This window comes from Microbacterium aoyamense, assembly GCF_023155855.1.
Lineage (GTDB): Bacteria > Actinomycetota > Actinomycetes > Actinomycetales > Microbacteriaceae > Microbacterium > Microbacterium aoyamense.
Genome location: NZ_JAKNUT010000003.1, coordinates 1 through 57,671 on the forward strand (window position 1 = coordinate 1; position 57,671 = coordinate 57,671).

The 57,671-nt window shown below is 67.0% G+C and carries 53 protein-coding genes (1 of these 53 running past the window's edge); 48 read left to right on the forward strand and 5 right to left on the reverse strand.

What is annotated here, in order from left to right; all coding sequences use genetic code 11:
- Positions 1-228: 228 nt before the first annotated feature.
- The 16 genes from MA876_RS09195 (at position 229) to MA876_RS09270 (ending at position 15,661) form a co-directional block, all read left to right on the forward strand.
- A complete protein-coding gene (locus tag MA876_RS09195) occupies positions 229-546 on the forward strand; it encodes a putative quinol monooxygenase (protein WP_248148033.1) in 318 nt (105 codons plus the stop codon).
- Between the two features lie 54 nt (positions 547-600).
- Entirely contained in the window at positions 601-1,233 is a 633-nt protein-coding gene (locus MA876_RS09200; RefSeq protein ID WP_248148034.1) for an MBL fold metallo-hydrolase, read from the forward strand.
- Positions 1,234-1,372: 139 nt separating this feature from the next.
- The gene (locus MA876_RS09205) at positions 1,373-1,723 is read left to right on the forward strand and encodes a cupin domain-containing protein (protein ID WP_248148035.1); all 351 of its coding nucleotides are present in this window, start codon (positions 1,373-1,375) and stop codon (positions 1,721-1,723) included.
- Positions 1,724-1,733: 10 nt separating this feature from the next.
- Positions 1,734-2,627 carry an isocitrate lyase/PEP mutase family protein gene (locus MA876_RS09210; RefSeq protein ID WP_248148036.1) on the forward strand — a complete coding sequence of 298 codons (894 nt, stop codon included), beginning with the start codon at positions 1,734-1,736 and terminating at the stop codon, positions 2,625-2,627.
- A complete protein-coding gene (locus MA876_RS09215; protein ID WP_248148038.1) occupies positions 2,624-4,111 on the forward strand; it encodes an FAD-dependent oxidoreductase in 1,488 nt (495 codons plus the stop codon). The genes MA876_RS09210 and MA876_RS09215 overlap by 4 nt, the downstream gene beginning before the upstream one ends.
- Entirely contained in the window at positions 4,108-4,851 is a 744-nt protein-coding gene (locus MA876_RS09220; RefSeq protein WP_248148040.1) for an SDR family NAD(P)-dependent oxidoreductase, read from the forward strand. The genes MA876_RS09215 and MA876_RS09220 overlap by 4 nt, the downstream gene beginning before the upstream one ends.
- A 40-nt stretch (positions 4,852-4,891) precedes the next feature.
- On the forward strand, positions 4,892-6,712 hold the full coding sequence (locus MA876_RS09225; protein ID WP_248148042.1) for a thiamine pyrophosphate-binding protein: 1,821 nt from the start codon (positions 4,892-4,894) through the stop codon (positions 6,710-6,712).
- Positions 6,705-8,189, forward strand: coding sequence for an FAD-dependent tricarballylate dehydrogenase TcuA (gene tcuA, locus MA876_RS09230; protein ID WP_248148044.1), 1,485 nt, complete (start codon positions 6,705-6,707; stop codon positions 8,187-8,189). Before MA876_RS09225 ends, tcuA begins: the two co-directional genes overlap by 8 nt.
- The gene (locus tag MA876_RS09235; RefSeq protein ID WP_248148046.1) at positions 8,186-9,211 is read left to right on the forward strand and encodes a PrpF domain-containing protein; all 1,026 of its coding nucleotides are present in this window, start codon (positions 8,186-8,188) and stop codon (positions 9,209-9,211) included. The genes tcuA and MA876_RS09235 overlap by 4 nt, the downstream gene beginning before the upstream one ends.
- 4 nt (positions 9,212-9,215) lie before the next feature.
- On the forward strand, positions 9,216-10,124 hold the full coding sequence (locus MA876_RS09240) for a LysR family transcriptional regulator (RefSeq protein WP_248148047.1): 909 nt from the start codon (positions 9,216-9,218) through the stop codon (positions 10,122-10,124).
- 268 nt (positions 10,125-10,392) lie between these two features.
- Positions 10,393-11,421: an ABC transporter substrate-binding protein gene (locus MA876_RS09245; RefSeq protein WP_248148049.1), complete on the forward strand. Its 1,029-nt coding sequence runs from the start codon at positions 10,393-10,395 to the stop codon at positions 11,419-11,421.
- A gap of 79 nt (positions 11,422-11,500) precedes the next feature.
- Complete coding sequence (locus MA876_RS09250; protein WP_248148051.1) at positions 11,501-12,358, forward strand: ABC transporter ATP-binding protein; 858 nt, start codon at positions 11,501-11,503, stop codon at positions 12,356-12,358.
- Positions 12,355-13,197, forward strand: coding sequence for an ABC transporter permease (locus MA876_RS09255; RefSeq protein ID WP_248148053.1), 843 nt, complete (start codon positions 12,355-12,357; stop codon positions 13,195-13,197). Before MA876_RS09250 ends, MA876_RS09255 begins: the two co-directional genes overlap by 4 nt.
- 6 nt (positions 13,198-13,203) lie before the next feature.
- Entirely contained in the window at positions 13,204-14,199 is a 996-nt protein-coding gene (locus tag MA876_RS09260; protein WP_275562512.1) for an aldo/keto reductase, read from the forward strand.
- Positions 14,154-14,912: an SDR family NAD(P)-dependent oxidoreductase gene (locus tag MA876_RS09265; RefSeq protein WP_248148056.1), complete on the forward strand. Its 759-nt coding sequence runs from the start codon at positions 14,154-14,156 to the stop codon at positions 14,910-14,912. Before MA876_RS09260 ends, MA876_RS09265 begins: the two co-directional genes overlap by 46 nt.
- The gene (locus MA876_RS09270) at positions 14,909-15,661 is read left to right on the forward strand and encodes an SDR family NAD(P)-dependent oxidoreductase (protein ID WP_248148058.1); all 753 of its coding nucleotides are present in this window, start codon (positions 14,909-14,911) and stop codon (positions 15,659-15,661) included. Before MA876_RS09265 ends, MA876_RS09270 begins: the two co-directional genes overlap by 4 nt.
- Positions 15,662-15,681: 20 nt before the next feature.
- Here the strand turns inward: MA876_RS09270 and MA876_RS09275 are convergent, their stop codons facing one another.
- Positions 15,682-16,506, reverse strand: coding sequence for an IclR family transcriptional regulator (locus MA876_RS09275; RefSeq protein WP_248148060.1), 825 nt, complete (start codon positions 16,504-16,506; stop codon positions 15,682-15,684).
- Between the two features lie 86 nt (positions 16,507-16,592).
- On the opposite strand from MA876_RS09275, the gene MA876_RS09280 reads away from it, so the two are divergent.
- From MA876_RS09280 to MA876_RS09315, 8 genes are all read left to right on the forward strand, one after another.
- Positions 16,593-17,120, forward strand: a complete 528-nt coding sequence (locus tag MA876_RS09280; RefSeq protein ID WP_248148062.1) for a thioesterase family protein — start codon at positions 16,593-16,595, stop codon at positions 17,118-17,120.
- A 166-nt stretch (positions 17,121-17,286) separates the two neighbouring features.
- Complete coding sequence (locus tag MA876_RS09285) at positions 17,287-18,657, forward strand: aldehyde dehydrogenase family protein (RefSeq protein WP_248148064.1); 1,371 nt, start codon at positions 17,287-17,289, stop codon at positions 18,655-18,657.
- On the forward strand, positions 18,657-19,223 hold the full coding sequence (locus tag MA876_RS09290) for a gluconate 2-dehydrogenase subunit 3 family protein (RefSeq protein WP_248148066.1): 567 nt from the start codon (positions 18,657-18,659) through the stop codon (positions 19,221-19,223). Before MA876_RS09285 ends, MA876_RS09290 begins: the two co-directional genes overlap by 1 nt.
- A 33-nt stretch (positions 19,224-19,256) precedes the next feature.
- The gene (locus MA876_RS09295) at positions 19,257-20,990 is read left to right on the forward strand and encodes a GMC family oxidoreductase (RefSeq protein WP_248148068.1); all 1,734 of its coding nucleotides are present in this window, start codon (positions 19,257-19,259) and stop codon (positions 20,988-20,990) included.
- A gap of 126 nt (positions 20,991-21,116) precedes the next feature.
- A complete protein-coding gene (locus MA876_RS09300; RefSeq protein ID WP_248148070.1) occupies positions 21,117-22,247 on the forward strand; it encodes a sugar ABC transporter substrate-binding protein in 1,131 nt (376 codons plus the stop codon).
- Positions 22,244-23,857, forward strand: a complete 1,614-nt coding sequence (locus tag MA876_RS09305) for a sugar ABC transporter ATP-binding protein (protein WP_248148072.1) — start codon at positions 22,244-22,246, stop codon at positions 23,855-23,857. The genes MA876_RS09300 and MA876_RS09305 overlap by 4 nt, the downstream gene beginning before the upstream one ends.
- On the forward strand, positions 23,854-24,855 hold the full coding sequence (locus tag MA876_RS09310) for an ABC transporter permease (protein ID WP_248148074.1): 1,002 nt from the start codon (positions 23,854-23,856) through the stop codon (positions 24,853-24,855). The genes MA876_RS09305 and MA876_RS09310 overlap by 4 nt, the downstream gene beginning before the upstream one ends.
- A 4-nt stretch (positions 24,856-24,859) precedes the next feature.
- Positions 24,860-25,327, forward strand: a complete 468-nt coding sequence (locus MA876_RS09315) for a nuclear transport factor 2 family protein (RefSeq protein WP_248148076.1) — start codon at positions 24,860-24,862, stop codon at positions 25,325-25,327.
- On the opposite strand, the gene MA876_RS09320 is transcribed toward MA876_RS09315, so the two are convergent.
- The 3 genes from MA876_RS09320 to MA876_RS09330 form a co-directional block, all read right to left on the reverse strand.
- Positions 25,317-26,288: a transketolase family protein gene (locus tag MA876_RS09320; RefSeq protein WP_248148078.1), complete on the reverse strand. Its 972-nt coding sequence runs from the start codon at positions 26,286-26,288 to the stop codon at positions 25,317-25,319. The two genes, MA876_RS09315 and MA876_RS09320, sit on opposite strands and share 11 nt — an antisense overlap.
- A complete protein-coding gene (locus MA876_RS09325; protein WP_248148080.1) occupies positions 26,285-27,172 on the reverse strand; it encodes a transketolase in 888 nt (295 codons plus the stop codon). The genes MA876_RS09320 and MA876_RS09325 overlap by 4 nt, the downstream gene beginning before the upstream one ends.
- A gap of 98 nt (positions 27,173-27,270) precedes the next feature.
- Entirely contained in the window at positions 27,271-28,017 is a 747-nt protein-coding gene (locus MA876_RS09330) for a FadR/GntR family transcriptional regulator (protein ID WP_248148082.1), read from the reverse strand.
- Between the two features lie 256 nt (positions 28,018-28,273).
- Here MA876_RS09330 and MA876_RS09335 point away from each other — a divergent pair, with 256 nt between their 5' ends.
- From MA876_RS09335 to MA876_RS09425, 19 genes are all read left to right on the forward strand, one after another.
- On the forward strand, positions 28,274-29,350 hold the full coding sequence (locus MA876_RS09335) for a zinc-dependent alcohol dehydrogenase (protein ID WP_248148084.1): 1,077 nt from the start codon (positions 28,274-28,276) through the stop codon (positions 29,348-29,350).
- Between the two features lie 19 nt (positions 29,351-29,369).
- Positions 29,370-30,212: an isocitrate lyase/PEP mutase family protein gene (locus tag MA876_RS09340; protein WP_248148085.1), complete on the forward strand. Its 843-nt coding sequence runs from the start codon at positions 29,370-29,372 to the stop codon at positions 30,210-30,212.
- Between the two features lie 2 nt (positions 30,213-30,214).
- Positions 30,215-31,057: an amidohydrolase family protein gene (locus tag MA876_RS09345; protein ID WP_248148087.1), complete on the forward strand. Its 843-nt coding sequence runs from the start codon at positions 30,215-30,217 to the stop codon at positions 31,055-31,057.
- Between the two features lie 104 nt (positions 31,058-31,161).
- Positions 31,162-32,427 carry an NAD(P)/FAD-dependent oxidoreductase gene (locus tag MA876_RS09350; RefSeq protein ID WP_248148089.1) on the forward strand — a complete coding sequence of 422 codons (1,266 nt, stop codon included), beginning with the start codon at positions 31,162-31,164 and terminating at the stop codon, positions 32,425-32,427.
- Positions 32,424-33,359 (forward strand): TIGR03619 family F420-dependent LLM class oxidoreductase, encoded by a 936-nt coding sequence (locus tag MA876_RS09355; RefSeq protein WP_248148091.1) that lies wholly within the window; start codon positions 32,424-32,426, stop codon positions 33,357-33,359. Before MA876_RS09350 ends, MA876_RS09355 begins: the two co-directional genes overlap by 4 nt.
- Positions 33,356-33,721: an EthD family reductase gene (locus MA876_RS09360; RefSeq protein WP_248148093.1), complete on the forward strand. Its 366-nt coding sequence runs from the start codon at positions 33,356-33,358 to the stop codon at positions 33,719-33,721. Before MA876_RS09355 ends, MA876_RS09360 begins: the two co-directional genes overlap by 4 nt.
- 58 nt (positions 33,722-33,779) lie before the next feature.
- Positions 33,780-34,925 carry an acyl-CoA dehydrogenase family protein gene (locus MA876_RS09365; protein WP_248148096.1) on the forward strand — a complete coding sequence of 382 codons (1,146 nt, stop codon included), beginning with the start codon at positions 33,780-33,782 and terminating at the stop codon, positions 34,923-34,925.
- On the forward strand, positions 34,922-35,689 hold the full coding sequence (locus tag MA876_RS09370; RefSeq protein ID WP_248148098.1) for an SDR family NAD(P)-dependent oxidoreductase: 768 nt from the start codon (positions 34,922-34,924) through the stop codon (positions 35,687-35,689). The genes MA876_RS09365 and MA876_RS09370 overlap by 4 nt, the downstream gene beginning before the upstream one ends.
- On the forward strand, positions 35,686-36,513 hold the full coding sequence (locus tag MA876_RS09375; RefSeq protein ID WP_248148101.1) for an SDR family NAD(P)-dependent oxidoreductase: 828 nt from the start codon (positions 35,686-35,688) through the stop codon (positions 36,511-36,513). The genes MA876_RS09370 and MA876_RS09375 overlap by 4 nt, the downstream gene beginning before the upstream one ends.
- Positions 36,510-37,409 carry a CoA transferase subunit A gene (locus MA876_RS09380; protein WP_248148103.1) on the forward strand — a complete coding sequence of 300 codons (900 nt, stop codon included), beginning with the start codon at positions 36,510-36,512 and terminating at the stop codon, positions 37,407-37,409. The genes MA876_RS09375 and MA876_RS09380 overlap by 4 nt, the downstream gene beginning before the upstream one ends.
- 7 nt (positions 37,410-37,416) lie before the next feature.
- The gene (locus MA876_RS09385; RefSeq protein ID WP_248148104.1) at positions 37,417-38,205 is read left to right on the forward strand and encodes a CoA-transferase; all 789 of its coding nucleotides are present in this window, start codon (positions 37,417-37,419) and stop codon (positions 38,203-38,205) included.
- The gene (locus MA876_RS09390; RefSeq protein ID WP_248148106.1) at positions 38,202-39,776 is read left to right on the forward strand and encodes an AMP-binding protein; all 1,575 of its coding nucleotides are present in this window, start codon (positions 38,202-38,204) and stop codon (positions 39,774-39,776) included. The genes MA876_RS09385 and MA876_RS09390 overlap by 4 nt, the downstream gene beginning before the upstream one ends.
- A gap of 1 nt (position 39,777) precedes the next feature.
- The gene (locus MA876_RS09395; protein WP_248148108.1) at positions 39,778-40,566 is read left to right on the forward strand and encodes a citryl-CoA lyase; all 789 of its coding nucleotides are present in this window, start codon (positions 39,778-39,780) and stop codon (positions 40,564-40,566) included.
- A gap of 1 nt (position 40,567) precedes the next feature.
- Positions 40,568-41,599 carry a 3-keto-5-aminohexanoate cleavage protein gene (locus tag MA876_RS09400; protein ID WP_248148110.1) on the forward strand — a complete coding sequence of 344 codons (1,032 nt, stop codon included), beginning with the start codon at positions 40,568-40,570 and terminating at the stop codon, positions 41,597-41,599.
- Positions 41,600-41,895: 296 nt separating this feature from the next.
- Positions 41,896-42,219, forward strand: coding sequence for a hypothetical protein (locus tag MA876_RS09405; protein WP_248148112.1), 324 nt, complete (start codon positions 41,896-41,898; stop codon positions 42,217-42,219).
- Between the two features lie 9 nt (positions 42,220-42,228).
- The gene (locus MA876_RS09410; protein ID WP_248148114.1) at positions 42,229-43,497 is read left to right on the forward strand and encodes an MFS transporter; all 1,269 of its coding nucleotides are present in this window, start codon (positions 42,229-42,231) and stop codon (positions 43,495-43,497) included.
- Between the two features lie 133 nt (positions 43,498-43,630).
- Positions 43,631-44,116 carry an HtaA domain-containing protein gene (locus MA876_RS09415; RefSeq protein WP_248148115.1) on the forward strand — a complete coding sequence of 162 codons (486 nt, stop codon included), beginning with the start codon at positions 43,631-43,633 and terminating at the stop codon, positions 44,114-44,116.
- Positions 44,117-44,167: 51 nt separating this feature from the next.
- Positions 44,168-45,385 (forward strand): cytochrome P450, encoded by a 1,218-nt coding sequence (locus MA876_RS09420; RefSeq protein ID WP_248148117.1) that lies wholly within the window; start codon positions 44,168-44,170, stop codon positions 45,383-45,385.
- A gap of 36 nt (positions 45,386-45,421) precedes the next feature.
- On the forward strand, positions 45,422-45,739 hold the full coding sequence (locus MA876_RS09425) for a 2Fe-2S iron-sulfur cluster-binding protein (RefSeq protein ID WP_248148119.1): 318 nt from the start codon (positions 45,422-45,424) through the stop codon (positions 45,737-45,739).
- 1,046 nt (positions 45,740-46,785) lie between these two features.
- On the opposite strand, the gene MA876_RS09430 is transcribed toward MA876_RS09425, so the two are convergent.
- Positions 46,786-47,721 (reverse strand): LacI family DNA-binding transcriptional regulator, encoded by a 936-nt coding sequence (locus MA876_RS09430; RefSeq protein WP_248148121.1) that lies wholly within the window; start codon positions 47,719-47,721, stop codon positions 46,786-46,788.
- A gap of 157 nt (positions 47,722-47,878) precedes the next feature.
- Here MA876_RS09430 and MA876_RS09435 point away from each other — a divergent pair, with 157 nt between their 5' ends.
- From MA876_RS09435 to MA876_RS09455, 5 genes are all read left to right on the forward strand, one after another.
- Positions 47,879-49,318: an MFS transporter gene (locus tag MA876_RS09435; RefSeq protein ID WP_248148123.1), complete on the forward strand. Its 1,440-nt coding sequence runs from the start codon at positions 47,879-47,881 to the stop codon at positions 49,316-49,318.
- Between the two features lie 72 nt (positions 49,319-49,390).
- Positions 49,391-50,632 carry a glycoside hydrolase family 1 protein gene (locus MA876_RS09440; protein WP_248148125.1) on the forward strand — a complete coding sequence of 414 codons (1,242 nt, stop codon included), beginning with the start codon at positions 49,391-49,393 and terminating at the stop codon, positions 50,630-50,632.
- A 3-nt stretch (positions 50,633-50,635) separates the two neighbouring features.
- Positions 50,636-53,092, forward strand: coding sequence for a glycoside hydrolase family 2 TIM barrel-domain containing protein (locus tag MA876_RS09445; RefSeq protein WP_248148127.1), 2,457 nt, complete (start codon positions 50,636-50,638; stop codon positions 53,090-53,092).
- The gene (locus MA876_RS09450; protein ID WP_248148129.1) at positions 53,089-55,311 is read left to right on the forward strand and encodes a glycoside hydrolase family 3 C-terminal domain-containing protein; all 2,223 of its coding nucleotides are present in this window, start codon (positions 53,089-53,091) and stop codon (positions 55,309-55,311) included. The genes MA876_RS09445 and MA876_RS09450 overlap by 4 nt, the downstream gene beginning before the upstream one ends.
- Positions 55,308-57,671 carry the 5' portion of a hypothetical protein gene (locus MA876_RS09455; RefSeq protein ID WP_248148131.1) on the forward strand. Its footprint extends 57 nt past the window's final position, so the window shows 2,364 of its 2,421 coding nt (coding positions 1-2,364); the start codon lies at positions 55,308-55,310; its stop codon lies off the right edge, out of view. The genes MA876_RS09450 and MA876_RS09455 overlap by 4 nt, the downstream gene beginning before the upstream one ends.

Below are 57,671 nucleotides of genomic sequence, written 5' to 3' on the forward strand. Positions count from 1 at the left end.
TCGACGCCCTGTTCTTTCGCTTGTTTCAGCAGCTGCTCCGCGAGCTGCTGCTCATCGATGATCTCTCCCGTCACGGGATCGATCATCTCGATGACATCGGTCATCGCCCTTCCTTTCAGTCAGGCCAGACCAGATCCACCGTTAATCAGACAGTCCCCGGCTGCGTGGGTGGACCTCACGAAGGTCGCGCCCGAGTTGGCTCGTCCGATGACAGGGCAGAATCGACCCATGTCATCACGCCATCCGTCGGGGAACGCGGTAACGATATTGGCCACGTACACCTTTGAAAAGCCCGTCTCAGATGCCGACATCGCCGACCTGGGCAGGCTTGCCTCGGCCACGAGAAGTGAACCCGGCAATCTCGCATACCGGATCACCCGTGACCTGGAGGACGAGCGCGTAATTCTGATCTACGAGCGGTATCGCGATATCGGAGCCGTCGCCGCCCACCGCGAGTCGGAACATTTCACCACTCTTGTTCTCGAGGTTTTGTCTCCGCGGCTGAGCAGCCGTGTCCCTACGCTGCTCACCGACCTTTTGGTGTAGCACTCCGCACAACGTGTTGCGCTGAGAGGGACGCAGTTTGATAGCGTGCCTCGCATGCACATCACTCACTACGGGCACGCGTGTGTGCTCATCGACACCGGCGCCGCTCGCTTCCTGATCGACCCCGGAGGGTTCTCGGACGGCTTCTCGGAGACGGATCCGGATGCGATCCTGATCACGCACGGGCACTTCGACCATTTCGCGCCCGATGTGGTCGGTGCGATTCTCGAACGCCACGCCGAGTGCCTCCTCTTCGTCGACGAGACCGTCGAGGTTCCCGACCTGATCGCCGCGGATCGCGTGAGACGCGTGGCCTCGGGTGACGAACTCACCATCGCCGGGACGACCGTTCGCGTCGTCGGCGGCGTGCATGCGAAGGTGCACGCCGACATCCCGCAGATCGTGAACGTCGGCTACCACCTGCCCGAGCAGCGGCTTCTGCATCCAGGCGACGAGTTCGTGACGGCGGAGTCCGTGCGAGTGCTTCTCGCGCCCATCTCCGGCCCGTGGCAGGCCTTGGAAGACGTCGTTGGCTACGTCCGAGCCGTCGCTGCGCCCATCGTCATCCCGATCCACGAGGGTGTGCTCTCGAGGCCGCAGATCTACACGGACTACCTCACCAAGCTCGCACCTGAGGGAAGCGAAATCGTGGTGCCCGTGCGGGGTGAAGCGTTCGCGGTCGATTGATACGGGTCATCGACCGTCGATTCACCGAGGTGTCACTCTGCGCAACAAGATGCGTAGTGCGCAACGCCATCTTGTCGAAGGTGGTAACGTTCGTTCAATGGTCTGACAATGTTGTTGGCGGACAAGGGGGTCCTGGTCTATGTTCATCGAATCCGCAGGTCTGCCGTGGCATGAGCCGCCTGGGCACGTGCGCGGCTACTCGCAGTACGTCGTGACCCCTTCGGACGGTCGCAGCGAGAGGTTCGACTTCCGTCTCTCGCGCTATCCCGTCGGCGGGCGCGTCGATCCGCATGTGCACGAGGTCGCCGAGCAGCTCTACTTCTTCATCGAGGGAGCGGGCACAGTGCTGTGCGGCGACGAGACCTACCAGGTGGGCCCCGGTCACACGGTACTCGTCGCTCCGGGCGTCGTTCACGCGGTCGAGAACACCGGCGCGGTCGACCTGCTGTTCACCGTGACCACTTCGCCACCCGACGATATCGAGAGATAGGCAGGACAGAATGCAGAACGACGAGGGATTCCGCGGGTACGGCACCACGCAGCGGCGAGCGCTCCGCGCGGCGCTCGCCGCGGGCAATGTCGCCGCCATGGGTTGCTACGACGCACTCGGAGCACGCATCGGCGAGAAGGCGGGCTTCCCCGCCGTGTACTTGAGTGGGGTTTCGCTGGCCACGTCGTGCGGTGTGCCGGACGTGGGACTGCTCACGCAGTTCGAAGTCGTGCAGATCGCCGCTCGTATCGCGCGTGCCGTCAAGGTGCCGCTGCTGGTCGATGCCGACACGGGATACGGCGGCATCGCGAACGTCAAACGCACAGTCGAGCTCTTCGAGGAGGCGGGCATCGCCGGCATCCAGATCGAAGATCAGACCTTCCCGAAACGCAGCGGCGAGCGCGAAGGACGAACACTCGTTCCCATCGAGGAGATGCAGACCACCATCGCGGCGGCGAAAGCGGCCCAGAGCGATCCGAACTTCGTGATCATCGGGCGCACGGATGCCATCGGCACGACGACCTTCGAAGAGGCACTCGAACGGGCGAAAGCGTATCAGGAGGCCGGTGCCGACCTCGTCTTCCCCGCGCTCCCACGCACGCTCGACGATCTCGCGACGTTCGGCCGCGAGATCGACCACCTCATGGTCACGTCGTCGGAGAGCGGGATGGCGCCGCTCATGAGCGTCAAGGAGTACGAGTCCGTCGGAGTGAATCTCACGGTGTATCCGATGTCGATGATCTTCGCCGCGGGCAGCGCGATGGTGAAGGCCGCACGTGAGATCTTCGAGACCGGCACGAACGAACCGTTCCTGCGCGAATCCGATTGGTCCTTCGAGGTCCTGGAGCAGCACTCCGGTCTCGAAGACTGGCTCGAGTTCGAGGAGAAGGTGCGGTCGCGATGACGAGCGCGGTCGTCTCCGACGTGCTGGTCCTCGGTGCGGGTGCATCGGGCGCAGCGGCGGCGATCACGGCTGCGCGCGAGGGCCGCAGCGTCACGGTGCTCGAAGCCGCCGCCGCCGACCGCCACACGCCGAACGTCCGCATGTCCGGGGGCTGGGTCATGACCACCGGCGACGTGGCAGAAGGACTGTCGTACCTTCGCGGTTGTGCTGATGGCCTCGTCGACGACGACGTTCTACGGATGTGGGCAGCGGAGTCCGCGAATCTCTACGACTGGCTCCTGGGCCTGGGCGTCGAACTCCAGGAGAGCGACGGGGTCCGCGGGCCCGAGCACCCGCGTGTTCCGGGCGCGCACTCGATCGGCATCCGACGCTCGTGGACGGCCCTCCGCTCGCCGATCGACGGGCAGGGTGGCTGGTTCGACCCCGAGGCCGCGTGCCTGGGCGGAGAAGCGCTGTATCGCGGGCTCATGACCGGTCTGCTGGCCAGTGGCGCGGACATCCGCTGGGGGGCGCGGGCGGAACGTCTGCTCGTGGAGGACGGAGCGATCGCAGGCGCCGTGGCCACCATCGACGGTGAGGAACGCGAGTTCCGTGCCGCGAGCGTCGTCATCGCCACAGGGGGTTTCGGAGGTTCCCGCGACCTCGTCGTCAACTTCATCGACGTCCCGAACACCGAGTTCTACGGAAACCCGCTCAATCGCGGCGACGGTCTGAGGCTGGCGATGTCGGTGGGCGCCGACATCGTGCGGATGAACCGCTTCATCGGACGCGGGGTCGCAGCCTTCGACGATGTGCAATCCGGCCTGCGCGTCGGCTTCATCCTGAATCTCGACGGCGGCGGCTATGCGATCGTCGACTCCGCGGGCCGACGATACATGAACGAGATCCGGCAGGCCCGGCTCGCGCACGACGTCCTGTACGAGATGCAGGAGTTCGATCCGGCCGCAGGCGCGTACACCCGCTCCCCGTCGTACTACTTCTTCGATCAACGTCGAATGGATGCCGGGCCGCTGACGTATCCGGATCGCGGTGTGACCGCCGTCGGGCTCTACGAATGGAGCGTCGACAATCGCAAGGAGGTGGACTCGGGATGGATCGCCACCGGCGCGACGCCGCTCGAGGCGGCTGTCGCGGCCGGGGCCGAGCCTTCTGATGAGTTCGACCGCGCGATCGCCGAGTACAACGCCGCGTGCGCCACCGGCGAGGATCCGCTCGGTCGACCGGTCGACAGTCTCGTACCCCTTCAAGCACCCTTCTACTGCGTGCCCTTGTACGTGGGCGGACCGCATACGACAGGCGGGCCGCGTCGTGATGCGCGGGGCCGCGTCCTCGGAGTTCTCGACGGCGAGCCGATCGCAGGACTGCTCTCGGCGGGCGAGCTCGGCCAGGCGGTCGGCTTGCTCTACCCCGTGCAGGGATGCTCCCTCTCCGACGCGCTCTGCTCGGGCATCGTCGCGGGCCGCACGGCCGCGGGCGTCGTGTGAACGGGCGCATCGCCGTCATCACGGGCGCGGCCCTCGGGCTCGGCGCGGAGTTCGCCCGCGAGCTCCGCGATCTGCGGGGACTCGTCCTGGTCGACCTCGCCGGTGACGCCCTCGACGAGACCGCGGCGCGGCTCCGCGCGGGTGGCGCCGATGTGCGCACCTTCGTCGCTGATGTCACCGATCCCGAGGCTCCCGGGTCGATCATGGCACTCGCGGATGAGGCGTTCGGCGGGGCGGACATCCTCGTCAACAACGCCGGGGTCGTCCGGTACGCGCCGTTCCTCGACACCGATCGTGCCTTCCTGCGCGATGTCCTCGCGATCGATGTCGAGTCGGCGTACTTCATGACGCAGGCGTTCGCGGCGGAGAGGATTCGCACGGGACGCGGCGGAGTGGTCGTCAACCTCGGCACGAGCCATGCCATCGTCGGGGTGGCGGCCACATCTGCATACGCCGCAGCGAAGGGCGCACTGCACGCTGTGACCCGCACGCTGGCCGTCGAGCTCGCGCCGTACGGAATCCGCGTCAACACGCTCGCGCTGGGTATGACGATGACCGAGCGCGTGCGCCGCGAGCTCGGAGCCGATGTGATGGCCGGCCGCCTCCGGCAGATCCCCCTCGCGCGCGGTGCGGAGCCGGCGGAAGCGGCGACGGCGCTGAGATACCTCATCGACGCCGAGTACACGACGGGCACGGAGCTCGTGCTCGACGGCGGATTCACGATCTACGGAGACGGGTGAGCGGACTCCGCCACCGCGAAGAACGAAGGATGGATGACGGATGAGTGTTTACGTGATGGAACAGGAGACGGTCGTCGATGCGCGACCGACGACGATGTCGGGCGCGGACGTGCTCGCCGCGCTCCTTGAGGACGCAGGCATCACGGTGGTCGCCGGCATCCCCGGGCACACGATCGGAGACTTCGCGCTCGCCGTCGGCGCGCGCGAAGGATTGCGGCCGATACTCCTGCGCCACGAGGCGACGGGGGCGTTCGCGGCCGATGTCTACTTCCGCGTGAGCGGGCGCCTCATGGCCGTGTTCACGCACGCGTTCCCGGGAGCCGCCAATGCCCTCACCGGGGTGGCGAACGCCTACGCCGACTTCTCATCACTCTTCTGGGTGACCGGCAATACGGCCTCGGTGGGAATCGGACGCGGCGGCTACCAGGAATTGTCGCGACAGATCGACGACGACCTGACCCAAGTCATCCGGCCCGCCGTGAAACGGGTGTGGCAGCCGCGGACCGCGGAGGACCTCGCGCACAATGCGCTCGCCGCGTTGCGAGAGTCGCGCGCAGGACGCCCCGGCCCGGTGGCGCTCAACGTGTCGCAGGAGGTCTGGTCGCAGACGGTCGACGTGACCGGCGGTGCGCGTCCCGATCTCGAGCGGTTCGTCTTCGCCGACGATCGACCGCGGCCGGACTCGCGGCGCGTGGCCGACGCCGCGGAGCTCCTGCGAGGTGCGCGACGCCCGGCCATCCTGGCCGGCAACGGAGTGAACCTCGGTCGAGCACGCGACCATTTGCGCGCGTTCTCTCGGCGCTTCGGCATCCCCGTTGCGACGACGGCATCAGGCAAGGGCGGCTTCCCCGAGTCGGATGCGTTGTCGGTGGGCGTCGCCGGCTGGGTCGGGACCGGCACGGGCAACTTCACCACGGCGAATGCGGACGTGCTGCTCGTGCTGGGCGCGCGCCTGGGCGAGCCCACCGCCAGCTCCTGGGTCGACGGCGCCACGTTCGGCTCCGACACCAAGATCGTGCAGTTCGACATCGACGCCGGCGCGATCGCGAACGCGTACCCGGTCGAGGTGCCCGTCATCGGGCACCTCGTGTCGGCGCTCGAGGACCTGACCGCAGTCCTCGGTGATGAGCGACTGGACGTCTCCGCGTGGCTCGAGGAGATCCAGAGCGCCCGAGAGGCATGGACCTCGGTGGCGCTGGAGTCGCAGGACCCCGGTATGGACGGCAGGATCGGCACCGGCGCGGTGGTGCAGGCGATGCGCCGCGCCTTCTCCGGTCCGGTGAACCTGGTCAACGACTGCGGCAAGCATCACAAGTGGATCGTGCAGCAGTTCGAGGCGGGCGATGACGACTACATCGTGAGCAGCATGGGCGGTGCGTCGATGGGCATCGGACTTGCCGGCGCGATCGGTGCTCAGCTCGGGCGCCCCGAGGCGCGGACGATCGCATGGCTCGGCGACGGAGGGATGTCGATGTCGCTCTCCGCGCTTCCCACGGTTGCCGAATACCGGCTCCCGATCACGACGGTGGTCATCGACGACGCGTCGTACGGTGTCGTCCACAACACGCAGATGGCTCAGGCCGGTCGCACGGCGTTCGCGGACTTCGACGGGTCGGGGTCGAACCCCGACTATCGCCTCGATTTCCGGGCGGTGGCGGAGGGATGCGGCATCCCGGCCCGCACTGTGTCGGACCCGAGCGAGCTGGACGCGGCATTCGCTTGGGCGGCCGAGCAGGAGGGGCCGACCCTCATCACGGTGCTGTCGGAGAAGGGGTCGACCCACCCGGGCGGAGGTGGCGTGCTGCGGCCACTGCACGACCGGTCGCGACGGCTCGCCTGGCGGGCGGTGAGCGGTGAGTGAGAAATCGCCCAACTGCGACGTCCTGGTCGTCGGCGCGGGCACGGCGGGGCTGACGGCGGCGATCGCCGCGCGGGAGCGCGGAGCTTCGGTGATCCTCCTGGAGCCTTCAACGGCTGCGGAACGCGGCGGCAACAGCCGATATGCCAGCGCCGTCTTCCGTGCCGCGCACAACGGAGTCGAGGATCTGCGACACCTCGTCACACCGGATCAGGGTGTCGTGTGGGATCGGGTGCGCCACGATCACTACCCCGCCGAGAGCTTCGTCGCCGACGTGAAGGGCGCGGCGTCGTCCGAGCACGTCGATGAAGCCCTGGTGTCGGCGTTCGTGGCCCGCTCGCTCGACACTCTGAGCTGGCTCGGAGAGCGCGGCGTCGTGTGGCGGCTGGTCACCCGCCCGGGGGATCCGCAGGGTCCGGTCCGACTGCCGCGGGGTGGCGAGCTCATCGTCGAGGGCAACGGCGTCGGACTCGTCGAAGCCCTTTTCGCGACGGCGGAGCGTGCGGGGATCGACATCCGATACAACACCCGGGCAACCGATCTCGTCGACCTCGAGGGCGAGATACGTGGGGCGGTCGTCGAATCCACCGGCACCAGGGCCGAACTGAGGGCGAGATCCACGGTGCTCGCGGCCGGCGGCTTCGAAGCGGATGCGGCAGCGCGTGCCGAGCACCTCGGTGCGGCCTGGGCCGACGCGAGGGTCCGCGGCACCGGGTTCAACACCGGCACGATGCTGTATCGCGCACTTGCGCACGGCGCCGCTGCCAAGGGCGATTGGTCCGCCGCACACGCGGTCCCCATCGATACGGCGGCGCCATCGGTGGGTGACCTCGCCATCGGAGACTCGACCGCGAGGTACTCCTTCTCGTTCGGAATCCTCGTCAACGCTGACGGGAGGCGGTTCCTCGATGAGGGCGCCGACGAGTGGCCGTTCCTCTACTCCGAACTCGGCCGTCGCATCCTTGCGGAGCCTGGAGGGATCGCCTTTCAGATCTTCGACGAGAGCTCTGCCGCACTTCTCGAGCCGCGATACGCCACCGCCGAGCCCGTCTTCGCGCGAACCGTCGCCGAACTCGCCACCGGCATCGGCGTCGACCCGCGGCACCTCAACAGGACGATCGAGGACTTCAACGCTTCGTGCCCGGACGGGGCCTTCGACCCGGGAGCGCTCGACGGCCTCCGGGCTGAACCGCTCGGGCAGCCGCCGAAATCCAACTGGGCAACGCCGCTGACGGCCCTCCCGCTCCGGGCCTACCCCGTGACCTGCGGCATCACGTTCACGACGGGCGGAGGACTCTCCGCCGACGAGAACGGGAGGGTCCTCGCACGGAACGGCGCACCCGTACCGGGCCTGTTCGCAGCGGGCGAGATTCTGGGCGGCTACTTCCGCTCGACCGTGCCGACCGGCGCAGGACTCATGCGCAGTGCGACGATGGGGCGCGCGGCAGGCGAATCGGCAGCCGCGCGGTCATCGTCATGAAGCGCTCAGTTCATGCGACGCTCATGCGCGGCGGATCCAGTCGCGGGCCGGTGGTCGAAGAGGCGGAACTGCCCGAGCCCGGTGCCGAGCGCGACCGGGTGCTCATCGACCTCATCGGTCGCGGTCGATCACAGCTCGACGGGGTCGGAGGCGGCACGCCGACGACGAGCAAGGTCGTCATCGTGCAGCCGGCTCGCGGAGACCCCGATGTCGACATCGCCTACTGCGTCGGCAACGTCGTGGTCGGAGCCGACACGATCGACTACGCCGGTACGTGCGGCAACATGACATCCGCCGTTCCGCTGTTCGCCCAGGAGCACGACTGGCCGTGCGCGCGGGGCGCCCGCGGGTACCGTCTGCGCAACACGTCCACCGGCCAGATCGTCGAGACGACTTTCCTCGGTGGTTCCTCGTCCCGCGACCGCGGGGCTTCCGCCCGGGTGCGGGCCGACTACCTGGATCCAGCCGGCAGTGTCTTCGAGGCGCTGCTGCCGACAGGGTCGCCCGCAGACGACCTGATACTCGACGGACGCCCCGTGCGGGTGAGCATCGTGGATGCGACGCATCCCTACGTGTTCGTCCGCTACCGCGATGTCGTCGTCACCGAGGGGATCGATTCCGAGGCCTCGGCGGCGATCGAGCGGCTCAGAGCCGCTGCGTGCGTGCGCCTCGGTGTCGTCGACGTCGCGCCGGATGCCTCGCGATCGTCACCGGCCGTGCCGCGGATCGTGCTCCTGGAGGACGCAGCGCCACCGGGCGAGCTCCGGGTCCTGGCTGTCTCGATGGGGGCTGTGATCGGATCGGTGCCTGTCACCGCGGCGATGTGCGCGGCGGCTGCGGCGGAGGTCGCCGGGACTCTCGTGAACGAGGTCGTCGTCCACGGCGCCGACGGGTCCCTCACCGTCCGTGGGAAAACTTCCGATGTCATCGCGACCGCCACGTTCGCGGACGGCGCGCTCGTCTCCGTGGGAGTGGAGCGCACGGCGCGCACGATCGCCGACGCGCACATCTGGCTAGGCTGACGCCGTGGTGGACAACCGAGGGCGCGCGCCGGAGTCCGTCAGCATGCAGCATCTGCTGTACTTCCACACGCTGGCACGGCGAGGCAGCTTCGCGCGCGCGTCGGAAGAGCTCGACCTGTCGCAGTCCGCGCTCTCCCGCAGCATCCAGGCCCTCGAACTCTATGTCGGCACGCGGCTCATCGACCGGGAGCGCGGACGAACCGGCATCTCGCTCACTGCGGCGGGGGAGCGGGTGCTGGAACGTGCGGACGAGATCCTCACGCAGGCCTCGACGCTCCGCAACACATCGGTCGTGGACGGCACTCAGAATCTCGCGTTCGGGATCGGCCCGCAGTTCGCCAGCTTCGTCCTGCCCAGTGCGCTGCTGTGGATGCATCGGAACCATCCGGATGTCGTCGTGAACGTCAGCGTGGGTCCGACGCAGATCATGCTGGAGCAGCTGCTGGCCGGGGAGATCGAGTTCTTCATCTCCGGGCAGATCCCCGGCGTGCGGCCGCCGCGCGTCCGCTGCGACGACTTCGTCACCGTCCAGATGGCGTACAGCGTGCGCAGGGGCCACCCGATCCTCGACGAGCCGCGGATCACGGTCGATTCGATCGCGCGATACCCGCGCTATGCCGGTTCCGCGTTCCGAGACCGCCTGCTCGCGGAGAGCGACGAGGTCCTCGCGCGCTTGCGACCGACGCTCGTGGTCGACAACTTCGAAGTACTCGCCGACCTCACCGCGCGAACCGACGGAGTTCTCGCGGCCTTCGCCGGAATGATCCGGGAGCCGCTCGTGCACCTCGACTTCGACATCTGGCGGCAGCTCGGAGCCTCGCGCACCTTCTTGTTCACGCTCGACGGCTTCCGCCTCTCCAAGATCGCGGACGCCGCCATCGGACAGTTGCGCGCACCTGTCGAAGGTCGCTGAGCTCGTCGCCTTCACGGTCAGGGGCTGCGAGCGATCTCTTGATAAACTCACACCGCCCTAAATGTCTGACAAGTGGCTTTTTGTTCATTAATGGGCAATACTGATGTCGACCGAATCGATGTCGATGCGGAAGGGGTGGTGCATCATGCGGAACCTGTTGCGTAGGATGCACCGCGCTGCTACCGTCGGCGACGATTGATCGAGCGAGCTCGACTCTGTTCCAGCCCGCGAGATTCACATCCCGAACCCCAATGATGGAGACCCGAAGATGCGTCTTGCAGCCCGCACCCCCGCACGTTCCGCCGCCGTTGCGCTCGCCGCTGTCGCGGCTGTGGCGCTCAGCGCCTGCACATCCGGCGGATCCGCCACACCGACCGAGAGCGGTGGACTCACGCCGGTCACGATCGGCGAGGTGAGCCCGTTCCAGGCAGCCAATTATCTGACGCTCGTCGCCGATGAGCAGGGGTTCTTCGAGGACCACGGCATCGATGCGGAGATCATCGGCATCTCCCAGAATCCGATCGCCCCCCTTCTCTCGGGCGACATCGACATCAGCTCGGTCGGCGTCAACGGCATGGCCGGCCTCGAGCAGGGTCAGGACATCCGGTTCATCGCCGCGTTCCCCGCGTCCGTCACCTTCTCGCTCATCGTGCCCGCCGGCAGCGCCGCGGTGGACAACGCGCACGAATGGCCCGACGTCATGGAAGACCTCGTCGGGCAGAGCCTCGGAACGACGGTTCCGGGCGCCCTCGTCGACAACATGGCGAAGTTCCTCGTGACGGATGCCGGACTCTCCGCGTCGGACATCGCCGTCACCCCCGCCGGAGACGGTGCTGCGCTCGTCGCGGGGCTGCTGAGCGGATCGTTCGACTCCGGACTCGTTCCGAGCCCGCTCTTCGAGCCTCTCGTCGCATCCGGTGACTTCGTGCAGGTGCTCGATCTGTACGCCGGGGACGTGCCCGACTTCAACATCCCGGTCAACACGCCCGCCGTGACGGCGGCGTTCGCCGAGGAGAACCCTGACGTCATCGCGGGCTTCCAGCAGGCGATCGAAGAAGCGAACACCTGGGCGAAGGACCCCGCGAACAAGGAGGCCCTCGCCGAGATGATCGCGACGCGTCTCGACGTCGAACCCGCGGATGTCGCGGCACCGTTGGAGACCTTCATCGCGGCACTCGGCGACACGAGCGAGTACACCGAGGAGCAGTGGAACAGCGGCGTGGAGATGCTGACCGCGAACGGCGTCCTCACCAAGGACTACTCGTACACCGACTTCGTCATCCCGTTCTCGGGCTAGGCCAGGTCGCGCCGATAGCAGACCATGGATGCGGGGCCGACCTGCGCGACCCCGCATCCGTGAACGAAGGAGTTGAACTGTGACGACCGTCGAGACATCGATCGATCAACCTCGCGTTCGCGTGAGCGACGTGACCCACTATTTCGAGGATCCTGCCGGCAACATCACGGAGGCCAGCAAAGCGGTCGACGACGTCTCGCTCGACGTCGCTCCGGGAGAGTTCGTCAGCCTGATCGGCCCGAGCGGGTGCGGCAAGACGACGCTCCTCAACATGCTCGCCGGCTTCTTCGCACCGACGACCGGATCGCTCCAGATCAACGGCAAGCCGGTTCGCGGCGTGCAGTCGGACAATGTCTCGTTCATGTTCGCCCGTGACACGCTCTTCCCGTGGAAGACGACGCTTGCGAACGTCACCTTCCCCATGGAGGTCGGCGCGCAGCGGGTGCCTTCGTCCGAGCGCCGCGACCGTGCTCGTCGGCTCCTCGAACGCGTGCAGCTCGGCGGTGCAGAGGAGAAGTACCCGCATGAGCTCTCTCACGGCATGCGCCAGCGGGCCGCACTCGCACGCACGCTCGCAGGGAACAAGGAGGTCATCCTCATGGATGAGCCCTTCGGAGCGCTCGACGCACAGACGAGGGTCCTCGTGCAGGACGAGTTCGCGAAGATCTGGGAGCAGGAACGGCCCAGCGTCCTGATGGTCACGCACGACCTGACCGAGGCGATCGGGTTGTCCGACCGCATCTTCGTGATGAGCCATCGACCCGCCCACATCAAGGCCGTGTACGAAGTCAACATCCCGAGGCCGCGCGTGATCCTCGACCTCCCCAACTACCCGGAGTTCCACGAGCTCTATGCGAAGCTCTGGCGCGACCTGCGCCCGGAGCTCACCGAGGACGAAACGCCGGCAGCGGACCACCTCGAGGAGGCGTCGGCATGACCGCCCTCGTGGGACGTGACCTGACGGCGCCCCTCAAGACGGTCGGCGGGAAGTCCGCTCGGCGTCGGCGCCTGCGGTCGCGTGTGGTCGTGACGCAGGTCGCGCTCGTCGTGGGTGCGCTCGGGCTGTGGCAGCTCGCCGGGAATCTGGGATGGATCAACACCTTCCTCTTCGGCTCGCCGGTCGGGACCGCGCAGATCCTGTGGCGTTGGATTCAGGACGGCACTCTGCTGGTGAACACCGCCGTGACCCTGTATGAGGCGACGGTGGGCTTCGTTATCGCCGTCGTCATCGCGATCCCGCTAGGGATCGTCCTGGCTCGGTCGCCGTTCTGGGATCGCGTCACCGAACCGTTCATCGACATGGCGAACGCGACCCCGCGTTTCGCCTTGGCGCCCATCTTCGTGTTCATGTTCGGGCTCGGGTCGATGATGAAGATCGCGCTGGTCATCACGGTGGTGTTCTTCGTCATCCTCATCAACACGATGGCCGGGACCAAGGCCATCGAGGAGGACTTCATCCGGCTCGGCCGGATCGCCGGAGCGAATCGACGCCAGCTGCTCGCTCGTGTCGTGTTCCCCGCGACCGGCGGCTACATTCTGGCGGGCCTCCGGCTCAGCGTGCCGTACGCCCTCGCCGCCGCCGTGGTCGGCGAGATGTTCTCGGGGAACTCCGGCCTGGGCTACCTCGTGTCGAATCAGGCAGGACTTCTCATCGTGAACGGCGTCTTCGCCGCCGTGATCGTGCTGGCACTCGTCGGATGGGGACTCAACTCGCTCGTGCGCGCCCTCCTGAGCCGGACGCCCTGGGCGCGCATGGCATCACGGGCCGCCGGCTGAGTCCGGATGCCCGCCCTCTCGACGCGCACCCTGGGGCGAACGGGTCTCAGCGTCTCCGAACTGGGCTTCGGCGCGATGGAGTTGCGCAACACCCCGCATCGTCATCCTCGTCCCGTGCCGAACAGCGTGGCGGCCGATGTCCTCAACACCGCACTCGACCTCGGCATCACATTCATCGACACCTCCATCGACTACGGCGACAGTGAAGAGCGGATCGGACGCTTCATCGGTCATCGCCGTGACGAGTTCGTCCTCGCGACGAAGGCGGGCTGCCCCGTCGAGCACCAGCCGCATGCCACGACGGCTCGACTCGTGCACGATTACTCACCCGCGAATCTGCGCGAGGGCGTGGAGCAGAGCCTCTACCGACTGCGCACCGACCACATCGACCTGCTTCAAGTGCATCTCGCGCCCGCGGTCGAGGAGTTGCTCCGCGACGACGTCGCGGCCACCCTCGAGTCCTTCCGCCACGAGGGCAAGGTGCGGTTCCTGGGTGTCTCGAGCGAGCGCCCCGAGCTGGAAGGCCACCTCCGGCTCCCGTGGATCGACGCCGTGCAGCTCCCGTACTCCGCACTCGAGCCGGAGCTGGAGCTTGATATCGCGGCGCTCGCCGGCGACGACCGCGGTGTGATCGTGCGCGGCGGGTCCGCCCAGGGTGGGGCCCTGCGTGCGCGCGGCTCGGCCCAGGTCGGACTTGCCGCTCGCGACCTCGACCTGGGCGACCTCCTCGACGGCGAGTCCGTCGCGGGCTTGCTGCTGCGCTTCACTCTGAGCACACCCGGAGTGTCGACCGTCATCTCGGGAACCGCCGATCCCGGTCACCTGCGCGCGAATGCGCGCGCTGCGCAGCGCGGACCGCTGGCCGTCGATGTGCGGAACGAGATCCGGCGCCGGTACGTGATCGCGGCCGCGAAGGCGACGACGGAGGCGAAGGCATGTCGAGATATGACGGCAGGGTGGCGATCGTCACGGGCGCCGGGGCCGGGCTCGGGCTCGGGATGACCGTGCGGCTCCTCGATGAAGGCGCCCATGTCGTGGCGGGAGATCTCGACACCAGCCGGCTCGACCGGCTGAGGCATCCGAATCTGATCAGTCTGCCCGGCGATGTCACCGACCCCACCACCGCCGACGCGCTCGTCAGCGCCGCCCTCGACATCGGGACCGGCCGGATCGACGCGTTGTTCAACAACGCGGGAATCGCACTGTTCGCGCCTGCCGAGGAACTCGAGAACGCCCAGTGGGACCGTGTCATCGCAGTGAACCTCAGCGCGTGCTGGTACGTCGCATCGGCCGTGGGGAGGGTCATGATCGCCCAGCGTGGTGGCGCGATCCTCAACACCGCCTCGGGCGCCGGGCTCGCCGCCGTCACGGACGGCCTGGCGTACGTGGCGTCCAAGCACGGCGTCGTGGGCTTGACGCGGTCCCTCGCCGTCGACTGGGGCAGGTACGGCATCCGGGTGAACGCGCTCGCTCCCGGGTTCACGTCGACGGGAATGACCGAGTCGTTTCGCGAGCAGGCTCCCGACCTCTATGCCGCTCGCGCTTCTCGCGTGCCGCTCGGCGGCCGCGCGGGCACGATCGATGAGCAGGTCGCGATGGCGCTCTTCCTCAACTCGGATGAGGCGAGCTACACGACCGGTCTCATCGCCGTGGTCGACGGTGGCACGCACGCATTGTCGGCCGGGTACTCTCCGCGTCCTCCGGTGGCGCTGTGAGCCTCACCGGAATGGTGTGCCTGATCACCGGTGGCTCCGGGGGCCTCGGCGCAGCGATCGGCGACCTCTTCGCGCGTGAGGGCGCGATCATCCACCTCGCGGATCTCTCGGACGCGCCGGGGCGAGCCGTCGCTGAGCGGATCGGCGCGGGATTCCATCGACTGGACGTGACCGACGAGTCCGCGTGGATGCGGGCGATGGACGCGATCGATGCGGAGCACGGTCGCCTGGACGTACTCGTGAACTGCGCCGGGGCGAGCGGGATCATCGGCGACGGCGGCCTCCTCGACACATCGCGATGGCACACGCTCTTCGCGATCAACGCTACGGGGCCGTTCTTCGGGATGAAGCACGCCTGGCCTCTGCTTCGTCGGTCGTCCGCGCCGTCGGTCGTGAACGTCACATCGATCTCAGCAGCCGTCGCTGTGACGCCGGCGCACCCCGCGTACGGAGCATCCAAGGCCGCGCTGTCGTCCCTGTCGCGGATCATGGCTGTCGAGATGGCGCAGGACGGCATCCGCGTCAACAGCGTCGCGCCCGGAATCCTGCCGGTGATGTCCGGCCTGGCCGACGACGCCGCCGAGCGGGCGACGGCGCATCGCGAGAGCGTCGTGCGAACGACCGTCCCCCTCGAGAGAGTCGGCGACCACCTCGAAGTGGCGGCCGCGGTGCGCTTCCTGGCCTCGCCGGATTCCAGCTACGTGACGGGCACGGAACTGCGGGTCGACGGCGGATTCACGGCCCGGTGAACCAGATGCGGACGCGAAGGTCAGGAATCGGAGCGATCGTGGGCGCCGAGTTCGCGGCTGATCCGATCCGCCTGCTCGATGACACGCGCGGCGTACTCGTCGATACGAGCCATCGCGATCCTCGACGAAGAGCCCGCGATCGTGATGCTCGCGACGACGCGATCCTCGTGGTCACGGATCGGCGCGGCGACGCATCGAAGGCCGATCTCCAGCTCCTCGTCGTCGATCGCGTAGCCGTGCAGGCGTATCACGTTCAACTGGTCGAGGAGTTGCCGCTTGGACTGCACGCTGTGCGTTGTGGAGCCGCCGGTCAGCTGCTCGGTCGGGTAGAGCATGTCCAACGTCGAGGGCTGCAGCTGCGAAAGGAGGACCTTGCCCATGGCCGTGCAGTGCGCCGGGCTGCGCTTGCCGACGAACGAATGCATCCGCACCGAGAAGGACCCGTCCATGAGGGCCACCGTCACGGCTTCCTTGCCCTCCAGGACGCCCAGATGACAGGTCTCGCCGAGCTCGTCGACGAGCTGCCGAAGGAACGGCGCGGCTACGGTCGTGAGATTGGTGTCGGCTGCGGCGATGCTGGCCAGACGCGTCATCTTGCCGGTGAGCTGGAATCCGGTCCCGACGGTGGCAGGGCGAAGGAAGCCCGAGGTGACGAGAGTGGCGGCGATCCGGGATGCCGTCGACTTGTGCGTTCCGAGGTGTCGTGCGATCTCGGCGACGGTGATGATCGGCCGATCGACGTCGAACATGTCGAGGACGGCCAGTCCGTTCTGAAGCGCCGTGATGTGCCCCTCGCGCCGGGGAGACAGTCCCTCGTCCACGGCCTCCGAATGCGCAAGATCCATCCGGTCAGCGTATCGACCGGGTGGGAAGGCGACAAGCGCACTCTGCGCGACCCGTCGCTCAGAGTGCATCCTCGATCGGCACCCTCATGAACGCTTCCGTCCCTACCGCTGCCGAGGTCGGACAGCTCGTCTGCGTCGGTGAGGGAGAGGTGCAGTCGGGCCAGATCGACGAGAACGGTCATCTCAACGTCATCCGGTATCTCGACATCCAGGCGCGAGCGACGACCGTCGCGTGCGGCGAGTACGGATTGGACCTGAGTTATCCCGCCGAGTGCGGAATGGGGCTGTTCTCGGTCGATCATCACGCGCGCTACCTGCGCGAGCTGCGTCTCGGTGATGCGTACCGAGTGCACGTTCGCCTGCTCGGTGCGAGCGTGACGGGATTGCACACGATGGCGTACATGGTCGGGATCGCTGGTGGGGAGGTGGTGAGCACCCTCGAGTCGCTTCTCCTCAACGTGGATCTCGAGACTCGCCGCGTCACCCGCCTGCGCTCCGACCGGGCGGAGCGCGTGGCAGCCGGTCTCCGGAGAGACTCCGCGTTGCCGTGGACGTCGGCGACGTGCTCGTCCATCCGCCTCCGAGGTCGTCCTCTCATCGACCTCCCCCACTGAGTGGGGCCGCAATGGTCTGACAAGCGACGACCGTGGATGGCGTCGCGCAAAGAGGTCGCCCTGGATCTATCCTGGCGATTTGTCCGACAAGCTTTCCTTTTGTCCAATGATGATCAATACTGATGTACGTCATACAGGATCTTCGACAATGATGTGAGGCGAATCCATGGCTCTTGCCTTCCGGACAATCAACCCCGCTACAGGAGAACTCGTACACGAGTATCCGCACCCGACGGCCGAGGGACTCGAGTCGCTGGTCGCGTCCGCGCACGCGGCGTTCCTTGCGTGGAGCAACACCGAGGTCTCCGACCGCGCCGCGCTGTTCACCCGCGTCGCCGATCTCTTCGAAGAGCGCAAGGATCAGTTCGCTCGTGCCGTGACCCTCGAGATGGGCAAGCCGCTCATCCAGTCGGTCGTCGAGGCGGATCTCGCCATCTCGATGTTCCGCTACTACGCCGAACGGGGCGCGGAGCTGCTCGCCGACGAGGTCTTGGATGTCCCCGGCTTGTCGAAGGCGATCGTCCGCAAGGAGCCGCTCGGCGTCGTCGTCGGCATCGAGCCGTGGAACGGCCCGCTCTACCAGGCCATGCGCGCCGTCGCCCCCAACCTCATGCTGGGCAACACGATCCTGCTCAAGCCGAGCGAGCAGTGCGCACTTTCGACGCTCCTCTTCGATGCGCTGTTCCAGGACGCAGGGTTCCCCGCGGGGGTCTATCAGACCGCGCTCATCAGTCACGAGCAGGCGGCACAACTGATCGCCGATGACCGGGTGCGCGCGGTGACCTTCACCGGCTCGGAGCGCGCCGGACGAGTCATCGGTGCGCTCGCGGCCGAGAACGTCAAGCCCGTCACGCTCGAGCTGGGCGGGTCCGACCCGTACGTCGTGCTCGAGTCGGCCGATGTCGCCGCAGCGGCCGCGACGGTGTGCTGGTGGCGTCTCTACATCGGCGGTCAGGTGTGCATCTCCCCGAAGCGGATCATCCTGGAGGACGGCATCGCCGACTCGTTCATCGATCAGTTCGTCCCTGCCTTCGGCAACGTCGTCCTCGGTGACGGGATGGACGAGGCGACGACGCTCGGACCGATGATCAGTGCGGACGCCGCCGCGCGCGTCCAGGCGCAGGTGGACGATGCGATCGACAAGGGTGCGACCGTCCTGCTGGACGGTGGGCAGGTGGATGACACCGCCTTCTTCCGACCGGTCGCGCTCACCGGCATCACGCCGCAGATGCGGATCTTCCAGGAGGAGGTGTTCGGGCCGGTCGCGATGATCTACCGCGTCGCCGACGCGGATGCCGCCGTCGCACTCGCCAACGACACCCCCTACGGGCTCGGCGGCACCGTGTGGGGTGAACAGGATGCTGCACTCGCCGTCGCGCGGCGCATCGACACCGGCGGTGTGGGCATCAACGGGCCGCTGGGCTCGCCGATCGAGATCCCGTTCGGCGGCACGAAGAAGTCCGGCACCGGTCGTGAGCTCGGCAAGTCCGGTATGGACGGCTTCGCCAACATCAAGACGTACGGGCTGGTCGGCTGATGACCGAGGACGAACTGGGCACCTTCTTCACCCCGGAGCAGCACGCGACGGTGGCGGCGCTCGTGGCGGACATCATCCCGTCCGACGACGAGCACCCGGGCGCTCGCGAAGCGGGGGTCGTCGACTTCATCGACGGCGCACTCGCCGGCCACGACGCTGCCTGGCAGCCCGCCTACACGGTCGCGCTCACGGGGCTGGCCGATTACTGTCTGGCCGAGTTCGGCGGGACGTACGAGACGCTCGCGGACGATGCGCGCGGAGTCGTCCTGGCAGGACTCTCGGCCGGGGAGCTGAACGGCACAGACGCGACATGGACCAAAGGATTCTTCGGCGTCCTCTGGCAGCACACCGTGCAGGGCTTCCTGTGCGACCCGGTCTACGGCGGCAACAAGGACATGGTGGGCTGGAAGGCGGTCGGATTCCCCGGTGCGCAATACGGCTACGGCCCCGAGTTCCAGTACGGCCGTGGCACCCCGCTGCCCATGCCGGTGCCGCGCGAGGCCATGAAGAAGCTCGCCGAGGAGCATCCCGAGAAGTTCTTCAACGCGTACAGCTACAGCAACTGACGCCCCCGATTCAGCAAGGAAGCGATTCAACACATGGCAAAGAAGTACGACGCGATCATCGTCGGCATGGGCGCCTCGGGTGGTGTGCTCGCTCGCGAGCTCACGCGTGCGGGCATGAAGGTGCTCGGTCTCGACAAGGGTCACGAGCTGGAGTTCGACGACACGTGGAAGAAGTTCGACGAGCTCGGCTGGTCTTCGCGCGCTCAGCACTCTCCGCGCATGACCACCGACCCGATCACGTGGCGCGACAATGACGCCGATGAGGCGGTCATCGCCCCGTGGGCGGTCGGGCCGATGCTCAATCCCTTCTGCATCCCTCCGTCGCTCGGACCCGGTGGCGGATCGTGGCACTACGCCGCGTGGCACTTCCGCCAGGCGGCCGAGGACTTCACGATGCGCTCGACGATCACCGAGCGCTTCGGCAAAGACGCGCTCCCCGAGGGCTCGAACATCCAGGACTGGCCCTTCGGCTACAAGGAGCTGGAGCCGTACTACGAGCGGATCGAGTACGAGATCGGCGTATCCGGCAAGGCGGGCAACATCAACGGCGCGATCGATCCGCGCGGCAACGTCTTCGAGACGCCTCGCCGGTCGGAGTTCGCATACCCCGCGCTGCGGCCGGGCGCGCTCTACGGCAAGTTCAAGGAGGGCGCCGAATCACTCGGTCTCCACGCATACCAGACGCCGACGGCGATCATCTCGCGGGACACCGGGGAGCGGAAGGCGTGCACCTACTGCGGCTTCTGCCGTGACTTCCTGTGCCATGTCGGGGCCAAGAGCTCGACGCACGTGCAGCTGATCCCGGATGCGCTTCGCACCGGCAATCTCGACATGCAACTCGGTGTGCGCGTGCAGAAGGTGAACATCGGGGCGGACGGACGTGCGAAGGGCGTGTCGTGGATCACCCCGGAAGACGGTGGCGAGCACGAGGCGGAGGCTCCTCTGGTGATACTCGCCGCCTACGTGCTGGAGAACGTGCGACTGCTGCTGGCGTCGGGGATCAACGACAACGGGCAGACCGGCAAGTACTACTACATGCACAACTACGACTGGTCGGCGACCCTCATGGAGGAGGACTCGCTGCTCTACGCCGGCCCCGCGGCTGCCGGTGGTGCGCTCGACGACTACAACGCGGTCAACTACGACTGGTCGGGCACAGGCATCGCGTGGGGAGGACCGTTCGTGCTCTTCAACGGCGACATCCAGCCCACCGAGGGGGCGGGGATGCAGCCAGGCGATGAAATGCGCTACGGACCGCAGTTCAAGAAGTGGCTCACCGACGGGTATCGCCGGATGGTCGGCATGGTGTCGATCGGCGTGCAGTTCCCGATGGAGCAGAACTATCTCGATCTGGATCCGACCCGGAAGGACCCCTGGGGTGAGCCTGCGCTGCGGATCACGCACTCCTGGACGAAGCACGAACTGACGTACAGCTCCTGGATCCAGCCGAAGCTCGGCGAAGTGCTCACCGCGATGGGCGGCACCGTCGCACCGTGGTCGTTGAGCATGAAGCCGCTGCACATCACGACCCACGACCACGGCGGCCACATCCTCGGCGACGACCCGGCTCGCTCGGTCGTCGACGCGAACCTGCAGAGTCATCAGGTGCCGGGTCTCTACGCCCTCGGCGGCGGGTCCTTCCCCACCGTAGGCGGCTACAACCCGACCGCAACGATCCAGGCACTGGCGTTCCGCCTGGCCGAGCATCTGACCTCGGCACAGACCGGCTGGTCGTTGTGGGAGGACAGCTCCGGCCGCGCCGCCTGACACGAGCAGGACGGCCTCCAACCGCCGTCCGCGCGCACACACCACCTTCACGTGGCCCACGAGGCTCGCGAAGGTCTGACCCGCACCCGAAAACACACCAAGAGACAGACCAACGGAGGTCATCACATGAAGAAGTCACTCGCCGCGATCGCGATTGGAGCGGGCCTCGTGCTCGCACTCACCGCATGCGGCTCCACCACCGACACACCGTCTGGAGGCGGCACCGACGCACCTGCCGGCGACGTGCCCCAGGCGATCGTCGACATGGCTGCGGCCGCCGCAGAGCCCCAGACGTACGACGGTCCCACCACCTCACCGGACATCACGACGGACGTGACGGTGGTCTCGATTCCGTGCAGCATGGCGGCGGCCGGCTGCGCTCGATGGGACGCGGGCGTCCACGCGGCCGCCGACGTGCTCGGATGGGACGTCCAGACGATCGATCCCGCGTTCGATCCCACGAAGACGAATGACGCGTTCCAGCAGGCGATCAACATGGGCGCGGATGCCGTGGTCATGATCAGCATCGACCCGGCGCTCGTATCGAACTCGATCGCGGCGGCACGCCAGGCCGGCATCGTCGTGGTCAGCGCCGGCGCCGGCTATGAGGACGACCCCTACACCGACGACGGCATCCAGTACGACGTCAGTGCGCATGGACCCGAACAGGGCGAGTGGATCGGCGCCGTAGCGTGCAACGCGCTCGGGGGCGCCGGAAACGTCATGACGTTCATCGACGAGCAGTTCAAGCTCGTCCAGCAGCGCATGGCAGGAGTCGACAAGTCCCTCGCGGAGTGCCCCGGCATCACCACGAAGCAGGAGCAGATCTCCGCCGCTGACCTCGGCACGGTCCTGCAGGGCAAGGTGGCAGCCATGCTCCAGGCGAACCCGGACGTCAACGCGGTCATCGTTCCGGCCGACGCCTTCACGACCGACTTCCTGGTCGCGCTCCAGCAGATCGGCCGCAACGATGTGTCGGTCTACTCGATGGATGCCAACGAGAACATCGTCGAGAACGTGGCGGACGGCGGCGCCGTCAAGGGCACCATCGGTGTCGCGCTCGAATGGCAGGGCTGGGCGACCCTCGACAATGTGAACCGGCTCCTCGCCGACGGCACGACCACCGAGAACCACGACGGTGTGCAGATCCGTCTCGTCTCGGAGGCGTTCATCCCCGAGGGCAACCAGTACACCGGTGACTCCGACTTCGAAGCCATCTACACCGAGCTGTGGACGACGGGGGCGTACTCCGGATGACTCCGCGCGGTCAGGCGACGTGGGCGGACGGTGGCGAGCACGCCCTCGTCCTCGACGGAATCAACAAATGGTTCGGGAGCAACCACGTCCTGACCGATGTCTCCTTCGAGCTGGGCCGCGGCAAAGTCGTGGCCCTGCTCGGAGAGAACGGCTCGGGGAAGTCGACGATCATCAAGATCCTCAGCGGCTTCTACGACCCCGCGCCGGGTGGGCGGATCGAGGTGGGCGGCAACGAGCTGACGACCCCGGTCTCGCCCGCCCGGGCGCACGACGCCGGCCTGCGGTTCGTCCATCAGGACCTCGGGCTCGTCCAGTCGATGTCCATCTCCGACAACGTCGGCTTCAGCACGGGATTCCGCACTCCTCTCGTGGGCGCCATCCGGCGCCGCCGGATCCGCTCGCTGGTGCGCAAGCGCCTCGAGCGGCTCGGGCTCCGCTGGGATCCGGACGCCCTCGTCTCGTCGCTCTCGCCGGCCCAGCGGACGATGCTCGCGATCGCCCGCGTCCTGGGCGACCCGGATGACCGCTCGCCGCGGATGCTCGTGCTCGACGAGCCGACCGCGACCCTTCCCGCGACCGAGGTCGGGCAGGTCTTCGACATCGTCCAGCGCGTGACGCAGGACGGGGGAACCGTCCTGTACGTCTCTCATCGCATCGACGAGGTCCTCGAGATCGCGGATGAGGTCATCGTTCTGCGCGACGGCAAGATCATCGCGCAGCGCTCCACGGAGGGGCTCACCCACGAGCAGATCGTCGCGCTCCTGCTGGGCCGCGAACTCGCGCGCACCGCCCCGCGGCGCGCCGACGAGGAGACCGACCGCGTCGAGGGGGAGGACGACTGGATCCTCCGGCTGCGGGGGGTGAGCGGACGCATCGTCTCGGGCATCGACCTGGACGTCCGGCGGGGTGAGATCCTCGGCATCGGAGGACTCGCCGGGTGCGGACGAAGCGAACTCGCGCGCTTGATCGCCGGCGCCCAGAAGACGACGGCCGGCACGATGATGCTCGACGGCGAGCTCTACGACCCGACCGGGCCCGGCGAAGCCATCCGCTCGGGAATCACCTACGTGCCCGAGGACCGGCGAAACCTCGGCTGCATCGGACCGTTCTCCGTCCAGCAGAATCTGACGCTTCTCGATCTGCGGCCCTTCGGTTCCGCATTCTGGCTCGACAAGCGCAAAGAGCGCCGCGAGGCGCTCGCGCTCATCGAGCACTACGACATCCGGCCCGCGGATCCCACCCGACCCATCGCGAAGCTCAGCGGCGGCAACCAGCAGAAGGCGGTGCTGGCGAAGTCGTTGCGCGTGCAACCGCGCGTGATCGTCCTGGACGAGCCGACGCAGGGCATCGACATCGGCGCGAAAGCCGACATCGGCAGGCGCGTGCTCGAGCTGGCACGCGCCGGCACGACCGTCATCCTCGCATCCAGCGATGCGCCCGAACTGGTCGCCCTCTGCGACCGCATGATCGTCCTCGACCGCGGGCGCATCCGGGCTGAGATGGATCGCTCAGAGATCTCCGAGGACGAGATCGCCTTGACCACGACCGGGGCCGTGACAGTGGTCACGACCCGGACCCCGCACTCCGGCAGGAAGGCCGAAAAGCCATGACAACGACGACGGAAACCATTGCCCCGCCGCGGCGGACCGTCGGCGCGCGCGCCCTCGACATCCTGGGTCGCTACGGCGTGCTGATCTTCCTGCTGCTCCTCATCGCGGTGTTCAGCATCCTGCTGCCGGGGAGGTTCTTCACCGCCGCGAACGGGGTGACCATCCTCACCGGCCAGGCGATCCCGCTCATCCTCGCCATCGCGGTGCTCTTCCCGCTCTCCGCGGGTGAGTTCGATCTGTCGGTCGCGGCGAATCTGAGCTTCTGCGGGGTGTGGGTCGCCTACTCCAGCTCATTGGGCTGGCCCGTCGTTCTGGTCCTGGTCTCCGCTCTCGCGATCGGAGCGATCATCGGTGCCGTCAACGCGTTCTTCATCGTCAAGGTCGGCGTGAACGCGTTCATAGCGACGCTGGCGATGGGGACGATCCTGGTGGGATTCAACCTGTTGGTGACGAATGGGCAGCTGCTCTTCCGGGGGATCCCCGACGAGCTCAAGAAGATCGGGACGACGACCTTCATCGGCTTCCCCATGACGGTCTGGATCGCCTTCGCTCTCGCGCTCGTCGTCTGGTACATCCTCGAGTTCACGCCCTTCGGCCGATACATCCGGGCGACGGGATCGGGCCGCGAGGCGGCCCGATTGAGTGGTGTGCGCACCGGGCCGTCGCTCGCCGCCGTCTTCATCATCGCGGGGACCATCTCGGGACTCGCGGGATTTCTCAACACGGCATGGATCGGATCCGCCAACCCGACATCGGGCCCGGAGTTCCTGCTGCCCGCCTACGCGGCGGCGTTCCTCGGAGCGACCGTCATCCAGCCGGGGCTCTTCAACCTCTGGGGGACGATCATCGGCGCACTCGTGCTCGCGGTGGGCATCAGCGGGCTCGTCATCGCGGGCGCCCCGTTCTGGCTGCCCAACGTGTTCAACGGCGTCGCGCTGCTGATCGCCGTGTCGCTCTCGGTCCTGTCGGCACGCAAGCGCGGGGACAGCACGCGGTAGCGGCATGAGCCGGGACGGTGCGATCCGAATCCTGGCGGATCGGAGCGAGATCGAGCAGCTGCGCGGCGCTTACGCGGTCGCCTCCGACCGCCACGACTTCGATGCCGTCGCGGATCTGTTCGCGCCCGACGGCGAAGTGCAGACGGCCCAGGATCCCCCGATCGTGGGGCGCGAGACCCTTCGCGCGTTCTACAGGACGCTGCCCTCGATCATGGGGACGTGGAGTCACCACAACACGACATCGACCCTCGAGCTCACATCGGACGACACCGCCCGAGGTGTCCAGTACTTCCTGTTCGCGGCGAACTGGCCCGACGGGCGCGCACGGTTCGAGGCGGGCCACTACGACGACGATTACCGTCGCGTCGACGGCAGGTGGCGGATTCAGCGACGGCGCGTCGTCTGGTTCTGGACCCGCTTCATGGACTGGCCCGGGGACTGGACCCAGGTGACACCGACGTTCAGCGAGTGAACGCGAAGATCCGCTCAGCCAGACCGACACCGGTCAGGCCGAAGTGCTCGAGGAGCTCGCGCGGGCCACCGCTCTGGCCGTAGTGGTCATCGATCCCCAGGCGCAGCAGACGCGTGGGACGCTGTGCGGACAGCAGTTCGGCTACCGCTCCGCCGAGCCCTCCCGCGATCTGGGCTTCCTCCGCCGTCACGGCGAGGCCGGTCTTGGCCACCGAGGCGAGGATGGTCCCCTCGTCGAGAGGCTTCACGGTGGGGGAGTGCACGACCTCGGCGTCGATGCCACGCGTCGCGAGAATGCGCGCAGCGATGAGGAGCTCGTACGTCATCGTTCCTGTGCCGATGAGGCTGATGTCCGTACCCGTGCGCGCGATGTACGCCTTGCCGATCTCGAAAGGCGTGTCCTCGGTCGTGAAGACCGGCGTCGCATCACGCGCGAGGCGGAGGTACGTCGGCTTGTCGTTCGCAGCGGCGGCGAGCGTCGCCTTTCGGGCCTCGATCGCGTCGCCGGGCGCGATGACGATCATGTTCGGCATCACGCGCATGATCGCGATGTCCTCGAGCATCTGGTGCGTCGCGCCGTCCGGTCCGACGTTCACGCCGGCGTGCGAGCCCACCACCTTCACGGGCATGTCGTTGAGAGCCGCCGTCGTCTTGATCTGCTCCCAGTTGCGACCGGGGCTGAACGCGGCGTAGCTCGATGTGAACGGGATCTTCCCGGCGCGGGCCATGCCGCTCGCGACCGTGACGAGATTCTGCTCCGCGATGCCCACTTCGATGAACCGGCGCGGGAAGCGCTCGGCGAAGTGGTGCATCATCGTGGATTCGGTCAGATCGGCGCAGAGCGCGACGATCCGATCATCCGCTTCTCCGGCGGCGAGGAGTCCGAGGCCGAATCCCGACCTGAGAGGCTCGGTCCGGGGCGCTGTCGCCTCGTCGTGCAGATCGATCGTGAACGCGTTCATCGGGCCGACTCCTTCTCGAGGCGTGCGACCGCGGAGATCGCCTGATCGGCTGTCGGCGGTTTGCCGTGCCAGCGATAGTCGTACTCCATGAACGGGACGCCCTTGCCCGGGACGGTGTAGGCGAGGATGACAGAAGGTTTCTGAGCTACGGCCTTCGCCTGGTTGATCGCGCCGATGAGCTCGCTGACATCGTGTCCGTCGACTTCCAGGACGTGCCATCCGAAGGACTCCCACTTCGCGCGCAGATCGTCCAACGGCATGACGTCCTCGGTGAGCCCGTCGATCTGGATGTAGTTGCGGTCCACGATTCCGATGAGGCGTCCCAGCTTGTATTTGCCCGCGAACATCGCCGCTTCCCAGATGTTGCCCTCGTTGAGTTCGCCGTCGCCCATCGCGACGTAGACGAATCGGTGCAGATCCTGGTCGATGATCTGACTCGCGTATGCATAACCGGCCGCTTGCGAGAGGCCGCTGCCCAGTGGCCCGCTGGTGTTCTCGAGCCCTGGCAGCGCGGTGCGCTCAGGATGACCCTGAAGACGTGTGCCCAACCGGCGCAGCGTGCTCAGCTCCTCGAGCGGAAAGTAACCCGCGTGCGCGAGCGCGGCATAGAGCACGGGTGCCGTGTGGCCGTTCGAGAGGAAGAAGACGTCCCGCTCGGCCCACTCCGGGTTCGCCGGATCATGGCGCATCGCATGGAAGTAGAGGACGGTCAGGATCTCGGCCATGCCGAGTGGGCCGGCGCTGTGGCCGCTCTTGGCCGACGCGAGCATCTCGATGATGGAGATGCGGATGCGGCGCGCGATGTCGTCGAGTTCCGCGGGCGGCAGCAGCCACGGGTCGGAGGTCGCCGCAATAGCGGGTGTGTTGCGATCCAGCAGAGTCATCCTCGTCCCCCTCGCACGCGAGACGATCGTCGTCTCCGCTACGAGAAGGAACGTACCTCATTTGCCTGACAAGAGGCAAACTGTCACAAAACAGACAGCTATCGCGCAGCGGAGGCCCCGCTCGCCGCAGCGTGCGAGCGGAGATAGTCCAGGTGGCTCCGCATCACCGTGACGGCTTCGTCGGGATCGGCACTCTCTATCGCCCGATACAGATCGATGTGGTGCGTGACCGCCACTCGGCCCAACTCCTCATCGGTGTTGACGAAGGCGAGCGGGTGCGCCGTGCGGTGGAGCGCGGAGACGAATGCCGCGAGCACGCGATTGCCCGACGCGTTCGCGACCTCGGAGTGGAAGCGGGCGTTCAGTACCGGGACGATCGGATCGTCGAAGGTCGTTCCGCGCTCCTCGTCGATAATCTCGCGCAGCTGCTCGAGATGCCGCTGATCACGATGCGTCGCGGCGAGGCGGGCGCTGGGAACCTCGAGCAGGTCGCGGAAGGTGGCGACTTCTTCTGCGGTCACCGACCCGAGATCGAGGATGTTTGTGAGGCGCTCGGACACCACGCGCGACAGGGCGTTGTGGTCGACGCTCTCCACGTAAAGGCCGCTCGTCGTGCCGGGGCCCTTTGCGAGCAGGCCGGCCTCGACCAGCGAGCGCAGGGCCTCGCGGATGGTCGCGCGACTCACATTGAAGGACTGTGCGAGGGCGTGTTCGCTTGGCAGCCGTTCGCCCTCCACGATCGACCCGTCGAGGATGGCGCGGCGGAGCTGGCTCTCCACCTGCTCCCGCGGGCGCTGCACCGGTATCGCGGAGAATGCTGCGGGATTCGTCGATGAGTCCGTCATGTGAGACCTTGTCTGATCACTGACAATGAAGCCATCGTGCCAGTAGTGGTCGACTTCCGTCCATCATCTCGTCAATTATGACCCGAGCCGCGGGGTTTGTTGCACTCCACGCACCGAAAGAATGGGCCTGACCATGGTTTTCCGGCCCTCCAGCCGCGAACGTTGCCTGAGTAGGTGTATTGTCGGACAAGCGCGCATCGATGACGAATGCGTGTGATTCGGAGGCGATGGAGCGGTGCGAACAACGAAGGCTTGGGTGCAGCGAGCAGCCCGCGATCTGGCGATCGAAGAACTGGAACTCCCCGAACTCTTCCCCGGAGGTGCGATCGCCGAGGTCGAGGCGAACGGCATCTGCGGGAGCGACTTCGAGCAGTATGTCGGTCACTTCGACGGAACCGGCATCATGCGGTACCCGCTGGTCATCGGCCATGAGCCGCTCGTGCGCATACAGGAGGTCTCCCCCGAGGCGGCGGAGCGCTGGCAGGTCGCGGAGGGTGACCGCGTCGCGGTCGAACCCCACGCCGGCTGCGGCGTCTGCACCTATTGCATGTCCGGACGTCAGGTCCTGTGCCCGCGGAAGATCCAGTACGGGTACGTCAGCCTCGACGTAGGATCCGGGCTCTGGGGCGGTCTCGCGGAGCACATGGTGCTCAGCGGCAACACCGTGCTCCACAAGATGCCCGAGGATGTCTCGGCCGAAGACGCTCTGATGTTCAATCCGCTGTCGGCAGGTTTCGAGTGGGGGGTGCTCAAGGGCGGCATCGGCATCGGCGACGACGTCCTCATCATCGGCGCGGGTCAACGCGGATTGGCCTGCGTGATCGCCGCCTCGATGGCTGGCGCCGATCGCATCATGATCTCCGGGCTCGAGGGAGACCGGGACAAGCTCGAGCTCGCCAAGGCTCTGGGCGCTACCGATACGTTCATCACCGACCCCGCCGAACCGACCAGCCTCCTCGACCAGACCGGCACGAAGGTCGCCGACAAGGTGATCGACGTCGTCCCCGCGGCGACGCGCCCCGTGCTCGACGCGATCCAGGCCGTGCGTGTGGGCGGAAGGGTCGTGCTGGGCGGGCTCAAGGGTGCGCGCACGGTGCCGGACTTCGTGTCGGACGATCTGATCCTGAAATCGATCGAGGTCGTCGGCGCACTCGGAGTCAGCTCGCGCGGCTATCAACTCGCCATCAAGGCGATCCTGAGCGGCCGGTACGACTTCGCGCCGTGGCACACGCACACGGTGTCTTTCGCCGACGCGGAAGACGGAATCAAGATCCTCGGCGGCGAGATCACGACCGGCGCCGCCCCCATCCACGTCAGTGTCGTGAACAAGTAGACGGGAGCACACAGTGCCGGTGACCATTCCCAGGTTCTCCGACGGCCTCGGGCCGATGACCATCCTCCCCGCAGTCTGGGACGTGCTCTCGGCGGCGACCGCGCGATCGGTCGGCACGACGCACCTCTTCCTCTCGGGGGCCGCGCTCAACAACGTGCACGGCTACCCCGATCGCGGCCTGATGGACACCGAGGATGTCGCGCGGACCGTCAAGGAGATCACCCGTGCCACGGGTCTGCCGATCATGGTCGACGCGGAAGCCGGATTCGGCGGACTGCCCAAGTTCGGCCGCCTGCTCGACGAGCTCGCCATGGCCGGGTGCAACGCGATCATGATCGAGGACCAGGACGAGTCCGGGGCCACCAAAACGGTCGGCGTCGAACAGAAGCTCTGCGATCCGCAGGTGATGGTCGATCGTCTCGAGTTCATCCGGAAGCATTTCGGCGACCACTTCGAGATCCTGGCCCGCACCGACTATCTGCTGCTCATGGACTTCGCGGAGAGCCTCGAGCGGCTGGAGATCTACGATGCCGCCGGTGCCGACTGGGTCGTCCCGGTGTTCGCGCCGTCGAAGGACGCGCTCGTCGCGGCCGGCGAGAGGTTCCCCGGCAGGCTCATGGTGCTCGCGGCGTCGCCACCGATCAACGGCGCGATGAAGTACGTCACGCGCTGGGAGGACATGCAGGAGATCCAGCCCGTCGCGGTCAAGGTGACCGGTGAGTATCGCAACGTCGTGCCGCCCCTGCAGGAGTCCTACCGTCAGGCGCTCACGGGCGATTGGCGGACGCTCTTCGACGGCCGCCCCGATCCGGTGTGGTTCGACGAGATGCTCGGTCTGACGCGTCCCCTCATGGAGGGTTGACGGTGGAGATCGTCGATGCCCAGGTTCACGTGTGGGCGCCCGACACCCCCGAGCGACCCTGGAACGTCGCGACCGGTCACAAACCGCACGGGCCGGCGGAGTACACCGCCGAGATGGTGATCGCACAGATGGATGCCGCGGGTGTGCACGCGGGGCTGGTGGTCCCCACCTCGTTCGAGGGCGATCGCAACGACACCTCGCTCGGCGCGGCGCATCGATTCCCCACGCGACTTCTCGCTCACGGCCGGTGGAACATGGTCGCTCCCGACGTCGCCCGGGTCATCGAGGAAGAACTCGAGGATCCGCTGCTTCGCGGCATCCGGCTCACCTTCAACGGCGCCGCCGCTCGCTGGATCGAGGACGACGTGCTGTCCTGGCTGTGGCCGTGGGTGCAGGAGCGCGGCATCCCGGTATCGATGTTCCCCGTCGTGGACGACCTCGCGGAGCTCGTGCCGATCGCGCGCGACCACCCGGGGCTCCGGCTGTCGATCGATCACCTCGGTACGAGCGTCCCCAAGGTGGGATACGACCGTTTCGACCGGATCGAGCAGCTCGAGGCGCTGGCACCGTACGAGAACGTGGCGGTCAAGGTGTCCGCATTGCCCATCTCGTTCCAGGCGACGTACTCGCCGGCGACCGTGAGGCGTGTCGTCGATTTGCTCCTTCCTTGGTTCGGCCCGACGCGCATGTTCTGGGGCTCGGACTACACCCGATATCCAGGCGAGTCCTACGGCGACACCGTCGGTGTGTTCCTCGAGGGGATCGCACACCTCGATGCGGGCGATCAGGAGTATGTGATGGGCCGCGCGGTCCGCGAATGGTTCGGCTGGCCGCAGGCATCCTGAATCTGCGCACATTGCATCTATTCGACGCAGGACATGCATTGGACGCGTTCAATCGACGACGCACACTGTAGTCATCGCAGTCCTTTGAACAACGGAGTCGGATGATGGATCACGCGGATTCAGCGGCATCGGCCGCCTACGCGGACGTGCTGATCGTCGGCGGGGGCCAGGCGGGCACGCAGGTCGCCGTCGGGCTCCGCTCGGCGGGGTTCGAAGGCTCGATCCGAATCCTGGAGGCCGGCGGCCACTTCCCGTATGAACGGCCGCCGTTGACGAAGGCCTACCTCCGCGGTGAGCGCGAGGCAGAGGACCTGCTCTTCCGGGCGGAGGCGTTCTGGCAGGAGAGCGCCATCTCGATCGAACTCGGCCAGTCGGTCGTCGAGATCGACCGCGCGGCGCACCAGGTGCACTGCGGCACGGATCGCACTTTCGGCTACGGGCGGCTCGTCTGGACGGCAGGTGGAAGCGCACGCCGATTGCCGCTCGGCACCGGCATCGACGGCGTGCTCAGCGTCCGCACGCTCGATGACGCCGACCTGCTTCGGGCGCACTCGGCGGACATCCATGATGTGGTCGTCATCGGCGGGGGCTTCATCGGCCTGGAGGCGGCGGCGGTTCTCCGGGAGAAAGGCGCTCGGGTGACGATTCTCGAGGCCCTCGATCGTCTGCTCGCGCGCGTGACCTCGCCACCCGTCTCCGAGTACTTCGCATCGCTGCATCGGTTCCACGGGTCCGACGTGCGAACCGGAGTCGTCGTCGAGGAGATCACCTCGGACGGCGACGGTGCCGTCACCGGTGTGCGACTCGCAGACGGTGAGGTCGTCCCCGCCGATCTGGTGCTCGTCGGCATCGGGCTCGTGCCCAACATCGAGCCGCTTCGCGCATCGGGGATCATCTGCAGCAACGGCGTCGACACGGATGCCGACGGACGCACGTCGGATCCCGACGTGTTCGCCGCCGGCGACTGCGCGAACCGGGTCAACGCCTACTCGAACGGGCGGCAGGTCCGGCTGGAGTCCGTCCCCAACGCGGTCGAAGTCGGCAAGGGGGTCGCGGAGGCGATCACGGGCGGGGGGGAGCGCACGGAAGCCGCCCCCTGGTTCTGGTCGCATCAGTTCGACACCAAGCTGCAGACGGTGGGGCTCTTCAACGACTACGACGACTTCGTCGTCCGCGGCGACGTCGAGTCCGGGTCGTTCACCGTCGCCTACCTGCGCGAGGGTGTCGTGATCGCGCTCGACTGCATCAACAGCACGAGGGATTTCGCTCAGGGCAAGTCCCTCGTTCCCGCACGGCGCACCGTCGCGGTGGATCTGCTCGCCGACACCTCCATCGGGTTGAAGGATCTCGCCGGGGCTGCACGCACGTGACCGAGGCCGCGGGCGGATCCGCCTCCGGTCGAGGAGCCGTCGCGCCGCCGCCGTTCTGGGCAGGCGTCAGCATGCCGCCCTCCCCACCTGGGGGTCACGACCACGTGGGCCTCGCCGCGATCGTCGCGGGGTGCGGGCTGGACAGCGTGTGGATGGGCGACCACAACCTCATGGTCGAGGACCAGCGCTCGCCGTATCCCTACTCAAAGGACGGCCTGTTCCCGGGGGCACCGGACGTGGCGTGGTTCGACTGGGTGGTCGCGCTCGCCACGATCGGCGGCGCCGTGCCCCGGATCGGACTCGGCGTCGCGGTGACGGTCCCCGTGCTCCGGGAGCCGATCATCTTGGCCAAGCAGATCGCCACGCTCGATCGACTGAGCGGCGGACGCGTCGTCGTCGGCGTCGGAACCGGATGGCTGGCCGAGGAGTTCGAGGCGCTCGACGTGCCGTTCGCGGGGCGAGGGGCGCGCCTGGACGCCTGTCTGGACGTGCTGCGCGAGGTGTGGACGGGTCGTCCGCGCCCCGGCGCCTATGGTCCATACCGTCTGAGCGATGGTCTCGTGACGCTGCCGACCCCGGCGCAGGTCACTCTTCCCGTCCTGGTAGCCGGCGATGGCGAGGCGGCGATGGACCGCGCGATCCGTCGGGGTCAGGGATGGCTCACCGTGCTGGATCCGGTGAGAACGCCGATTCCGGCCGCGCTCGAGCGGATCGCGCGGTTCCGAGAGCGTGCGGGGGACGCCTCCACGACGGCGGTCGCGAGGGTTCCCGTTCGCTCGAGCGCGGTGGGTGAGGCATCCCTCCGCACCTACCTTCATCAATTGGTCGACGCGGGTGTGGGAGGGTTCGTGTGCGATGTCTCATGGGCATCGCCGGAGCGCACGCGCGACGTGCTCGGCCGGCTCGACGACGACCTGGCGTCGGTCCGATGATCAAGATGGTCGCACTCATCACCCGTCGTGCGGATCTCGATCGCGAGGAGTTCCTGAGGATCTGGCAGGACGAGCACACCGCTTTGGTCGAACGGCTTCCGGGGCTCCGCGGCTATCGGCAGAACCCGGCGATCGCGCACCATCGGCCGTGGCCGTACGACGGCATGGTCGAGCTCTGGTTCGACGACGTGGATGCTGCGCGGATCGCATTCGGCAGCCCTGCGGGTCGAGTCGTCCACGATCATGAGCGGACGTTCGTCGCGACGGTGGAAACGCTTGTCGTGGAGGAACGGACGGTCGTGGATCCTTCGCAATCCTGGCGATCTCGCTCGTCAGACAATGAACAAAAACGAACCATTTGACAATTGTCAGACAAGATGCGACTCTCTATGAGTCGGGCTCGAAGTGGAGGACAACGCGATGGCGCAGCTGACCGAGGATCAGAGACTGATCGTCGAGGCGATCGATCAGATCTGCTCCCGCCTCGTCACTGACGAATACTCCGCACTTCTCGATCGGGAGGCGCGGTATCCCCGCGAAGTCATGGACGCACTCGCCGAAGGCGGGTGGTCCGCCCTCCCCGTCTCGGAGGAGGCCGGCGGTGCCGGTTCGAGTGCACAGGATCTCGTCGTGGTTCACGAAGCGCTAGCCCGCCACAACCTCGTGATCGGCCAGGCATACTTCTCGCTCTGGGTGTTGGGCGCCGAGGCGATCGAACGCCTGGGCACCGTCGAGCAGAAGGAGCGGTGGCTCGACGCCATCCTCCAGGGCAAGAACGTGGCGTTCGCCCTCACCGAGCCGGGTTCGGGCTCCGACGCCGCCGCGCTCCGCACGGCTGCCGTGCGCGATGGAGACGACTACGTCGTCAACGGCTCGAAGGTTTTCATCACCGGAGCCGCGGTGGCCGACGTCATCGTGACGGGTGTGCGAACCTCGACGGACGGCAGGAAGCACGATGGCATCACGACCCTCATGATCGACCCAGCCCTCCCCGGGGTCGAGATCCGCAAGCTGGCGAAGATGGGTCTCAAGGGCATCGACCTGTGCGAGGTCTTCCTGACCGACGTGCGTGTGCCCGCCAGCGACGTACTGGGAGAGGTCGATAAGGGCTGGTCGGGGATGCTGCCGGGCCTGGCGAACGAGCGGCTTCTCCTCGCGGCGCTCAGCGTGGGTGCACTCCAGAACCTGCTGGATCTCTGCCTCGCCTACGCGCAGGAGCGGAGCACGTTCGGCAAGCCGATCGCGGGCCACCAGCTCATCGCCGAGAAGCTCGTCGAGATGCGCGTCGCGATCGAGGCGAATCACGCACTCACGATGCATGCTGCAGCTCTGCTGGATGCCGGCGACCCGGACGCATCGACGGTCGCATCGATCGCGAAGCTCAACGCGACCCGAGACTACGTGTCGGCGACACGGGAAGCCGTGCAGATCTTCGGAGGCTATGGGTTCTCCGACGAGTACGCCGTGTCACGCCACTACCGTGACTGTAAGTACCTCGAGATCGGCGGCGGCGCCAACGAGATCCAGAAGATCGTCATCGCACGCGGAATGGGGATCCGACTGTGAGCGTGCTCGACGAGTTCCGCCTCGACGGTCGGGTCGTGATCGTGACCGGCGCATCGGGTGGACTCGGTGCCGCGGGGGCCCGTGCCATCGCGGAAGCGGGCGCCCATGTCATCCTCACCGGTCGGCGTGAGAACCTCCTTCGCGCGCGTGTCGACGAGATCACCGCCGCCGGCGGGTCGGCCGAGCACCGCGTGCTCGACGCGGTCGACGAGGATGCCGTGGCGACGACGTTCGGCGAGCTCGCTCACGCGGTAGGCCCGTTCGACGCGATCGTCAACAACGCCGCTCAAGCCCACCAGGCCGCAGTCCTGGACGTGGGCAAAGCGGACTGGGATCGCATCCTCGACGTCAACCTCACCGGCACCTTCATCGCCACGCAGGCGTTCCTGCGGCATCGCCGGAACGACCGCAGCACGTCGGTCGTCAACATCTCCTCGCTCGCGGCGACAGTCGGCGTTCGCGGACAGGCGGCCTATGCCGCCAGCAAGGCAGGTGTCGTCGGCCTCACTCGCGCGCTCGCCGTCGAACTCGCCCGCGAGGATGTGCGCGTCAACGCGCTGTCGCCCGGCTACTTCGCAACGGACATGCCCGGCGACGTCCTCGCGGATGAGGCGGCGACGACCGCACTGCTGCGCAAGGTGCCGCAGCGTCGCATCGCCGATCCCGCCGAGATCGGCGCACCCCTGGTCTTTCTCATCTCGGACGCATCCCGCTTCATGACGGGTGCGGTCATTCATTTCGACGGAGGGTACACGGCACTATGAGCGCACCACAGGGGGCGGCACTCGTCACAGGCGCGGCCGGAGACATCGGGCAGGCGACAGCGGTCGGATTCGCACGACAGGGCCGTGACGTCGTCGTCTTCGACCGCAAGGTCGAGCTTCTCGCAGAGACCGTGCGGCTCTGCGAGGCGGAGGGCGTCCGTGTGCATGCGGCCGCAGTCGACCAGACCGACTCCGATGCCGTGCTGGAGGGTGTCGCGGCCGCGATCGCGGCCGTCGGACCGGTGACCGCGCTGTTCGCGAATGCGGGGTACGGGAAGTTCTCGGGCCTGCTCGAGCAGCCGCTCAAGGAGTGGCACCGGCACGTGGACGTCAACTTCAACGGCACGTTCTTCGTCTGCCAGGCCGTCGCGCAGGCGATGGTCGACGCCCGCTCGGGTGGATCGATCGTCATCAACGCGTCGTCGGGTGCGTCCCAGTACTCCGACCTCCTCGGCGCTTACTGCGCGACCAAGGCCGGGCTGAAGATGCTCGCGACGGGACTCGCCTCCGAGCTCGGCAATCACCGCATCCGTGTGAACTGCGTCGAGCCCGGGGTCATCGAGACCGGCATGACCGGGCCGATGCTCGCCGGCGAGAACGGTCAGGCGCACCGGGACATCCTCGTATCGGACACGCCCGTCGGACGCCTGGGCCTTCCCGAGGACGTCGCAGAACTCGTCCTCTTCCTCAGCTCCGACCATGCAGCCTTCATCACGGGCGTCGCCGTGCCGATCGATGGCGGACAGACCATCCACGGTCATCCGCGGTGGTACCGCACGGACTACCGCGTGGACCACGTCGCGGAATGGGAGGTGACCCGATGAGCGGAGTGCGCGCATCGAAGGTCATCGACGTCGCGGATGTCGCGGCCCAGGTCGAGGACGGGATGACGGTCGCCGTCGGCGGATTCATCAACTCCGGGCACCCCATGGCGGTCGTTCGCCAGCTCATCAAGGACGGCCGTCGCGATCTGACGATCGTCGGTGCGGCATCTGCGGGCCTCGAGACGGATCTGCTCATCGCGGCGGGCGTCGCGAGTCACGTGATCACCCCCTACATCGGCGCAGAGGGCTTCGCGGGAATCGGCCCGGCGTTCCGCAAGGCGGCACAGGACGGGTCGATCGACGTTTTCGAACTCGACGAAGCGCACTTCTACGCGGGTCTGCGGGCCTCCGCGCAACGCGTGCCCTACAACCCGTGGCGGGCGGGACTCGGAACGGACCTCCCCGTGATCAATCCGCGACTCAAGCAGTACCGCGATCCGATCAACGGCGAGCTGCTCATCGCGGTTCCCGCGATCGACATCGACGTATGCCTGCTACACGCCGCCGTCAGCGACATCTACGGCAACGTCCAGCACAACGGCACACGCTACGGCGACATCGCGATGTACAACGCGGCCGACAAGACCTTCGTCTCCGTCGAGAAGATCGTCTCGCCCGAACAGATCCGTGCCGATCCGCTCAGGACGAGCATCCCAGGCGCGACCGGAGTCATCCGCGCTCCGTTCGGCTCGCACCCGTACTCGGCCGACGGCTACTACGTTCCCGATGCCGCGCACATCCAGGGCTACCTCGCTGCGGCGACCACCTGGCTGAAGTCGGACGATCGGTCCGAACTGGACGCCTACCTCGACGAGTACATCGTCGGCCCCGCCGATCACGCGGACTATCTGGAGCGCGTCGGCATCCGCACCCTCCTCTCCCTGAACGAGTTCTGAGGCACATATGAACGAGACGGCATATCCCAAAGAGGTCATGGCGGCCGTGATCGCGCACGGGCTCAAGGACGGTCAGTGGGTCGAGGTCGGTGCCAACCTTCCCGTCCCGCGCGCGGGCGCACTGCTCGGCCACCTCGCGCACGGCCCGAACATGACGGTGATGATCGCGATGACGAAGGCCTATCTGCGCGACACTCCTGTCATCGAGGAGTTCGAATTCATTACGGACGTGGGCGCGATGCGCTGGGCCGAGGCCTACTACCAGCACGATCAGCTCCTCAACAATCAGCGCCACCGAGCGAACGGGGTCTTCTTCTGCGGTGGCATCCAGATCGATCGGTTCGGCAACTCGAACATGATCGGCATCGGCGACGATCACACGAAGCTCAAGTTCCGAGGACCCGGTCCGATCGGCACGACCAACGCGACCGTCCAGAACGGCACGTGGCACCTGGTGACGAACTCGCATGACCCGCGGGTGCTGGTCGATCGCGTCGCGTACATCTCGGCGGTCGGATACGGTCGCGGCGAAGCCAATCTCCGCGAAGACCTCGGGCTGCCCAATGCGGGTCCGACGTCGATCATCACTCCGCTGTGCGTGTTCGACTTCGAGGAGGAGACCCGCAGCGCGCGGCTCAAGTCGGTTCACCCGGGCGTCGCCGTAGACGATGTCGTGGCGGCGACCGGTTTCGAGATCATCGTCCCGGAGGACGTTCCGGTCACGGATGGCCCCACGGCCGAGGAGCTGGAACTGCTCCGTTCGCGGATCGACGCGCAGGGGGCGCTGCGGAGATGACCATCCACCCGCCCGAGCTCCGGAACCTTCCGGCGTTGCTCGAACGCAACGCCGCGGAGGATCCCGAGCGCGTCTTCCTCGCCCATCCGGGTGGCGAGATCTCACGCCGGCAGGTGTGGGAATCCGCGCAGCGAGCTGCTTCGGGATTCCTCGCGAGGGGTCTTGCGCCTGGGGACAGAGTCGGGATCATGCTCGACAACGGTCCCGAGTTCGTCTCGGCGTGGTTCGGTCTCGCGACAGCAGGCATCGTCGAGGTGCCGCTCAACCCTGCGATGGGCAGCGAACGGCTCCTCCATGCGCTGCGTAACTCCGCGGTAGCCGGCGTCGTGACCGACGTTCGCTACGTCGAGCAGTTCGACGCCCTTCGAGCCGAGCTCCCCTCCCTTCGCCTCCTCGTCACGGTGGGGGGCGACGCCGACATCGAGGGGATCGAGTCCGTGTCGTTCGCGACCATCGAGTCATCTGCCGCGGCCCCGCTTCCCGCCATCACGCGCGCCGACACGGTGGCGATCATGTACACCTCGGGCTCGACAGGCCCCGCCAAGGGTGTGATCCTTCCGCATGGACAGCACTACACCAACGGCTGGCAGGCCACTCGGCAAGCCGGCATCCGTCCGGAGGACCGCATCTTCGTCGTCCTGCCGCTGCATCACAATCAAGCCCAGGGTTACGGCGTGATGGCGGCGCTGGTGGCGGGGGCCGAGGTGTTCATCGCTCCGGGCTTCCGCAGGTCCACTTTCTGGCGTGAGGTGGCCGACGCTCGAGCGACCGTCTTCGTCTTCGTCGGCTCTCTGCTCGCACTGCTCGGCGCACAGGAGGGTTCGCCCGACAATTCCATCCGTGTCGCCTACGGGGCGATGGTGCCGCGCAACCTGCATCTGGAGATGGAAGAGCGATTCGGGATGCGGATCATCGACGCGTACGGCTCCACCGAGGGCACGATCCCCGTGTGGGGCGGCCTCGAGGGCGAGCACAGGGTCGGCTCGGCCGGCAAGGTCATCCCCGAGTTCGAGGTGACGATCCGCGGCGAGGGCGATGACGAGGTGCCGACCGGCGAGGTCGGCGAGATCTGCATCCGCTCCCGCGAGCCGTACTCGATGTTCCAGGGCTACTTCGCGAACTCCGAGAAGACGGTCGCGGCGTGGCGCAACTTCTGGTTCCACTCGGGCGATCGTGGGCGGTTCGACGATGACGGCAACCTGTGGTTCGAGGGGCGCATCGACGACGTCATCCGTCGCTTCGGCGAGTTCATCGCCGCCACGGAGGTCGAGGAGGCCGTGCTCACGCTCGAGGAAGTGGAGCTCGTCGCCTGCTATGGCATCGCGTCCGATGTCGTGGGGCAAGAAGTGATGGTGGCGATCGTCCTGCGCGACGGGCGCACCCTCTCGGCCGACGACGTACGTGAGCGGGTCTCGCAGATCCTCCCGAGTTTCGCGGTACCGCGATTCATCGACTTCGTGGGCGACCTGCCCATGACACCGACCGGAAAGGTCGAGAAGCACAAACTGCGCGCGCGAGGGGTGCCCGAAACGGCCTTCGACGCACGTCGCGTACGTGAAGGAGGGAGATGAGATGTACTTCAGCACCGCTGTGAGCGAAGTTGTCGAGGGGGAGGTGAACCTCCGGGGATACTCGCTGCGCGAGATCATGTCCGAGGCGACGTACGCCGACGGCGCGTTCCTCTCGATCACGGGCCGGATCCCGACGCCGGGCGAACGGCGACTGGTCGATGCGATCCTCAACAGCCTCCTGGACCACGGCTACGTCGCCTCGACGATCACCGCCGCGCGCTATATCGCCTCGGGCAACCCGCAGTTCATTCCCGCGGTCGCGGGAGGGATTCTCGCCGCAGGGAGCAACACGCTCTCGCCGGAGCATTCTTACCACCTGCTGCAGCGCACCGCCGAGCTGCGCGGCGACGAGTCACTCGAAGTCGGAGCCGACCGGATCGTCGACGAGTACGTCGCGGCGCGCAAGCGACTGCCGGGGTTCGGTCATCCGATCCACAAGACCAGCGACTTCCGCGCGGACATCCTCTTCGAGCTCGCGGACGAGCTGGGACTCGCGGGGGAGTCGATCAAGCAGTTCCAGGCCATCCACGAGGCGTTCGTCCGCAAGACCGGTCGCACCGGCATCCCGATCAACATCGACGGTGCCTTGGCGGCCATCGGGTCGGACCTCGGCTGGTCGGCGAACCAGACGGTCGCGTTCGCCGTACTTTCGGTCCTCCCCGGTCTCATGGCGCACGTGATCGAGGAGATCGAGCAGAACCGACCCCTCCGATACATCCAAGACGGCGAGTACATCGGCTCGCCGATGACCGAGCATCTCGCCACCACCGCAGCAACGACAGGAGCCTGACATGGGACTTGACGACAACACCGTTCACTGGGACCGCGTCCAGCAGGGCGTGGAGCGCGCCGACGGCCGCTTGATCTGGAGGCCGTACGGCTTCCCCGAGATCATCGATCCCTCGCACTCCTACTTCCACGAGGGCGAGATCCAGCCCAAGTGGAACGTGCCCGACAAGATCGTCGTCCAGAGCGCGATCACCGGCGCGTTCTACACGCGGAACGCGAATCCGAACCAGCCCATCACGACGGAGGAGATCCTCAAGGACGCCCAGGAGTGCGCACGTGCGGGCGCCAGCGCGATCCACCTGCACATGCGAGGCGACAACGGGTACAACGTGCTCGACCGCGATCGCTTCAAGGCGGTCGTCAACCCTCTCCGCGAGGAGTTCGCCGGCATCTCGGTCGACGGCTGCTACGTCACCGCCCTCAAGGGCGAGTGGGACGAGATGAAGCTCGCGCTGGACGACAACATCCTCGACGGCGTGCCCGTGAACACGGCTGTGCTCTACAACGGCGACGCCCTCTTCGCGAAGCCCGCACCGTTGATGATCGAGAAGACGCGACTCATCCTGGAATCCGGCGCCGCGCCGATCGTCGCGGTGTACACCGACGCCGACGTGAACAACGCCGAGCGATTCCTGTTCCGCAGCGGTCTGCTGGGCCCCGGCCAGGTGTGGTGCGTTCTGCCCTCGATTCCGGGAGCGAGCCCCATGGAGAACCCGCACCAGATGTTCACCGGGCTCCTGCGCCTGGTCGAGCTGGTGCGCGATGTCGACCCGGAGGCGAAGATCCTCGTCTGCGCCGCCGGTCGCGCATCCGTGTTCCTCGCGACGGCAGCCGCGCTACTGGGACTGCACATCCGCGTCGGCATGGAGGACACCGTGTGGAAGTATCCGCACAAGGACGAGAAGATCACCTCGAATCTGGAGGCGTTCCTCCAGATCAAGACCATCGTCGAGGCACTCGGCCGCGAGGTGGCGACACCTGCCGAGTACCGGGAGATCTTCGGCGTCAAGCCTCTCGTCGGAGCGACCGCCTGACGGCGTGACACCCTCCGGTCGCGGCGCCCGCTCACGTGGCGCCGCGACCGGGACCACGCGTGCTGCCGTGCCCTGAAAGCGGATGCGATGCGCGCGGGGAACGGCGAGCGGTCCCGCTCGAGACCGCATCGGCGACGCGTACAAGACTCGAGCAATCGATGTGCGAGGAGGCACTTCATGTGTGGAACACCAGCAGGAGCCGGTTCGGGCGCCGATGTCGCAGCGTTCCTCGCATCGGTGACGGATCTCGCCACGGCTTCCGTCCCGGAGCCCGTCCATCCGGCCCCGAGCGCGGGATGAACCCCGGCCTCGGGTACCTCTTCATCCGCGCGGTGGTCGAAGAGTCCACCCACATCGTCGAATTCGATCGCTGGTACGACGATCACCTCCTCCAGGCGGTGACCAGCTTGCACGCTGCGCGCGGATGGCGCTTCTGGAGCGAGGGTGAGGAGCACGGTCGCGTCCACTACGCGACCTACGAGTTCGCTTCGCCCGCCGCCGTCGACGCTGCTCTCGAGTCCGCCGAGTTCCAGGCGCTCATCGGCGACTTCACCGCCCGTTGGGGTGAGAGCGTCCGCCGCATCCGCTCACGCGTGTCCGTCGTCCGCACGGTCGGCTGACGCGAACGGATGTCCTCGCCGCAACGCGCTTCGAACTCATCGGCGGTGTGGTGGCGTCTGTGCGTCGGGCTGGTGTGCTTCGCCTTCGTCCTGCGCGCCCCGTTCGTCGCTGTCGCCCCGATCGCCGGCGACATCGGCGCGGATCTGAACTGGGATGCCGCGACCGTCGGTCTGCTCACCGGGCTGCCTGCACTCTGCTTCGCCGTGCTGACCCCGTTCGCCGCGCGCGCCGTCGGCCTGCTCGGACCGAACCTGGCGATCTCCACGACGATCTTGGGGGTGGGGATAGGCGTCATCGTCCGGTCCTCGGGTGACACCGCTGCAGCGCTCGTCGGCACGATCCTCATCGGCGCCTTCATCGCGGTCGGGAACATCGCCGTCCCCGTGGTCGTCCGTCGAGACGTAGCGCCGGACCGTGTCGACGTGACCTCCGGCATGTTCACCGCGGCTCTCAACCTCGGGAGCATGATCACCTCGGCCCTGACAGCGCCCCTCGCTCTTCTGTGGGGCTGGCGGGTCGCCCTGGCGTTCTGGTGCGTCCTCGTGGTCCTCGCCGCGGTGACCTGGATCCTTGCGGTCGGGCTGCGCCCCGCGTTCCGGCGTCGTGCGGTCCGGTTCGCATCGCCGGGACCGAACGCGTGCCCGCGGACCAACGCGAGTCCACGGCCGGCCTCGCGCGGCTGGTGGTGGCATCGCACCGCTGTCACGCTCGCCCTCGCGTTCGCCGGACAGTCCTTCGTCTACTTCGGCCTGACGGCCTGGCTTCCCGCGATCCTGAGGGAAGAGGTCGGAATGACACCGATCGGGGCGGGCGCTGCAGCCGGCGTTCTGCAGATCGCGGCGGTCCCCGGTGCGCTCGTCGCACCGTGGCTGCAGAGGCGGCTGGGGATGTTCGGCGCACTCCTGGCGCTCGAAGCGCTGTACGTCATCGGTCCCGTGGGATTGCTCGTGGCTTCCGAAAGCTGGGCCGTGTGGATGAGCCTGAGCGGATTCGCACAGGGCGGCGGGTACACCCTGCTGTTCACTCTCGTCGTACGGGTGTCCAGAGACGAAGATCAGGTACGGGTTCTCGCCGCAGTCACGCAGGGCATCGGCTACGTCGCCGCAGCGTCGGCGCCGTCGCTGATCGGCGCACTGTGGTCGACGAGCGGCGCGTGGACCGCCCCGCTCGTCGTGTTCATCGGCGCCGCGGTGGTCTGCGCCGTCAGCGCCGTGCTGTCGGTCGCAATCGCCGGGGAGCATGGGCGTTTTCCGCCCGCCCGCGGTCATCCGGCCTGACCCCGCCATGCTTCCTGATTGGTAGCGTCGCATGCATTATTATCGGCGGATAAATGCATTGGCCGCAGGAGCGGTGCGCTCGATACTGGATCCAGACATGCACGGGTTCGTCGACAAAGGTGAGGGGGCCCAGATGCCCAGCGCGATCGCAACGAGCGAGGCCATCGTCGCCCTGTCCTGCCTCGAGTGGGGTGTAAAGAGCTCGCTGCGCGAGTACGTCCGCGGCCTCGACGACGGTCGCATCGAGTGGGATGCCCCGGCGACGGAGGCACGATTCCCCTGCATGAGGGTCGGGCGCGAGGCGGACCCCGACGCGTACGTCTTCGTCGCGGACGGGGCGGTGCGATACTTCGCGCACGGCGGGCTGATGGACATCACCCTCCGGGACATCACCGTGCGCGTCGTAGGCGACGTCCTGACGGTGAGCGTGGCCGAGCAGCATCGTGCCGGGTCGATCGTCATCGCCGAGCAGGACGGGGTCGAGCGTCGCATCGCGGACCGCGAGCTCGTCATCACCGGCGACGCTCCGCGACTCACGAGCCGCGGAGTAGCGCTGCTGGGCAGTGTGTACCCGCGCGGCACCGAGCTCGATCCCCTGCGGATCGTGATCGCCCGCTGACCCGGCGGCGCCGCCGTCCACGAACACGACGAAAGGACAGGGATGTCTGCGTTGAACGATCTCGATGAGAAGCTGCTCGACCCGCGCTGGTACCGCACGGACGCCTACCTCGAGGGGTTCCAGCGGCTTCGTGACGAGGACCCGGTGCACTGGACCGAGGACGCCCGATACGGCAAGGACTTCTGGGCCGTCACCCGCCACGACGATCTCGAGGAGTTGCTGCTCAACGATCGTGACTTCAGCAATCGCCGTGACGTGCATGTTCCGCGCTCGCCGAAGCGGATGACACCCGAGGAGCGCCACGCGCAGGGGTTCGACGTGCTCATGCCCTTCCTCGACAATCCGATGCACGACGTCTATCGACGACCGTTCAACCGTCACTTCAGCAAGCCGGCGATCGGCAAGCTCCGTCAGCTCACCGATGACACCATCGACGGAATCCTCGACGAGTTGGCGGAGACGGGCATCGACGAAGCGGTCAACGGGTTCGCGCTGTCGGTGTCGACACGGGTCGTCCTGCACTGGTACGGGGTCCCCGACGAGGATTGGGCGAAAGTCCAGCGCGCTGTGTACGCCAGCGGGCGCGGGTTCGTTCCCAGCACGGAGGACGAACGCTCCGAGAACGATCACAACGGCATCTGGGACTACTCGCGTCAGCTGGCTGCGGACCGGATGAAGGCGCCCAAGGAAGACTTCCTGTCCGCAGTGGTCAGCACCAAGGTCGACGGCGAGCCGATGAGCCTCCACGAGGCGACCGCGACGATCTTCATCCTCCTCGAGGGAGCGGTCGGCAACACGCGCAACGCCTTGGCCTACGGGCTGTGGCTGCTGCTGGCGAACCCCGACCAGGCGGAGCTGCTCCGGACGAATCCCGAGCTCATGAACAGCGCGGTCGACGAAGTGATCCGGCATGCCGCGAACTCTCCGACCCGCCTTCGGGTGGCCAATCGCGACCTCGAATTCGGCGGTCAGGAGATCCGCTTCGGGGACTGGATGGTGGGTTTCACGAAGTCTGCGAACTTCGACGAGCGGCGCTACGACTCGCCGATGACGTTCGACATCACCCGGAACGACGGACCGGGCATCACGTTCGGCTCGGGCGTGCACAACTGCCTCGGTCGGCACCTCGCTCGACTGGAGATGTCCGTGGCGTTCTCCAAGCTCTACGAACGCTTCATTCCCGAGTTCGCAGGGGACGTCGTCTGGGGGAACGACTCTCCCGGAGCACGTCTCCTCGCCGAGATGCCGATGACCCTTCGCGCCCGCTGACCGGGCGCCGAACAACCTCACACGAGAGAGCCACCAATGGGCACCGTTCACATGAAGCTCGCCGCAGGCGGCGAACAGGACATCGACGTCACTGACGGCGAGACGATCATGCGCGCCGCGACGCGTCAGTCGGTTCCCGGGATCGAAGGCGAATGCGGCGGTGAGATGAGCTGCGCGACGTGCCACGTCTACATGCATGCCCCGTGGAAGGAGATGGTCCGCTCGGCCTCCGAGGACGAAGAGGACCTGCTGTCAGCGGATGACAACGCCACCGACGACAGCAGACTGAGCTGTCAGATCAAGATGAAGCCGGAACTGGACGGTATGGAACTTCACGTCGTCAACTTCGACTGAGGATCGGCCAGTTCAGCGGGTCGCGAGGACTCCACGGTTCACCTAGATCATGGTGACGGTGACGGTGGCGTAGCGCGCGCCCCTGCGCTCTCCCTCATGTCGTCGCGGGCCAAAGCCTTAGCGAGCGCCTGCGTGAGCAGTCGCATGGCGCCGTTGCTCGCTCCGTACGCGAACGGAACCCGAGTAGCCGACCTCGGCCTCGACGGAGGTGCTGTTGAAGATTCATCCGCCGCTCGACGTTCCCAACGCCGCTGCCGCGACCTGCGTCCGCAGGAAAGCGGACTGAAGTCCAGGACGAAGTCGAACTCTCTATCGAACACCGTGAGCGGATCTCCGCTCGGCATGACGCCGGTGGCCTTTGCCAGGACGTCGAATCCTCGCAACCACTTGCCCGCCGACTTCTGCCCGTCCCGAACCTGGTTCGATTGCTGACGTCTACGGTGAATGCCCTCGCCCGATCTCCGAACTCCCGAGTGCGGAGCGTTGGCGCTCTGTGGAGAAGGAGCTTGAGCCCGCCATCAGGCGGGATTGGCGACCGCATTAGTCGCAAATCAGGTCGCCGTCGGCGCTGATCCGATGTTCGTCAGGAAGCGACTGGACGCGGTTCGCGCGAGTCATGCCGGTCTCGTGCCGGTGGGATCGCGCGCCGACCCAGCCCCCCGAGCCCTTGAGCACGTATGGCCTGGTCCGAGGGATCCTGGGCTAATCGACCGCCGCGGTGGAGGCTGCTAATGAGGTGACCCCCAAGTGACCCCGAGTGGTGCGAGATTACTGAGGGGCGAAGAGCGTGGAGTGTGTGCAGTGCCGCGCGAGCGGCCGTGACACGAGAAAAGAGACCAGATCAGAGGAATATATCCGCGTAGTCACGCGGTAGAATGGGCTGGTCGACGGCACCTCGACAACTTGGTCTCCTGACCCTGCTAAGGTGGAGTCCTCGTAAGGGGACCGAGGGTTCAAATCCCTCCGTCTCCGCTCGAAATCCTCGGCTTACCGGGGATTTTCGTGTTCGTGCCTGTGCTGCCGAAGAAGCTACCGGATGAGAAACCTCAGACCGTGTCGCCGGGAATCAACGACAGAAACGCGGGCGTGGAAGCGGGTAGCGGGGCGCCGGCGCCCAGCGCCTTAAGGAGGCTGGCCACGCCGGCGCTCGCGGCAGCCACGATGTCGTATTCGATCGTGGTCAGACGCGGCAGGGCGATTCTCGAAAGGTCGCTGCGGTCCATCCCGATGACGGCGACGTCGCGAGGAACCTCGAGGCCGCGGACACGTGCCGCCGCGAGCAGAGACATCGCGACGTCGTCGTTGTAGCACGCGACCGCGATGCCCGGTGTGGTCAGCGCGTCCAGTGCGGAGAGCGCCGAATCGAGGTCGATGGACACATCGATGACCTGGGGGTCGTCCAGTCCGCGCTCGTGGGCGACGTCCCGGATGCCTTCCTCGCGGGCGAAGCCGAACGGATCCTGGCGTTCATCGCGCAGGTGGGCGAAAGCGAGACGTCGGTGGCCCGCGTCGACGAGCGTCAATCCCTGCATGCGCCCGATGGCCCTGTTGTAATCCACCGCCGACACGCTCGGTGGGTCGACGGCGAGCACGTTGCGACGACGGAGGACCTCCTGCTCCGCCGATGTGAACGGCGTGAGCGAGAACACCGCTGCGGGCTTCATGCCGGCGATCATCCTGTCGAGGGTGGACGCAGCCGACCCGGACATCCGCAGCACGAGCGTGTAGCCGTGGTCGGCGAGCGTGACGGTCATCTGCTCGAAGAGGTCCTGCAGATTGCCGCCGAAGGTGGTGTGAGGCAGGAGGGCGACGACGAAGTCACTCGATCCGCGGCGGAGCGCGCGACCGGCTGCTGAGGGCTCGTAGCCGAGCGCGGCTGCGGACGCGAACACCTTGGCCGCCGTCTCTGGAGCGAAGCGTTCGGCATAGCCATTGAGGACCTGGCTGACAGTGGCGCGGGAGACGCCGGCGTGCTTTGCCACGTCGGAGCTGGTCGCATTCACCCGTGCACTCCTCTCCGTCGAAGAAAGCCTATCCGCCTCCGCGACGGTTGACACGTGATAACGATACGTGTTCTACGGAGCGTTGTCACGTGATAACGCGATCACACAACATCTACACCTCAACGGAGAGTGCACAATGTCCGACACCCGAACCGACTCTGCCGGCACCGTCGAGCCGGGCACCGTCGCCGCTGGCGCTGACCCGCAGACGGCCCTGCCGACCACCCGTAAGCTTCCGCCGTTCTTCTCGCTGCGGTTCTCGACCCGAGGTTTTGCGCTCGCCGTGAACGTGGTCGTGATGCTGCAGCTCACGTTCTACGCCACCGACATCATCGGCCTGGCGCCCGCACTGGTGGGTGGTCTGTTCCTCGCCGCGAAGATCTTCGACGGGATCACCGACCTCGTCGCCGGGTTCATCATCGACCGCACCAACACCCGCTGGGGCAAGGCTCGCCCGTACGAGCTGTTCCTCATTCCGCTGTGGCTGTTGACGATCGCCATCTTCTCGACGCCCGAAATGAACACCTTCTGGCAGGCGACATACCTGTTCGTCCTGTACGCGCTCATCAATTCCGTGTGCGCCACGTTCCTCAACGCGTCGGAGGCGGTCTACCTCAAGCGTTCGATCCGGGGTGATGTGCAGTACGCCAAGGTGTTGTCCCGTCAGGGCGTGTTCATCATCCTCGTCGCCGCGGTCGCGAGCATCATGCTCCCGCAGCTGATGGCGACGTGGGGCACCCAGCCCGGTGGATGGACTCTGATCGCCGCGGTCTACGGCATCCCGCTCATGCTCATCGGCCTCGTGCGGTTCTTCACGATCAAGGAACTGCCGGAGGACGAGACCGACCACGTGACCGAGGAGCGTCTCGGCTTCAAGGGCACGGTCAAGGCGGTGTTCGAGAACAAGTTCGTCTTCATCTTCTCGGCGATCGTGCTGCTCGCCAACATCGTCATCGGAGCGAACGCGATCGTCGGCGCCTACTTCTTCAAGTACATCCTCGGGGACCTCGGTCTGCTGTCCTTGGTGTCCCTCGGCGGCATCATCATCCCGCTGGTGTACCTGCTGTTCCCGCTCGCGGTGCGCACGATCGGAGCAATGAACTTCGTTCGCATCGGACTGGGTCTCGCCACGGTCGGCTACCTGATGGTGCTTATCGCTCCGACCTCCCTGCCGATGGTCGTCATCGGACAGCTGCTCGGCTCATTCACGACCGTGGTCACCATGCTCGTCGGCTTCTTCATGATCCAGGCCATGACCTACGGCGAATGGAAGTCCGGCAAGCGGGTGGACGCGGTGACCAACTCGATCCAGGGCTTCGCCAGCAAGGTCGGCCAGGGGCTCGCGTCGGCGATCGTGGGAATCACCATGGGGGTCGTCGGCTACAACGGGCTGCTCGACGCACAGTCCTCCGAAGCCAGCGGTGCGATCGTCAGCCTGTACTCGCTGATGCCGTTGATCGTCACGGTTGCGATGTTCGGCCTCAGCTACCTCTACAAGGTCGAGAAGCACCTGCCGGCCATCCAGGACGACCTCGCTGCGGGCGTCCACTCCGACACCAGCACGATCAAGATCTGACCGTCCGGGCGGCGGGAGCCACATGTCCCGCCGCCCGTCCCGAGTCTCGACACCCGCGAATGAGAGCGACGCATGACCTCCTTCCCCGATGAATTCCTTTGGGGTGCCTCGACTGCGCCCCACCAGATCGAAGGCAACAACACCAACAGTGACTGGTGGGCCCGCGAAGGCATGATGCCCGGCATGGAGCTCAGTGGTGACGCCGTCGACAGCTACCACCGGTACTCCGAAGACATCGCCCTGCTCGCTCGAGCGGGCCTCAACACTTACCGCTTCGGGATCGAGTGGGCGAGGATCGAGCCGCGTCAGGGCAGTTTCTCGCGCGCAGAACTGGCCCACTATCGGCGCATGATCGACGCGTGCCTGGCCGCGGGGGTCACGCCGGTCGTCACCCTGAATCACTTCAGCGTTCCTGCGTGGTTCGCGCAGGATGGCGGTTGGGCTTCGCCCCAGGCGGTGGAGCGCTTCAGCGCCTACGTCGAGAAGGTGACGGAGATCCTCGACGGGGTGGAATGGGTCGTCACCATCAACGAGCCGAACATGCTCGCGATGATGACCATGGTGATGGAGGCCATGCGATCGGGCGCTGCCCCCGACTGGCAGAGCCCGACGGTCGAGGCAGACTCCGACCGGGATCGCATCGCCGCCGCTCTGCCGGTGCCCACCGTCAGTCACGCTGCACCACTGATCGCCGCGCATCACGCCGCACGCGACATCCTCCGCGCGCGCACGTCGGCGAAGGTGGGGTGGTCGATCGCCAACGGCGCGTTCTATGCCGATCCGCAGGACGAGCAGAAGCTTGTCGAAGTTCGCTACGCCTACGAAGACGTCTACCTCGAGGCATCCCGCGGCGACGACTTCGTCGGCGTGCAGTCCTACTCAGCGCAGCGTGTCGATCAGAACGGGCTCGTGCCTCATCCCGATCATCCCGACAACACCATGGTGGGCACCGCGTATCGCCCCGACGCACTTGCGACCGCCGTCCGCCACGCCGCCGCCGTCTCAGGCGTGCCCGTGCTGGTGACCGAGAACGGCATCGCCACACCCGATGACACGCGGCGCGTCGCCTACACCGCAGAGGCCCTCCTGCACCTCGAAGAGGCCATGCGCGAAGGCGTGGACGTCCGCGGATACCTCCATTGGTCGCTGCTGGACAACTACGAGTGGGGTCACTGGGGGCCGACTTTCGGTCTCATCGCCGTCGACCGCGAATCGTTCGTGCGCACACCGAAACCGAGCCTGGCCTGGCTGGGTGCGATCGCGCACAGCAACGGTGCCGAACTTTCCACCACCGCTGAAGAGGCGCAGATCTGAACCATGAGCACCACCCGATTCCACGATGGCTGGACTTTCACACGCACGCCGGAGGGTGACGCAGCTCCGGTCTTCCTCCCGCACGACGCGATGATCGGCGAAGAGCGGGCGGCGGATGCTGCGACCGAGGGTCACGGCGGCTTCTTCCCCGGCGGCACCTATCGGTACACCAAGACGTGGCACGTTCCAGCCGATGCCGCGACCACCCGATACTCGCTTCTGTTCGAGGGTGTGCAGGGAGACACCCGCGTCCTGCTCGACGGTCTCGAGGTCGCCGCCTGCCGAAACGGCTACCGGGAGTTCGCCGCACCCCTCACCGGCGCCCGACCGGACGCGGATGCCCTGATAGAGGTGCTGGTCGACAAGTCCGACGTGCCGACCGACCGCTGGTACAGCGGCGCCGGCATCTACCGACCGGTGTGGCTCGAGGCGGTCGGAGCGGCGCGGATCGCCCGCGACGGCCTCCGGATCGTCACCGTCACAGCCGGCGAGGATGCCGAGGTCGACGTGTTCATAGACGTCGACGGCATCGATGACCGTGGTGCCGTGGCCACCCTGGAGCTCTCGCTCGACGGCGCGCTCGTCGTGGAGGCGGAGACGCCGATCCTCGCGACCGGACACGGAGAACTTCGTGTCACCGTGCCGGCTGCACGACTGTGGTCAGCTGAATCCCCCACGCTTTACGACGTCAGGGTGGCGCTCGTGTCCGATGGTGTGACACGGGATGAGCGATCCTCGCGCATCGGCCTGCGTACGATCGCCATCGACCCGCAACACGGCCTGCGCATCAACGGCCGCAGCGTGCTGCTGCGCGGGGCTGCGGTGCACCATGACAACGGCATCCTCGGCGCTGCCACCTACGCCGGTGCCGAGCACCGCCGCGCTCGCGCGCTGAAAGATGCCGGCTACAACGCGATCCGCAGCGCTCACAACCCGTTGTCGCGCCACTTCCTCGACGCCTGCGACGAACTCGGACTCTACGTCATGGATGAGCTCACCGACGTGTGGTTCGCGCGCAAGACGGCCAGCGACGGTTCTGCCCGCTTCCGTGACGAGTGGCGCGAGGATGCCGACTCGATGATCGCGAAGGACCGCAACCGGCCCTCGGTGATCATGTACTCGATCGGCAACGAGATCGCCGAAGCCGCCACCGCCGAAGGCGCAGCACTGGCCCGCGACATCCACGCGTACGTTCACGACGCCGACCCGACCAGGCCCACGACCCTCGCTGTCAATCCTCTCCTGGCGATGATGTCGACGAAGGCGGCGGCAGCGAAGGCCAAGGCCGCAGCCAAGGGCGGTACCGACGGGAGCGGAGAGAGCGCACCGCCCGAGCGAAAAGAGGCGACGAGCACGGCGGCGAACATGATCACCGCCAAGCTGGGTCGGCTGATGGTGGGCGCCTCACTGCTCCCCGCTGCAGACAAAGCCACGCGGGACGCCTTCGCGGCGGTCGACATCGCCGGATACAACTACGCGTACGCCAGCTACCCCGGCGCCCGCAGGCGCTACCCGGATCGGGTGATCGTCGGCACCGAGTCCATGCCCGGCGACCTCCCCGCGATCTGGAAGCGCGTCACGAAGGTTCCCGGTGTCATCGGCGACTTCAATTGGACCGGATGGGACTACCTGGGCGAAGTCGGCCTCGGCTACTGGAGCTACGGAGACGAGGTCGGCGGCATCAGCAAGCCCTACCCAGGCATCCTCGCCGGCGCCGGCGTCTTCGACATCACCGGCAACCCAGGCGCTCTTCTGCACCTAGCCCAGGCCGTCTGGCAGATCACGGAATCGCCCGGCATCGCCGTGCGGCCGCTGGACAAGGTGGCACAGCGCGCGAACAAGACCCCCTGGTTGTCGACCGACGCAGTGTCGAGCTGGTCGTGGGGAGCATTGCGCGGTACGGCTGAGATCGAGGTCTACTCCCATGCCGATCACGTCGAGCTGCTGCTCAACGGACGCTCCCTGGGGCGTAAGCGCGCCGGAGCGGCGAAGTCCTTCGTCGCCCGGTTCCGCACGTCGTATGAGCCTGGTGAACTGACGGCTGTCGCCTACCGCGCCGGCGCCGAGATCGGGCGGTCGACCTTGCGCAGCGCTTCGTCTGTGGCGCTTCACCTCCGTGCCGACGAGTCCGCTGGAGTGGACGAACTGACCTTCGTCCAGATCGAACTCGGCGACCCTGAGGGCACTGTCGACTCGGCGACGACCGACGTCATCACCGTGTCGATCGACGGGCCGGGCGAGCTGGCCGGGCTTGGAAGCGCCCGACCCGTCACCGACGAGAGCTACTCCAGCGCGACGCACACGACCTTCCGAGGGCGGGCGCTCGCCGCGATCCGCCGCACGGCCGACGTCGGTGAGATCGTGGTGACCGCCCGCAGCACGCATCACGGCGACGCGACGGTCATCCTCTCGCCCGCAGCTCGTCCCAACCCATTGAATGCCGCGGGGATTCTGACGTGACGACGCTCGAAGAACAGGCAGCGCTCGGCAGCGGAGCGTCTTTCTGGAAGACGAAAGGCGCTCCCGGCCTCCCGGGTATCGTGCTCTCGGACGGCCCGCACGGCGTGCGTGCCCAAGACGCAGCGGTTGACCACGTCGGTATCGCCCCCAGTCAGCCCGCCACCTGCTTCCCGCCTGCAGCCGGACTCGCGCAGTCGTGGGACCCCGACCTCGTCGCGCGCGTCGGTCGGGCACTGGCGGCGGAGGCGAGAGAGTACGGCGTCGGTGTACTGCTCGGCCCCGGGATCAACATCAAGCGCGACCCTCGTGCGGGGCGCAACTTCGAGTACTTCTCCGAAGACCCACATCTGACGGGGGTGCTCGGCGCTGCGTGGGTCACGGGTCTGCAGTCGGGAGGTGTCGGAGCCTCGGTGAAGCATTTCGCCGCGAACAACTCCGAGACCGACCGGATGCGGTCCGACTCGGTGGTCGACGAGCGCACGCTGCGCGAGATCTACCTGCGCGGTTTCGAGAAGGTCGTCCGCGAGGCGAAGCCGTGGACCGTGATGGCGGCGTACAACCGGGTGAACGGCGAGTACGCCTGCGAGAATCGTTGGTTGCTGACGGATGTCCTGCGCAGTGAATGGGGCTTCGACGGGGTGGTCCTCAGCGACTGGGGTGCCGTCGACGATCGCGTCTCCTCGGTGGCAGCCGGCATGGATCTCGAGATGCCCGGTGGCCACGCCGTATCCGATAGCGCGGTGGTCACGGCCGTCGAGGCAGGGGTCCTGGATGCCGCGGACGTTGCGAAGGCCGCTGCGAACGTGACCCGCCTCCTCGAGCATTCGCGGGATGCCTCGGCAACCCGCGCTCCGGCCGTTGATTTCGACGCCCATCACGCACTCGCACGCGAGGCCGCCGCACGCAGCACGGTGCTGCTCAAGAACGACGGCGGTCTCCTGCCCCTGGCCCCACACGGACGCATCGTCGTCATCGGCGAGTTCGCTCGAGCGCCCCGGTTCCAGGGCGGCGGCAGCTCGCACGTCAATGCGATCCGTGTCGATATCCCGTTCGACGAGATCCGGGAGCTCGCGCCCGCAGCCGAACTCACCTTCGCCGCAGGCTTCGGTGTGTCGGGCGACGCCGCCGCGCTGCGTGAGGAGGCTGTCATCGCGGCGCGCGCGTCGGACGCGGCGATCGTGTTCCTCGGCCTGGGCGAGCACGACGAGTCTGAAGGCTTCGACCGCGCCGACATCGAGATCCCGGGTGACCAGATCGAACTCCTCCGTGCCGTCGTCGCCGCTCAACCTCGCACTGTGGTCGTTCTCAGTCACGGTGGCGTGGTTCGCCTGGCTGAGATCGAGCGGTCGGCTCCCGCGATCGTGGACGGTGCCTTGGGCGGCCAGGCGTTCGGTGGAGGCGTCGCCGACGTGCTCTTCGGTGTCGTGAATCCGTCGGGCCGTACCAGCGAGACCGTTCCGCAGCGTCTCGAAGACGTCCCGGCATTCCTGTCCTTCCCCGGGGGCGGGTCCGAGGTGCGCTACACCGAAGGAGTCTTCGTCGGCTACCGGTGGTACGACGCGCGCGATCTGAACGTCACATTCCCTTTCGGCCACGGACTGTCCTACACATCCTTCGCCTACCGGGATCTCGCTGTCGACGTTGTCGACGGTGCCTTGCGTGTTGCGGTCACCGTCGACAACACCGGTGCTCGGGACGGACGCGAAGTCATCCAGGTATACGTCGGCAAGCAAGGATCCGGCATTCCCCGTGCACCTCGTGAGTTGAAGGCCTTCGCGCACATCGCGATCGCCGCCGGTGCATCCGAGACAGTCGTCTTCGACATTCCGCGCGCCGACCTCGCCTACTGGGACGAGAGCGTCTCGGCATGGGTCGTTGAAGACGGTGACCACGACGTATCGGTCGGGGCATCGAGTCGCGACATCCGCGTCACAGGTGGTGCGGAGCTCGTCGGCGATGACATCCCTCGCCCGTTGACCGAGCGATCGACGCTCGGAGAGCTGATGCAGCATCCCGTCGCCGGCCCGATGATCGCCTCGATGGGGGCGCGCCAGACCAGCCACGGGGCGAGCAACGACGATGCGATGGGCAGTGATACGGCGAAGATGATGGCGCAGATTCCCCTCAATCGCATGATCGCGTTCAGCGGCGGGCAGATCGGCCAGGAACAGATTGCCGGACTACTGGCGATGGCCGACGCCGACGGGAGCGGGCAGTGACCGCCGAAGAGAACGAAGTGAGGAAGGATGCCGAGGCGGTCGATCGGGCAGCCGTCGTCGCCCGGCACAGAGTGATCCTGGATTGCGCGGACCCCGAGAACGTTGTGTCGCTGGGCAACGGTGACTTCGCCTTCAACGCCGACCTCACCGGCATGCAGACCTTCACCGCGTTCCACGACCCGGTCGTCGGCCAGCGTGAGGGCCGGACGGTCGTGAACACGGCGACGATGACGTCGTGGGGGTGGCACTCGATGCCCAATCCGTATGGCTACGCCCTCGCTGACGCGATGACGACGTACGAGACGGCCCGCGGCCCGGTCAGCTACCCCGACAAGCACGACATGATGGGCGCGATGGCGGGACAGGTGAGCGAGGACTTCCTGCCCGGTGCGTGGCTGAACGCGAACCCGCAGCGTCTCGACCTCGGCCGGATCGGCCTCGAGTTGCGCAGCGATCCGGGAGCAGACTGCGAGACCGACCCGGACGTGCTGGCCGAGCCCCGGCAGGAGCTCGACCTGTGGACCGGTGTGCTCACGAGCGAGTTCACGTACGCGGGCGAGCGGGTGCGGGTCGAAACCGTCGGCGCCGCAGACGGTGCGGTCGTCGGGTTCCGCATCGGAACCGGTCTTCTCGAGACCGGAAGAGCGAAGGTCGTGATCCGCTTCCCGTACGCGAGCGATGCGTTCTTCGCCACGGACGACTGGTCTGCCGTCGACGCGCACCGCAGCGATCTGACCTCCGAGGCTGACGGGACGGGCCGCATCAGCAGGACCCTCGACGAGACCCGATACGTCACCGACATCTCCGTGACCGACGGCTCGGTCGTCAGCGGCGACTCCGCCCACCACTTCGTGCTCGAGACCTCGGCAGAGCAGATCGACGTCGTCGTCCGCTTCTCGACCACCGACGACGACGAGCCGATGCCGTCGTTCGACGAGGTTCGCACATCATCCGTCGAATCCTGGGAGGCGTTCTGGCTCAGCGGTGCGGCGATCGACCTCTCAGGCAGCACCGACCCGCGCGCGCCCGAACTCGAACGCCGCGTCGTCCTGTCGCAGTACCTCACTCGCGTTCACTCCGCAGGTCACCTGCCTCCGGCGGAGACGGGCCTGGTCACCAACTCGTGGCAGGGGAAGTTCCACCTCGAGATGCACCTCTGGCACGGCGCGCACTTCGCAGCGTGGGGGCGACCGGATCTTCTCGAACGCAGCCTTGCGTGGTACCGCACGATCCTCGAACAGGCACGCGAGACGGCCGCCCGTCAGAATTACCCGGGCGCCAGATGGCCCAAGCAGACCGGCCCCGCAGGGGAGGAGTCGCCCAGTGACATCGGATCCCTGCTCGCCTGGCAACAGCCCCACATCCTCCACCTGCTCGAATCGGTGTGGAGCGCGTCGTCGGACTTCGACCGGCGGCGGCTGCTGGACGATTACGCAGAGATCGTATGCGAGACGGCGACCTTCATGGCAGCGTTCGCAGAGGAGCGTGCGGGCGCCTTCCATCTCGGCCCGCCGATCATGCCGGCGCAGGAGTTCTACGACCCCCGTGCGACGACGGACCCGACGTTCGAACTCGCCTACTGGTGGTGGGGGCTCGAGATCGCCCAGCGGTGGCGAGAACGTGCGGGCCTCGCGCGAGACGACCACTGGGCCCGTGTGCAGGATGGACTCGACGCACCGTACGTGGATGGAGGCCGCTATGCCGCGGTCGCGTCGAGGGAACCGCTCCGACGAGACGACCACCCATCTCTGCTGATGGCCCTGGGTGTCGTCCCAGACACCCCGCTCATCGATCCTGAGATCATGCGCGCGACGTTGGCCGACGTCTGGGACTCGTGGGAATGGCCGACGGCGTGGGGGTGGGACTTCCCTGCAATGGCGATGACTGCCGCGCGTTTGGATGAGCCGTCACTCGCCCTCGACGCGCTCCTGCGACCCGAGAGCAAGAACCGGTTCACCGCGGTGGGCCACAATCCGCAGATGGGGAGCGTGCTCCCTCTCTACCTGCCGGCCAATGGTGGGCTCCTGCTCGCCGTCGCACTGCTGGCCGAAGCGGGCTGCTTCGATGCTTCTGGATGGCACGCGACGCATGAGGGCTTCGTCCCCGCGACTCAAGGCGTCGGATTCGACGCACGTCGCACCCGCCGGGAACCGCCGCGTGAACCCGCCGCACCCGACGCGTCGCTCCCGCTATCGGCTGAGTCGACGATCGGCGAGTGGCTCGATCACCCCGTGGGGGGCGTGATCCTCGAAGGTCTCCTGTCGCGATCGGGCGCCACATCGTCGAGCCTGTCACCGTTGCGCGGCGCTCCCCTCACCCAACTGGTCGCGATGAGCGGCGGCGCCCTGAACGAATCGATG

Excerpts from the sequence above, each read along its gene's own strand:
- MA876_RS09195 (WP_248148033.1), top strand. The coding sequence starts at position 229 with ATGTCATCACGCCATCCGTCGGGGAACGCGGTAACGATATTGGCCACG.
- MA876_RS09200 (WP_248148034.1), top strand. The coding sequence starts at position 601 with ATGCACATCACTCACTACGGGCACGCGTGTGTGCTCATCGACACCGGC.
- MA876_RS09205 (WP_248148035.1), top strand. The coding sequence starts at position 1,373 with ATGTTCATCGAATCCGCAGGTCTGCCGTGGCATGAGCCGCCTGGGCAC.
- MA876_RS09210 (WP_248148036.1), top strand. The coding sequence starts at position 1,734 with ATGCAGAACGACGAGGGATTCCGCGGGTACGGCACCACGCAGCGGCGA.
- MA876_RS09215 (WP_248148038.1), top strand. The coding sequence starts at position 2,624 with ATGACGAGCGCGGTCGTCTCCGACGTGCTGGTCCTCGGTGCGGGTGCA.
- MA876_RS09225 (WP_248148042.1), top strand. The coding sequence starts at position 4,892 with ATGAGTGTTTACGTGATGGAACAGGAGACGGTCGTCGATGCGCGACCG.
- MA876_RS09235 (WP_248148046.1), top strand. The coding sequence starts at position 8,186 with ATGAAGCGCTCAGTTCATGCGACGCTCATGCGCGGCGGATCCAGTCGC.
- MA876_RS09245 (WP_248148049.1), top strand. The coding sequence starts at position 10,393 with ATGCGTCTTGCAGCCCGCACCCCCGCACGTTCCGCCGCCGTTGCGCTC.
- MA876_RS09255 (WP_248148053.1), top strand. The coding sequence starts at position 12,355 with ATGACCGCCCTCGTGGGACGTGACCTGACGGCGCCCCTCAAGACGGTC.
- MA876_RS09260 (WP_275562512.1), top strand. The coding sequence starts at position 13,204 with ATGCCCGCCCTCTCGACGCGCACCCTGGGGCGAACGGGTCTCAGCGTC.
- MA876_RS09275 (WP_248148060.1), bottom strand. The coding sequence starts at position 16,506 with ATGGATCTTGCGCATTCGGAGGCCGTGGACGAGGGACTGTCTCCCCGG.
- MA876_RS09280 (WP_248148062.1), top strand. The coding sequence starts at position 16,593 with ATGAACGCTTCCGTCCCTACCGCTGCCGAGGTCGGACAGCTCGTCTGC.
- MA876_RS09285 (WP_248148064.1), top strand. The coding sequence starts at position 17,287 with ATGGCTCTTGCCTTCCGGACAATCAACCCCGCTACAGGAGAACTCGTA.
- MA876_RS09290 (WP_248148066.1), top strand. The coding sequence starts at position 18,657 with ATGACCGAGGACGAACTGGGCACCTTCTTCACCCCGGAGCAGCACGCG.
- MA876_RS09295 (WP_248148068.1), top strand. The coding sequence starts at position 19,257 with ATGGCAAAGAAGTACGACGCGATCATCGTCGGCATGGGCGCCTCGGGT.
- MA876_RS09300 (WP_248148070.1), top strand. The coding sequence starts at position 21,117 with ATGAAGAAGTCACTCGCCGCGATCGCGATTGGAGCGGGCCTCGTGCTC.
- MA876_RS09305 (WP_248148072.1), top strand. The coding sequence starts at position 22,244 with ATGACTCCGCGCGGTCAGGCGACGTGGGCGGACGGTGGCGAGCACGCC.
- MA876_RS09310 (WP_248148074.1), top strand. The coding sequence starts at position 23,854 with ATGACAACGACGACGGAAACCATTGCCCCGCCGCGGCGGACCGTCGGC.
- MA876_RS09315 (WP_248148076.1), top strand. The coding sequence starts at position 24,860 with ATGAGCCGGGACGGTGCGATCCGAATCCTGGCGGATCGGAGCGAGATC.
- MA876_RS09320 (WP_248148078.1), bottom strand. The coding sequence starts at position 26,288 with ATGAACGCGTTCACGATCGATCTGCACGACGAGGCGACAGCGCCCCGG.
- MA876_RS09325 (WP_248148080.1), bottom strand. The coding sequence starts at position 27,172 with ATGACTCTGCTGGATCGCAACACACCCGCTATTGCGGCGACCTCCGAC.
- MA876_RS09330 (WP_248148082.1), bottom strand. The coding sequence starts at position 28,017 with ATGACGGACTCATCGACGAATCCCGCAGCATTCTCCGCGATACCGGTG.
- MA876_RS09350 (WP_248148089.1), top strand. The coding sequence starts at position 31,162 with ATGGATCACGCGGATTCAGCGGCATCGGCCGCCTACGCGGACGTGCTG.
- MA876_RS09360 (WP_248148093.1), top strand. The coding sequence starts at position 33,356 with ATGATCAAGATGGTCGCACTCATCACCCGTCGTGCGGATCTCGATCGC.
- MA876_RS09365 (WP_248148096.1), top strand. The coding sequence starts at position 33,780 with ATGGCGCAGCTGACCGAGGATCAGAGACTGATCGTCGAGGCGATCGAT.
- MA876_RS09375 (WP_248148101.1), top strand. The coding sequence starts at position 35,686 with ATGAGCGCACCACAGGGGGCGGCACTCGTCACAGGCGCGGCCGGAGAC.
- MA876_RS09380 (WP_248148103.1), top strand. The coding sequence starts at position 36,510 with ATGAGCGGAGTGCGCGCATCGAAGGTCATCGACGTCGCGGATGTCGCG.
- MA876_RS09385 (WP_248148104.1), top strand. The coding sequence starts at position 37,417 with ATGAACGAGACGGCATATCCCAAAGAGGTCATGGCGGCCGTGATCGCG.
- MA876_RS09390 (WP_248148106.1), top strand. The coding sequence starts at position 38,202 with ATGACCATCCACCCGCCCGAGCTCCGGAACCTTCCGGCGTTGCTCGAA.
- MA876_RS09395 (WP_248148108.1), top strand. The coding sequence starts at position 39,778 with ATGTACTTCAGCACCGCTGTGAGCGAAGTTGTCGAGGGGGAGGTGAAC.
- MA876_RS09400 (WP_248148110.1), top strand. The coding sequence starts at position 40,568 with ATGGGACTTGACGACAACACCGTTCACTGGGACCGCGTCCAGCAGGGC.
- MA876_RS09405 (WP_248148112.1), top strand. The coding sequence starts at position 41,896 with ATGAACCCCGGCCTCGGGTACCTCTTCATCCGCGCGGTGGTCGAAGAG.
- MA876_RS09410 (WP_248148114.1), top strand. The coding sequence starts at position 42,229 with ATGTCCTCGCCGCAACGCGCTTCGAACTCATCGGCGGTGTGGTGGCGT.
- MA876_RS09415 (WP_248148115.1), top strand. The coding sequence starts at position 43,631 with ATGCCCAGCGCGATCGCAACGAGCGAGGCCATCGTCGCCCTGTCCTGC.
- MA876_RS09425 (WP_248148119.1), top strand. The coding sequence starts at position 45,422 with ATGGGCACCGTTCACATGAAGCTCGCCGCAGGCGGCGAACAGGACATC.
- MA876_RS09435 (WP_248148123.1), top strand. The coding sequence starts at position 47,879 with ATGTCCGACACCCGAACCGACTCTGCCGGCACCGTCGAGCCGGGCACC.
- MA876_RS09440 (WP_248148125.1), top strand. The coding sequence starts at position 49,391 with ATGACCTCCTTCCCCGATGAATTCCTTTGGGGTGCCTCGACTGCGCCC.
- MA876_RS09445 (WP_248148127.1), top strand. The coding sequence starts at position 50,636 with ATGAGCACCACCCGATTCCACGATGGCTGGACTTTCACACGCACGCCG.